The organism is Novilysobacter viscosus (assembly GCF_046600715.1).
GTDB classification, from domain to species: Bacteria; Pseudomonadota; Gammaproteobacteria; order Xanthomonadales; family Xanthomonadaceae; genus Lysobacter_C; species Lysobacter_C viscosus.
The window spans coordinates 1-54,537 of the sequence record NZ_JBJMAV010000011.1 but is presented as its reverse complement, the minus strand read 5'-3'; the positions used below and the strand labels follow the sequence as shown (position 1 = coordinate 54,537).

Here is a 54,537-nt window from a genome sequence, read left to right as displayed (position 1 = left end):
TCCGGGAGGAAGCCCCAGTATCGGCTGTCCTCGCTATTATCACGATTGTCGCCCATCACGAAATAGTGGCCGGCAGGCACCACCCACTCGCCCTCGCCCTGGTCCATGAATGGCAGGTTGGTCCGCTCCAGAACCGTATGCGACCGGCCAGCCAGCTGCTCGCGCAGCTCTTCCGCGCCTGTCATTTCGGTGCCGTTCCCGGTGCCCGAATATACGCCCACGCTCTCGTAGGCCAACGGTTCGCCGTTCACGAAGACGGTATTGTCGCGGTAGGCGATGCGGTCACCCGGCAGTCCCATCACCCGCTTGATCCAGTCCTGGTCCGGATGATGCGGCGGGCGGAATACCACCACGTCTCCGCGTGCCGGCTCGCCAAGCGTGACGAACTTGCGGTTGGTGATGGGCAATCGCAGGCCGTAGGTGAACTTGTTGACGAGGATGAAGTCACCCGTCAACAGCGTCGGCATCATCGAATTGGAGGGGATGCGGAACGGCTCGGCGATGAAGCTGCGCAGCAGCAGTACCACCAGCAGCACGGGGAAGAACGCCTTGGAGTAGTCGACGAGGACCGGGTCGGTACCGTCGTCCAGCAGGCTGGCGCCGGCCGCACGGCGCTTGGCGAAAAACAGGGCGTCAAGCAACCAGATGATGCCGGTGGCGAAGGTGAGCACCACCAGGGCGATTTCAAACCAGCGCATCGGGGGTCCTTTGGGTCCGGTGGAGCGGCAGGGAGTTGCCAGGGTCAGGTAACAGGGTGGCTCGGCTGGAGTATTCCGCTACCGACGCAGTACGGGACGTGCTGCAGGTCATGCCCACCCCCGGTCGCCGCGAGGGATTGGACCCGGTACAGCCAATTGGCTGCATCGCACGTCCACCCCGGTGCCGCGGCACTGGTCGACTATTTGTTATCCACATTGAGCACTGCGAGGAATGCTTCCTGGGGGATTTCCACGCTGCCCACCTGCTTCATCCGCTTCTTGCCGGCCTTCTGCTTTTCCAGCAGCTTCTTCTTGCGGCTGATGTCGCCACCGTAGCATTTGGCCAACACGTTCTTGCGCATCGCCTTGACCGTGCTGCGGGCGATGACCTGCGAGCCGATCGCAGCCTGGATGGCAACGTCGAACATCTGTCGCGGGATCAGCTCCTTCATCTTCTCGCACAGGTCGCGACCGCGCCGGTCGGCGTGGCTGCGGTGGGTAATGATGCTCAGCGCATCCACCTTGTCGCCGTTGATGAGCGTGTCCACCCGCACGAACGGACCCGCCTGGAAACGCAGGAACTGGTAGTCCAGCGAGGCATAGCCGCGGCTGACGGACTTGAGGCGGTCGAAGAAGTCCAGCACGACCTCGGCCATCGGCAGTTCGTAGCTGATCTGCACCTGGCTGCCCAGGTACGTGATGCCGATCTGGCTGCCGCGCTTCTCCTCGCACAGGGTGATGACGTTGCCGACGTAGTCGGGGGGCGTGAGGATGTTGGCGCGGATGATGGGCTCGCGGACCTCCTCGACGTGGTTCACCGGCGGCAACTTGGCCGGATTGTCCATCGCCACGATCGTGCCGTCGGTCTTCAGCACTTCGTAGACCACCGTCGGCGCGGTCGAGATCAGGTTGAGGTCGTACTCGCGCTCCAGGCGCTCCTGCACGATTTCCATGTGCAGCATGCCCAGGAAGCCGCAACGGAAGCCAAAGCCCATGGCCTCGGAAGACTCGGGCTCGAATCGCATCGCTGCATCGTTGAGCCGCAACTTCTCCAGCGCCTCGCGCAGGTCCGGGTAGTCCTCGGCGTCGACCGGGAACAGGCCGGCGAAGACGCGCGGCTGCATCTCCTGGAAGCCCGGCAGGGGCTTGTCGGCGGGGTCGGCGGCCAGGGTCAGGGTGTCGCCGACCGGCGCGCCGTGGACATCCTTGATGCTTGCGTTGACCCAGCCCACCTCGCCCGGCCCCAGCCGCTGCAACTCCTTGCGCTTGGGGGTGAACACGCCGACGTTGTCGGCCTGGTGGGTGCGCCCGGTGGACATCACCTTGAGCTTGTCGCCGGGCTTGATCTCGCCCTGCATGATGCGCACCAGCATCACCACGCCCAGGTAGTTGTCGAACCACGAGTCGATGATCAGCGCCTGCAGCTTGTCGGTGTCGCGCGGCCGCGGCGGCGGGATGCGGGTGACGATTGCCTCGAGCACGTCTTCCACGTTCAGGCCTGTCTTGGCGCTGACCGCCACCGCGTCGGACGCGTCGATGCCGATGACGGCCTCGATCTCGGCCTTGGCGCGCTCGATGTCGGCGGTCGGCAGGTCGATCTTGTTGAGCACCGGCACCACTTCCAGGCCCTGCTCCACCGCGGTGTAGCAGTTGGCGACAGACTGCGCCTCCACGCCCTGCGCGGCGTCCACGACCAGAAGCGCGCCCTCGCATGCGGCCAGCGACCGGCTGACCTCGTAGCTGAAGTCGACGTGGCCGGGGGTGTCGATGAAGTTGAGGAAATAGGTCTGCCCGTTGCGCGCGGTGTAGGGCAGCGACACCGACTGGGACTTGATGGTGATGCCGCGCTCGCGCTCGATCGGATTGGAGTCCAGGACCTGCGCCTCCATCTCGCGGGCGGTCAGGCCGCCGCACAGGTGGATGATGCGATCGGCCAGGGTCGACTTGCCGTGGTCGACGTGGGCGATGATGGAAAAGTTGCGGATCTGCTGCATGCGGGGACGCGACCGGGCCCATTGGGCCAGAAAGGAATGGGCCAGAGAAAATCAACGCGCGATTATCGCACACGGCACGCCCCCGCCCGGTCCGGCGGAACGCGTGCCGCCCCGGCAGGTTCAGCCGCCGGTGGTCACCGCGACGTACTGGGTGCCCTCGCCCCTGCGAACCAGCAGCATCACGGTCTCGCCCGGCTCCAGGTCCGCCAGGCGGCGGTTGAGGTCGGCTGCGTTGGACACTGCGGTTCGGCCCACAGATAGCACCACGTCCCCGGCCTGGAGGCCGGCCCTCTGCGCGGGGCCGGGCTGCACGGACACGATCCGTACGCCCTCGCCCGCCTGCAGCCCCAGTTGCCTGCGCTGCGCGGCATCCAGGTCCTGCGGGATGACACCTATCGCATTGGCCGGTTGCGGAGCGCTTTCGCGCGCCGGGGCGCGGCCATTGCCCGCCGCCGCCACCGCACCACCCAGCTCGCCCAGCACCACGTCGACCTGCATCTCGCGGCCGCTGCGCAGCAGCGTCACTTCCACGCGATCGCCCGGCGCCTTCAGCCCGATCAGCGGCGGCAGGTCGCTGGAGACGCTGACCTTGCGGCCGTCCACGGCGGTGATCACGTCCATGCGTTCGATCCCGGCCTTGTCGGCGGCACTGCCCGGCTCGACGCCGGCCACGAGTGCCCCTTCCGCGACGGCCAGGCCAAGGGCCTTGGCGGCTTCGGTGGTGATCGGCTGCACGTTGACGCCCAGCAGGCCGCGGCTGACCCGCCCGGTGTCGCGCAACTGCTCGGCTGCGTTCATGGCGACGTCGATCGGGATGGCGAAGCTGACGCCCATGTAGCCGCCCGAGTTGGAGAAGATCTGGGAGTTGATTCCGACCACTTCACCGCTGGTGTTCAGCAGCGGGCCACCCGAATTGCCGCGGTTGATCGCCACGTCGGTCTGGATGAAAGGCACGTACTGCTGGCCTGCGTAGGGGTTGTTGCGGCCCACCGCGCTCACGATCCCGGCGGTGACCGAGTGCTGCAGCCCGAACGGCGAGCCGATGGCAATCACCCACTGTCCGGCTTGCGTCCGCGTGGCGTCTGCCAGGCGCAGGAACGGAAGGCCGGCGGCATCGATCTTGAGCAGGGCGACATCGGACTCCTCGTCGCTCCCGACCACCTCGGCGGTGAACTCGCGACGATCCGACAGGCTCACCTGCACGGTTTCGGCCCCGTTGACGACATGGTGGTTGGTCAGCAGGTAACCGTCATCGGAAATCAGGAAGCCCGTGCCCTGGGACACGCCACCTCGGCCCTGCGGCGCTTCCGGGAACGGCGTCCCGGGTCCGAAGAAGCGGCGGAAGATCTCGGGGATCTCCTCCTGCCCCGGCCCGCCGCCGCGCGCGGTGCGCGGGGCGATCTGCGCGCTGACGTTGACCACCGCCGGCCCCACCCGCTCCACCAGTGAAGTGAAGTCGGGCAGGCCGGTCACCAGCGGGCGCGAAGGCTGCGCCGACGGCGGGGGTGCGATGGGCTTCTCGGTGCCCTGGCTGGCGCGTGCGTCGGCGGGCGCCTGCGCGGTGCAGGCCACCGGGATCGCGGCCACGAGGAGGCCCATCAGGGCAAGCGTACGAAACGGTCGGTTCATTGAATCGGCCTCTGGGACTTGGGTATCGAATCGTGCAACGCACCCCGGCTTGCCAGCCGGGGCGGAGGTGGAACGGGTCATCCTGCCAATGCCTGCGTGCCGGGGACGTCAGGGTCTCGGCGACGGGGGCGGCGGCGTGGTCGCGCCGGCAGCGTCCGCCGGCGGCGCAGGCTCGGCGGGAGGTGGCTCGAAGGGGTAGAACGAGGGCGCGGTCGCCGGCGCGGCGTAACCGGCGGTCAAGCCATTCCCTGCCCGGTAGTCGGGCAGCACCGCGCGCGGCCACGGCCGGGAGCCGAACTCGTTGGCCCGCGGGGTGAACGGATCGACCCTGGTGGGGTCGGGTGACTGCTCGGCCACCCGCGCCGGGCCGGACACCGGCATCCCTGCACTGCCGGCGACAGCCACGACGTCCGCGGGCGGCACCGCCGCGTAGGCCGGCCGCGTGCGAGGGACCGGGCGAGAGGTCGGTGCCGGCGCGTCGCTTGACGACGGCGGGACCAGCGGCCCTCGGGCGAGTGCCTGCGGGGCGTCCAAGCGCGCCACGTCGCGCGGCGCAACTTCCGTTGCGTCCGTCGCCAGGGGGGGTAGACCCGGCACGTCCACTCCAACCGGGTCTGCGGCCAGCACCGGCACGTCCGCCGTGCGTCCGCTGGCACGATCATCCAGCGGTCGCGCCACCAGGAAGGCAGCGAGTGCTACGGATGCCGCCAGCGCCGCGCAGGGTATCCATGCACGCTGCCGGCGACGCACGCCCGGCGTTGCCGCGGGCCGTGCCATCGCACCGGACGCTTCGCCGGCCTGTCTTTCGCCGGCCTGTCTTTCGCCGGCCTGTTGCTCGCCTGCACGTTCCTCGGCCTCCGCCACGGCAGCGCCCACGCGCCCGGCGAAGTCTCCGGCCACCACCGCCTCAGCGCGTCCACGCAGCACGTCACCGGCCAACTGCCAGCTGCCGACGCAGTCGCGCCAGGAGGCATCGTGATCGAGGCGTTTGAGAGCGAAGCGTGCGGCATCACCGTCCAGTTCGCCGTCGAACAGGGCGGACAGGTCTTCGCGGTCGTCGTTGGAATGCTCGGGTGTCATCGGCACGAGGCCTCCTGGAACTTCAGCTCGGTCTGGGCGGCAGGGCAGGCCACGAACGACCGCAGCCCGCCCCGGCAGTAGCCCGGCTCAGCGCGGGCCATGGTCTGGCCCGAGCAAGGGACGCAGCCGGACATCGATCGCATCGCGCGCACGGAAGATCCGCGAGCGGACCGTACCGATCGGGCAGCCCATGCGTTCGGCGATTTCTTCGTAACTGAGACCCTCGACCTCGCGCAGGGTGATGGCCGTTCGCAGGTCCCCGGCAAGGCCTTCCACCGTTTCCATCACTGCGCGCTCGATTTCCTGCCGCAGCAACTCGCGTTCGGGGGTGTCGGTGTCACGCAGGCGCATGCCGGCATCGAACTGCTCGGCGTCGCCGGCATCGATGTCCGAGGCCGGGGGGCGGCGGTTCTGTGCAACGAGGTGGTTCTTGGCGGTGTTCACTGCGATGCGGTGCAACCATGTATAGAACTGGGAATCCCCCCGGAAACTGGCCATCGCGCGATAGGCGCGGATGAACGTCTCCTGGGCCACGTCCTGGCACTCGCTCCAATCGGATACGTAGCGACCGATCAGCCCCACCACCCGATGCTGGTAACGGCGCACCAGGGTGTCGAAGGCCGTACTGTCGCCCCGCTGGACGCGACGGACCAGTTCCTGGTCCAGCGCATCGGCGGATGCCTGTGCAACGTTGTTTTCGGCCATGCCGTGCCGGCACTCCTGTCTGCTCGGCATGGGCCGAACGATATGACACCCCCACAGGAGGAAAGTTCCGCCCTGCAGGCATTGACTGACAGGTGGGGACGCGGCGGCCCGAGCGCAACGTGGGCGAACTACCGCGTTGGCGCGATTTGACGCCGCCGAAACAACGCCCGGATGATAGCGGCCCCCCATACGTGAACGGATGGTGCCGCGATGACCGCAGCCCGCGACGCGCTTCCCGCCTTCGACGGGCTCCGTGCCCGCCACTGGCACACCGACCTGCGCGCGGACGGCGTGCTGGTGCTCTCGTTCGATCGCGCCGAAGCGTCGGTCAACACCTTCTCGCAGGATGTCCTGATCGAACTGGACGCTCTGCTGGAACGGCTGGCACTGGACCCGCCCACGGGGATGGTGGTGCGCTCGGCCAAGGCCAAGGGCTTCGTCGCTGGCGCAGATATCAAGGAGTTCCAGGCGTTCGACCGGAAGGGCACGGTGGACGACGCGATCCGCCGCGGTCAGCACGTCTTCCAGCGACTGGCCGAACTGCCTTTCCCCACCGTCGCTGCGATCCACGGTTTCTGCATGGGGGGGGGCACGGAAATGGCGCTGGCCTGCCGGTACCGCGTCGCCAGCAACGATGCGTCCACCCGCATCGGCCTGCCGGAGGTGAAGCTGGGCATCTTCCCTGGCTGGGGCGGCAGCGTGCGATTGCCGCGGCTCATCGGCGCGCCGGCGGCCTTCGACATGATGCTGACCGGCCGCAGCCTGGGCGCCAAGGCGGCCCGGGCCAATGGCCTGGTCGACAAGGTCGTGCCGGCCGACCAGCTGGTCGAGTCCGCCGCGCAGCTCGCGCTGAAGGGAACCCAGCGGCCGTTCAAACAGCGCTTCATGGGCTGGGCCACCAATACCCTTCCCGCCCGTCGCCTGTTGGCGCCGATGCTGGCCAAGCAGGTCGCCCGCAAGGCGCGCAAGGAGCACTACCCCGCGCCTTACGCCCTGATCAACAGCTGGTCGCGGTCCGGTGGCGGCATCCAGTCCCGGCTGGCCGCCGAGCGCAAGGCGGTCGTGCGGCTGGCGTCCACCCCCACCGCACGCAACCTGATCCGGGTGTTCTTCCTGCAGGAGCGGCTCAAGGGCCAGGGCAGTGGCGAGCATGGCATCGCGCACGTCCACGTCATCGGTGCCGGTGTGATGGGTGGCGACATCGCGGCCTGGTCGGCCTACAAGGGCTTCGAGGTCACCCTTGCCGACCGCGAGCAGCGGTTCATCGACAAGGCCCTGCAGCGGGCGGGCGAACTGTTCGAGAAGAAGGTGAAGGACGAGGCCAAGCGCCCACAGGTGGCGGCCCGCCTCAAGGGCGACCTGGCAGGCGACGGCGCGGCCCGGGCCGACCTGGTGATCGAAGCGATCATCGAACAGGCCCAGGCCAAGCGCGACCTGTACGCGCAGGTGGAGCCGGCGATGAAGGACGACGCGTTGCTCTCCACCAACACGTCATCCATCCCGCTGGCCGAACTGCGCGAACACGTCCGCCTTCCGGCCCGCTTCGCCGGGCTGCACTACTTCAACCCCGTCGCGTTGATGCCGCTGGTGGAGATCATCCGCCACGACGCCATGGCCCCCGGCACCGAGCAACGGCTCGCGGCCTTCTGCAAGGCTATCGACAAGCTGCCCGTGCCGGTCGCCGGCACGCCCGGCTTCCTCGTCAACCGGGTGCTGTTCCCGTACATGCTCGAGGCCGCCACCGCTTATTCGGAAGGGATTCCCGGCATCGCGATCGACAAGGCGGCGGTTCGCTTCGGCATGCCGATGGGCCCCATTGAACTGATCGACACCGTAGGCCTCGACGTAGCGGCCGGGGTAGGCGCGGAGCTGGCACCGTTCCTGGGCTTGGCGCTGCCGCAGGCACTTGCGGGCGGTGCGGAAGCCGGCAAGCGCGGCAAGAAGGACGGCCAGGGCCTGTACAAGTGGGAAGACGGCAGGGCGGTCAAGCCCGAGCTGCCGAAGGACTACCAGCCCCCGTCGGACCTGGAGGACCGCCTGATCCTGCCCATGCTCAACGAGGCCGTGGCCTGTCTCCACGATGGCGTGGTCGAGGATGCGGACCTGCTCGACGCGGGAGTGATCTTCGGTACCGGCTTCGCCCCGTTCCGCGGCGGCCCCATCCAGTACATCCGCGAAACCGGGGTCGAGGTGCTGTTGCAGAAGCTCACCCAGCTGCAAGCGCACCACGGGGACCGTTTCGCCCCGCGGCCCGGGTGGGACAATCCGAAATTGCAATTGGCGACCGCGACCGGCGCCGGCGACTGAGGGCGCCCGTACTCCGCGGTGGGAACCGGAAAACCCCGCGCTCGGCGGGGTTTTTCTTTCGGCAGCTACATCGTGTGGGTGGCCCGGTCCGAATCGAGCGTGCCGGCCAGTAGCGCCTCGATCTTGCCCTTGACCGCTTCGCCCTCGGCGCTCTCGCTGAACTGCACGCCGATGCCGGCGGGGCGGTTGCCCTGCGCGCCGGCAGGCGTCACCCAGACCACCTTGGCGGCGACCGGCATGCGCTCGCTGGACTCGGGCAACGTCAGCAGCACGAACACCTCGTCGCCGAGGAAATACCGCTTGGGCGTGGCCACGAAGATGCCGCCATGCCTGAGATAGGGCATGTAGGCGCTGTACAGCGCCGCCTTGTCCTTGATTGCCAGGGTCAGGATGCCCTGCCGTGCGCCGCCTGCTGCCACCATCGTGCCTTCCCCGCTCCCGCGATCATCCTGCGCCGTCGGGGCGCGACCGTGCTTCCGACCGTGCGGCGCCGGAGCGCCAGGCCATCAGCAGTTCCAATACCGCCAAGTCGGCGCGCACCGTGGTCCGCAACAACTCGCAGGTCCGGTTCGCCTGGTCGAACCAGGCCGCCAGACTGCGCGTCCGCGCCGGGTCGGTCAAGCGCTCGGCCGCGCGCGCCACCGCGAGGTCGGCCGCGTGGCGCAAGCGCAGCGCCGCATGTTCATCGGCCGTCCAGCGCTGCGCGGTTTCCAGCGGCGTGCGCGTGCCCTGTGCGATGGCGTCCAGGTCAGTGCCGACCTGCCGCCGCAGTCCCATGCCCTCATTGCGCAACCAGGCATCGGCCTGCCCCGGGTGGCCGTGGGCGGCTTCAAGGGCCTCGAGCGCGTCGCCGGAATCGTGTCCCTGCGCCTGCAGCCACTGCAGCGATTCCTCGCGCGGCGGCAGCCGGAATTCCAGCCGCTGGCATCGGCTGCGGATGGTCGCAGGCAATCGCGCCGGGTTGCCACTGACCAGCCACAGGTAGCGCCCGGGCACCGGCTCCTCCAGGGTCTTGAGCAGTGCGTTGCATGCGGCGTGGTTGACCGCATCGGCCGGATCGATGATCACCACCTGCGCGCCGCCGTACTGGGTGGTCAGTGCCAGCTTTTCCGACAGGTTCCGGACCTGCTCGATGACGATCTCCGAGCGCATCTTCGGCGGCCGTCCCTTTTCGTTGAGGACGTGCCCCACCAGGACGAGGTCCGGATGCCCACTATGGCCCAGCGGGTGGGCCAGCTGCCCATCGGGGCGGGTCTCCACCGGGTCGCGCTGGTGACGTTGCGCCAACAGGTGGCAGGAGCGGCAGCGCCCGCAGGGGCCCTCGCCCGCCGACCGCTGCAGGCACAGAACCCGTTCGGCAAGGCGCTCGGCGACCGCCCGCTTGCCCAACTGCGCGGGACCGCAGAAGAGCAGGCCGTGGCCCAGCCGCCCGGCGTCCAGCGCGTCGGCAGCGTGGTCGTGGATGCGCTGCTGCCAAGGCGCCAGGGGTTGCCGCGCGCTCACTGGCCATCTTCCAGATACGCGTGGAGGAGCTCCACCGATGCGGCTGTCACGTCGACCAGTGGCCGTGATGCGTCGATCACCCGGAACCGGTCGGGGTGTGCCTGTGCCCTGCCCTGGTAGGCGGTCCGCACGCGCTCGAAGAATTCCTCGCGCTCGGACTCGATCCGGTCCACATCGCCCCGGCCGCGCATACGCCGCAGCCCGATCTCGACCGGCACGTCCAGCAGCAGCGTCAGGCCGGGCTCGATCCCGACCACGCGACGCTCCAGTTCGGCGATGAACTGCACGTCACCGCCTCGCGCGCCACCCTGGTAGGCGTAGCTGGCGTCGGTAAAGCGGTCACTCAGCACCCAGGCACCCCGCTGGAGCGCGGGCAGGACCGTCTCGCGCACATGCTGGGCGCGGGCGGCGAACATCAGCAGCAGCTCGGTGTCGCGTGACGGGGGCTCGTGACCGGGATCCAGCAACAGGTCCCGGATCTGCTCGGCCAAGGGGGTCCCCCCGGGCTCCCGGGTACGCACCACCTCGATGCCCCGCCCAGTCAAAGCCTCGGCCAGCGCCGCCAGCACCGTGGACTTGCCCGCACCCTCCCCGCCTTCAAGCGTGACCAGCCGCGGTTGCCGCTTGAGGGTCACGGCGTGTCCGGGGTGGAGGCCGGGGCGCGCTGGGCATCACGATAGCGCTGGACGTAGCGCGACACGGCCGCGTTGTGTTCGACAAGCGTGCTCGAGAACACGTGCCGTCCACTGCCGTCGCCGACGGCGACGAAGTACAACTCATCGCCGTCGGCCGGGTCTGCCACCGCCGCCAGCGCATCCACGCCCGGCATGGCGATGGGCGTGGGGGGCAGGCCGTCCCGCGTGTAGGTGTTGTAGGGCGTGTCGGTCTCCAGGTCGCTACGGCGGATGTTGCCGTCGTAGCCGGGTCCGATGCCGTAGATGACGGTGGGATCGGTCTGCAGGCGCATGCCGATCCGCAGGCGTCGCTCGAACACGCCGGCGATGCGCGGCCGCTCCTCGGCGATGCCGGTTTCCTTCTCGACAATCGAGGCCAGGGTCAGCATTTCGTCGGGAGTCTTGAGCAGGCTGTCGGCCTCGCGGGCGTTCCACGCCGCCGCCAGCGCCTTGGCCATGGACGCATGCGCCCGCGCCAGCACGTCCAGGTCGCTGTCTCCGCGGGTGTACAGGTAGGTCTCGGGCAGGAACCGGCCTTCCGGATGCTGCCCGGCCTGGCCCAACCTGGCCATGAGCGCAGCATCATCGAGCTCCGCGCTTTCCTGCTCCAGCGGCTTGGCCCTCGCCAGCGCGGCCCGCAACTCACGGATGTTCCAGCCTTCGACGATGGTGAACCGGTGGTGGATCACCCGGCCTTCGCGCATCGCCACGAGCAGTTCGCGCGGCGTGGTGCCCGGCGCCAACGCGTACTCGCCCACGTGCAGGCTGCCGTCGGCACCCAGTTCGCGCGCCAGCACCCGCCACTCGATCTCCTCGCCGGTAGTGACGCCGGCCTCGCGCAGTTTGCGCACCACCACGGGCAGCGAGTCACCCGACTGCACGACCACGCTCGCACCGTCCTCGAACCCAGCCATGGGGGCGTCCGCGAACCCGGAATACCGCTGCCACAACATGAAGGCGGCCGCGCCTGCGGCGACCAGCAACAGCAGGAACACGAAGCCGAAACGGCGCTTGCGGGGTGGGGTCACGGCGGCTCCGGAATCAATGCGAAAGCAGGGTGGTCAAGCGCCAGCGCGCGGCGCGCGGCGTCGATGCGCGGGTGCGGCGACCACGTACGGGTGCCCAGCCGGGCGACCGGCAGGATACCGCGCACCGCGTTGCACAGGAAAACGGCATCAGCCGAGTCGACCTGTTCCGGACCCATCCTCTCGACGCGCGCGTGCAACCGCTGCAGCGCCCACTGCCGGCACACCCCGGCGACGCCGCAGCGGTCAACCGGGGGCGTGGTCCATTGCCCCTCCGCCAGCACGAACAGGTTGGCCGAGGTCGCGCAGACCACGTCGCCTCCGGTCGACAGCATCAAGCCTTCGCTGGCGCCATGCGCGTCGAAGCCGGGCGCGGACCACTCAAGCCGCGCCAGCACCTGCTCCAGGCGGTTGCAGTGCTTGATCCCGGCCAGCGCCGGTTGTTCCGACAGGCGGGTGTCGCACCAGCGCAGCACTAGACCGTCCGGGTCCACCCCGGGCACGGGGTGGGTCGAAAGCACGCAGGTGGACGCGGAGCCGGCCGACGGCGCGTAGCCCCGCCCGCCGGCGCCGCGCGTAACAAGCAGCTTCACGACGCCGTGGCCGCCGTCCAGCAGCTCGACAACCTGCTGCCGCAGCGCCGACTCGGGCGGCAGCGCGATCCGCAACCGTCCGGCGCCATCGCGCAACCGTTGCCAGTGCGCGGGCCACCACGGGATCGAGCCGGCATGGGCGCGCATGGTTTCAAACACGCCATCGCCGTAGGCCAGCCCACGGTCATCCGGCGCGATGGTGCCGCCCTCCACACCGTCGACGACCACCCTCACCGGCTCATCCCCCGACGCCCAGTGCGTGCAACATGCCGCGCGCCTTTGCGAGGGTCTCGTCCAGTTCACGCTCCGGATCGGAATCGGCCACGATTCCCGCGCCGGTACGGAAGCGCACGATGCTCCCGGACCCGGCGGGTTCGATCTCCGCGCTGCGGATCAGGATATTGAGGTCGAGGTCGCCGTCGCGGTTCAGCCAGCCCATCGCGCCGGTGTAGGCGCCGCGGCCGACGTTCTCCAGTTCGGCGATGACCTGCATGCAGCGGACCTTCGGGCAGCCGGTGATCGTGCCGCCCGGGAAGGTCGCGCGGATGACGTCGCCCGGCGTGGTGCCGGGCTCCAGCCGCCCGCGAACGTTGCTGACGATGTGGTGCACGTGCGCGTAACTCTCCACCGTCATCAGTTCATCGACTTCGACGCTGCCGGGCACGCACACGCGTCCCAGGTCGTTGCGCTCCAGGTCGATGAGCATCACGTGCTCGGCGCGCTCCTTGGGATGGCCGACCAGTTCGTGGATGCGCGCGGCGTCGTCGTCATCGGGTGCGCGAGGCCGGGTGCCTGCGATCGGGCGCGTCTCGACCAGCTCACCACGCACCGACACCAGCCGCTCGGGCGACGCGCTGACGACCGCGCCGCGGGGCGTCGCGAAGATGCCGGCGAACGGTGCGGGATTGTTGGACCTCAGGCGCGCGAACAGCTCGGCCGGCGCGAGGTTGCGCTCGAACGCGGCCTGCCAGCCGCGCGACAGGTTGGCCTGGAACACGTCCCCGGCGGCCAGGTAGTCCAGCACGCGGCGTACGCCTGACAGATAACGCTCCGGTAGGTCGTGGACCACCTCAAGCGGTGGCTCCCATTCGGGCATCGGGGCCGGGGCGTCCGCGCAGTCGGATTCGATCCTGTCCAGCAATGCTCCGTGGCCGGGCTCGGCAACGGCCGTGAACTCGCCGGTGGCATGGTCGTGAAGCACCGCCGCGTGGCAGCGGACCGCGAGCGCCACCGGCAGCGTGCCGGCAGCGGGGGGCAGGCGCAGGACAGGCTCGACCTGGCCTGCCAGCTCGTAGCCCAGCAGCAGCGCCCAGCCGCCGCGGAACGGCCATCGGGGTTCTTCGCGGGACGTTCGCTCCTCCCGCCACGCGTTGTCGAGCGCATCCAGGAAATCGCCTTCAACCGCGCCGCCCACCTCGTCGCGGGTGACGCCGTCACGCTCGAGTCGGAGGTGGCGCTCCCCGGCCAGCAGCAGGAGATCCCACCGCCCCTGCGCGGTGCCGTGGGCACTGGATTCCAACAGCAGCGGATAGCGCTGCGGCGCTTGCCGGTGCAGGTCCAGCAGGTCGATGGCGGGCTTCAGCGCACGGGTCAGGAGCATGGCGTGGGGCGTGTCATCGCACGGAGGGCGCCAAGCGCGGGGTGGGGATCGGCAATGGCATCGGCAGTGCTACCTCCTTCGCAAGGGCAGCGGGCCTCCCCAGCCCGGTGTGCCGCGAAGGGGCGCAATTTCGGCCGTGACGGCGTCACCACCCGGTTCTACCCGCCGCTCAGATCCGCTTGAACACGAGCGTGCCGTTGGTGCCGCCAAAGCCGAAGCCGTTGGAGACCGCCACGTCCAGCTTGGCCTGGCGCGCTTCGTGGGGGACGTAGTCCAGGTCACAGCCTTCCCCCGGCTCGTCGAGGTTGATGGTCGGCGGAACCACGCCGTGGTGCAGCGCCATGACCGAGAAGATGGCCTCCGCCCCCCCGGCGGCGCCCAGCAGGTGCCCGGTCATGGATTTGGTCGAACTGACCATGGTGCTGTAGGCATGGTCGCCCAGCGCGCGCTTGATCGCCCGCGTCTCGGCCAGGTCGCCCAGCGGCGTGGAGGTGCCATGCGCGTTGAGGTAGTCGACGCCGTCCGGTCCGACGCCCGCATCCTTGAGCGCGGCCACCATGCAGCGTGCGGGGCCTTCGCCGTCCTCGCTGGGCGCGGTCATGTGGAATGCGTCGGAGCTGGCACCGAATCCGGCCAGCTCGCAGTAGATGCGCGCGCCGCGGGCCTTGGCGTACTCGTACTCCTCCAGAACGAGGATGCCGGCACCGTCGCCCAGCACGAAACCGTCGCGGTCCTTGTCCCAGGGACGGCTGGCCAGGGTCGGCGCGTCGTTGCGGGTGGACATGGCCTTCATCGCGCAGAACCCGCCGACCGAGGTGGGCGAGGAGCCGCGCTCGGCACCACCGGCGATCATGACGTCGGCATCGCCGTACTGGATCATGCGCATCGCCATGCCGATGGAGTGGTTGGACGTGGCGCATGCCGAGACGGCGGAGAAATTCGGCCCCTTGATCCCGGTCAGCAGCGATACCTGGCCCGGCAGCATGTTGATGATGGTGCTGGGGACGTAGAACGGGGAGATCTTGCGCGGGCCGCCATCATTGAACTTGATGGTCTGCTCCTCGATGCCCAGCAGGCCGCCGATGCCCGAGCCGATCAAGGCGCCGATGCGCTCGGCGTTGGAGTCGTCCACCACCAGGTTGGCGTCTTCCATCGCCATCATCGACGCGGCGACGCCGTAATGGATGAACTCCTCCATCTTGCGTGCGTCCTTGGGGGAGACCCACTTGCCGATGTCGAAATCACGGACCTCGCCGGCGATCCGCGTGGTGAACGCGGCCGGATCGAAATGGGTGATGGGGCCGATGCCCGACCGGCCGTTGACGATGCCATCCCAACTGCTGGCCAGGTCATTGCCGAGCGGTGAAACGATGCCCAGACCGGTGACGACGACGCGACGCTTCGACATGGAGAACTCCGACTGCGGTCGGCGCCGGCGTCGGCGCATGGACCGGAAGAGAAACGGGGTGGCGGCAGTGCGGCGCAAGGTCCGCCCACACGCCCCGCTGGCGGAACCGTGCGCGGTGCGGCAGGGGCGGTACCGCCGCGGCCGAACCACCTTGCAAAAAACGCGGGGCCGCAACGCGGCCCCGGTGTGTTGCTGCACGGACGACGAAATCGCCGCCCGGGGTGCGTTACGCCTTGACGTGCGCCTTGACGTAGTCGATGGCCTGCTGCACCGAGGTGATCTTCTCGGCTTCCTCGTCCGGGATCTCGCACTCGAACTCTTCCTCGAGGGCCATCACCAGCTCGACGGTGTCGAGCGAGTCCGCGCCGAGGTCGTCAACGAACGAAGCATTGTTGGTGACTTCTTCTTCCTTGACGCCCAGCTGTTCGACGACGATTTTCTTGACGCGCTCTTCGATGCTGCTCATCTGTGCTCACTCCTCCCGGGGGCGGGATTTTTCGATGGAATAGTCTAATTGAATCGGCGCCGTTCGAGAACGTTGGAAAAACGCCTTTTCGATCAATGCGTTGCTCGCCCTTCCTGGGCGCTGCGCGGGTGGGCGCGACCGCTCAAGGCATGTACATGCCACCGTTGACGTGCAGCGTCTCGCCGGTGATGTACGCCGCGGAGGGGCCGGCCAGGAACGACACCGCGCGTGCGATGTCGGCCGGTTCGCCCAGCCGCCCGAGGGCGATCTGGTCGAGCATGCCCTTCCTGGCATCCTCCGGCAGCGACCGGGTCATGTCGGTGTCGATGAAGCCCGGCGCCACCACGTTGACGGTGATGCCCCGGCTGCCGATCTCCCGCGCCATGGACTTGCTGAAGCCGATGATCCCGGCCTTGGCGGCGGCGTAGTTGGCCTGGCCGGCATTGCCGGTCACGCCGATCACCGATGCGATGTTGATGATGCGGCCCTTGCGCGCCTTCATCATCGCGCGCATGACCGCCTTGCTGGTGCGGTAGACGCTGGTGAGGTTGGTGTCGAGGATCGCCTGCCAGTCCTCGTCCTTCATCCGCATCAACAGGTTGTCGCGGGTAATGCCAGCGTTGTTGACGAGGATCGAGATCGGGCCGATTTCGGTGGCGATGCCGTCGATCAGGGCGTCGATGGACGCGGGGTCGACGACGTCCAGGACCCGTCCGTGTCCGCCCTGGCCCGCCAGCCGCTCACCGATCGCCTCGGCGCCGGCCTGGGAGGTCGCCGTGCCGATGACGGTAGCGCCCTGCGCGGCCAGTTCGTCGGCGATCGCCGCACCGATGCCGCGGCTGGCACCCGTCACCAGGGCCACTTCTCCCCTGAGCATCTTTTCCATCAACTCGTTCCTCGCGATTCTCGAACTTGTCATTACCGGAATTGTCATTACCGGACTGCCAGGGATCACCTGGATCCATGCGCGCGGCGCCCAGCCGGCTCCCGCCCCTGTCGGTACGTCCGATCCCGGGCTTTATCCGCCTTCAGCCCGCCAGTGCGGCGTCGATGTCGGCCGGGGTGCCCAGCGCCCGGGCGTCGAGCGTCTTGTCGATGCGCTTGACCAGCCCGGTCAGCACCTTGCCGGGGCCACACTCGTTGATCCGGGTGGCGCCGCCGGCCGCCAGCGCCTGCACGCAACCGGTCCACTGGACCGGCAGGTACAGCTGGCGCACCAGCGCGTCGCGGATCGAGTCGACGCCCTCGTGGACTTCGCCATCGACGTTCTGCACCACCGGCAGCGAAGGCGGCTGCCACTCGACCCCCTTCATCGCCTCGGCAAGCCGGTTGGCGGCTTCGCGCATCAATGGGGTGTGGGACGGTACCGATACCGCCAGCTTCACGGCCTTGCGCACGCCCCGCTCGGCCAGCAGCGCCAGTGCGCGCTCAACCGCTTCGGCGTGGCCGCCGATGACGATCTGGCCGGGGGAATTGAAATTGGCCGGCACCACCACTTCCTTGCCGGACACCGACTCGCACACTTCCAGCACCAGTGCGTCTTCGGCGCCGAGGACAGCGGCCATGGCGCCGGTGCCGGCAGGCGCGGCGTCCTGCATGAGCTGGCCCCGCAGGCGCACCAGGCGCGCGGCGTCTTCCAGCGACACGGCGCCGGCGGCGACCAGGGCGGCGTACTCGCCCAGGCTGTGGCCGGCCAGCTGCGCCGGTCGCACCCCGCCGCGCGCAATCCACAGCCGCCACACCGCTACGCCTGCGGCGAGCAGGCTGGGCTGGGTGAACTCGGTCTGGTTGAGCTGCTCCTCGGGGCCCGCCTGGGCCAGCGACCACAGGTCCACCCCGGCACCTTCGCTGGCTTCGGCAAACGCCTGCTCGATGATCGGGCTGGCCTGCGCGAGTCCGGACAGCATGCCCAGCGACTGCGAGCCCTGGCCAGGGAACACGAAGGCCAGCTGGGGGTCGGTCGTTGCGGTCTCAGTCACGCGCGATTCCTTGCGGGAAGAACCCTCAATGATACGAGCGAACGTGCGACGGCGTCTGTACCGGCGCGTACAGTCAGCGACGCGATGCGAGGCCCGCTCGATCAATCCCGGTCGTGGTCGCGTCGCCAGGATCCAGAGAAGCGCATGGACATCGCTGGAGCCTCAGTAGCGGACCAGCGCCGAGCCCCAGGTAAAGCCGCCGCCAAATGCTTCCAGGAGCAGTAGCTGGCCGCGCTGCACCCGACCCGACCGCACCGCTTCGTCCAGCGCCAGCGGCACCGAGCCCGACGAGGTGTTGCCATGCCTGTCGACGGTGACCACCACGCGCTCCATCGGCATGTCCAGCCGCTTGGCGGTCGCCTCGATGATGCGCAGGTTGGCCTGGTGCGGGATCAGCCAGTCGATGTCGTGGCGGTCCAGGCCGTTGGCTTGCAGGGTCTCCTCGACAACCGAGTCCAGCGCCTTGACCGCATGCTTGAACACTTCGTTGCCGATCATCAGCACGCGGACGCCGGCATTGTGCTCCTCGGGCTTGAACCCGACCGACACACCCACCGGGTTCCACAGCAACTCCTTCTTGCCGCCGTCGGCGTGCATGTGGGTGCTGAGGATGCCGGTTTCCGTGTCGGCCTTGAGCACCACGGCGCCGGCACCGTCCCCGAACAGCACGCAGGTACCGCGATCGGTCCAGTCGAGCATGCGCGTGAGCGTTTCCGCGCCGACCACAAGCGCGGTGCGCGCAGCGCCGGAGCGGATGAACTTGTCGGCGATCGTCAATGCGTAGATGAAGCCCGAGCAGGCGGCATTGACGTCGAACGCCGGGCAGCCGTTGGCGCCCAGGCGGTGCTGCAGCAGGCAGGCCGTGGAGGGGAAGATGAGGTCCGGGGTGGTGGTGCCCAGCACGATCAGGTCGAGCTCGGACGCATCGACGCCGGCGGCTTCCAGTGCGCGGACCGAAGCGTGGTAGGCGAGGTCGCCGGTAGTCTCGCCCTCGGCGGCAACGTGGCGCTGGCGGATGCCGGTGCGGGCGGCGATCCATTCATCGCTGGTATCGACCCGCGTCGACAGTTCCGCGTTGGTGAGCACCCGCTCGGGCAGGTAGCTACCGGTACCGGCGATGCGGGCATAGATGCCGCCAGCCGGAACGGAGGATGCAGCAGCAGCGCGATCGGTCATCAGGGTTCCCGCGTCAGGTGTCCGGGGCCGGATCCGGGCCGGGACCGGCCGGAGCCAGGCCGCGCGCGGCACGAACCCGCCACTCCCCAGGACAGAAAGACCCCGTCAGCCGGGGTGACACCGTGCCGCGGTTGCGACAGGGATGCGACCACCGCGGGTGCCACGGACCGGGCACCGCGGCAGCGCGCGGCCGCCCTGCGGTCGCGCGCGATAGACGAAGGTTTACTCTTCGTCGGCAACCTGCGACTTGGTGTCGATCACCTTCTTGCCGCGGTAGTAGCCGTCGGCGGTGACGTGGTGGCGCAGGTGGGTCTCACCGGTCGTGGGATCGGTCGCCAGTTGCTTGCACGACAGTGCGTCGTGCGAACGACGCATGCCACGCTTGGACGGGGAGACGCGGGATTTCTGGACAGCCATGGTCTTGCTCCAAGGAAAATCCGGGTGGTCAGGACCCGGGGGCGCTACTTCGATTTGTCTTTCAGGGCCGCCAACGCCGCGAACGGGTTGACGCGTTCAACTTCTTCTTCCGTCGCGGGCCATTCGCGTTCCATCGCCTCGGTCCCCGGTGCCACCGGGATGACCGGGACCGCGAGGATCAATTCGTCCTCGACCAGGTCGACCGTCCGCACCATGCCATCCTCCGGCACCAGCAGCGGCTCGTAGCCGGGCGGCAACCCGGCCTCGTCGGCCTCGTCGCGCATCAGGCCCAGCCTCTGCCCGATGCTGACCGGCAACTCGAACCGTTGCAGTGATCGCTGGCACAGCAACGGCAGCGAAGCTTCGGCCTGCAACTCCACGTACGGCACCTTGAAGGTGTCGGTATCGAACTGAAGCGTGAAAACGACCTCGCCACGGGTGTCGGCCAGGCTGTCGGCCAACCGGGGCAGCGCCGACAACGGCAGCCGACCCTCTACGCGCCGGCGGGCCGACACCATGCGCCAGACATCGAGCGCGTCATGGGGTGCGGCAGGAGCGCGTGGCACATCGGCTGACATAAGCCGGGGAATGGTAAGGACCGCCCCGCCCCCTGTCAAACCTGAAACCCTTGCGGGCCGGCGGTCGGCGGGCGATTTGCCCGCGTGGGGGCCGCACGGCAGACTGGCCGTCCATTCCCAGCCGTGGATGCCGTGGACCTCACGCTCGTGTTCCTGACCCTGGCCGTGCTCGCGGGCCTGTTGCTGTGGGGCCTGCGCCGACGCGGCGGGCGCCGGCAGCAGGCGGTGCGCGGGGTCCTGGATGCGGCCGACGCCCTGGAGCACCGGTTGCGGCAGGCGCGCGAGGAAATCGAGGCCGTTGCCGGCGAGCACGCCGGCGACCCGGTGCGCGACGCCATGCGCGAAATGCTCCGCCAGCGACTCTGGCTGCGGGACCACGGCGACAACGCCAGCATCGCCCAGCTGGACGAGGTGCGAAGCGAGATCGAGGCCGCGCGCCTGCGCATCGACCAGCAGCTGAAGCGGATCGAGCAGGCGCGCACGTCGACGTCAGCCGCCTAGGCGCGCCGCGCTCCGTCCCCATGGCTCCCTGCACGCGCCAGCCGCGCCTCATCCTGGCATCCACCTCTCCCTACCGTCGGGATCTCCTGGCCCGGCTGGGGCAGGCATTCGAAGTCCAGTCCCCGGGTGTCGACGAGGACCCGCGGGAGGGTGAGCCCCCCGCCACGCTGGCCGACCGCCTGGCCAGGGCCAAGGCGGAGGTGGTGGCCTGCGCCAACCCGGGCGCCTGGGTGATCGGATCCGACCAGGTCGCCGAACTGGACGGCCACGCATTGGGCAAGCCGCACCGGCGGGACGCCGCCGTCGCCCAGTTGCAGGCCCTGTCAGGCCGGCAGGCACGTTTTTACACCGCGCAGTGCCTCTCCCGCGCCACGCCCGAGGGGGACCTGCAGTCCCTGCATTCGACCGACCTGACCGTGGTCCGCTTTCGCCACCTGCTGCCCGATGAGATCGAGCGGTACCTGGATACCGAGCAGCCGTTGGACTGCGCCGGCAGCTTCAAGTGCGAAGGGCTGGGGATCGGGCTGTTCGAGGCGATCGAGACCTCCGATCCGACCGCCCTGGTCGGCCTGCCGCTGATCGCCACCGCGCGGCACTTGCGGGAAGCCGGTTTCCGCGTGCCCTAGGCCACGCATTCCGCTGTCAGGGAGTGCTGCCGTCCGCGTCCACGTGGATAGGCTGGTCGGGCCAGTCCTCGACGCTGCCGTCGTTACCATGCAGCCGCAGGCCCAACCAGTGGCGGCCGGGCGCCGCATCACCCAGATCGACGGTGCCACGCATTCCCACGAGGGGGTGCTGGGGGTCCTGCGACGTCCGCCAGAACTTCGCCACGCCCGGGCTGTCCAGGCCGTATTCCACGTCGCCTACCAGCGCGCCGTCCAGCAGCACTTCGACGCGTTCGATACCGACCCCTTCCTTGAACGCCCAACCTTCCAGCTCGAACCTGCGGCCGACGCTTGCATCGCCTGCCGGGCGGTCGATCCATGCCATGGCCGGCGCCACACACGGCCCGGGAGCCGGCCGACCCTGCAGCCGGAACAGCAGGAAGCGCTGGCGCCCGTGATCGACATTCAACACCCGCGGAGGCGGCAACGGGCCCACCGCCTTGCACAGCGCGTGGTAGTGCAGCAGCAGGTTCTTGTACTGGACCTCGCTGACGCCTGCGACCAGCAGGACAGGCGCCTCGCCCCACTCCTCCCTTCCCTTCGTTTCCAGGCCCCACAGGCGCAGCTGCGGCGCACGCCCGTGGCGGTGGTTGAGCGGATGGTCCAGCACCTTGATCGACGCATCTCCCAGGGCAAAGCCCAACTCGGCGCCGACCTTGAAGTTGTCGGCGACCACGTGCGTCCCGTCCGGCATGTCGCCCAGCTCGTCGCGCACCGCCTCGGCCAACGCATCCCACCCGGCAAAGTTGGAGGGGTACCACTTCTCGGCAGCGGTGCGCGCACGTACTTCAGGCAACGACACCGCGACGTAGTAGCCCAGGGTCAATACCAGCCCGGCGGCCGCCGTCACCCAGTTCAGCCCGCGCAGCCAGCGCGGCCACTGCGACAGCACCAGCGGCAGCAGCGGCAGCAGCGCCATGTAGCCCGGTAGCGGCCAGTGGAAGCTCACCCGCTCGGTGTCGGCGAAGAAGCCAAGGACGAAGAACCCCAACACCAGCAGGCCACCCAGCAACGCGAAGTAGCGGGAGGCCGGCAACGTACTGCGCTGGCCACGCCAGGCCGCCAGCGCGAGTGCTGCGAACAGCAGTGGGGTGACCAGCAGCGCCTGCACCGCGATGAACCACAACCCTTCGATGTGGAAGGCCCAGGGGTGCCGCTCGACCAGCTGGAAACGCAACCCGGCATCGGCGTTGTCCAGGTTCCAGACGATAAGGGGCGTCCACGCCGCGGCCCCGAACGCGATCGCGGTCCAGACGCGCACGTCCCGGAGTACCCGGCGACCGTCCGGCAGCAGCAACAGCGCGACGAAACCCACGCCGATCACCGCGATGAAGCGGTAATGGCTCAGCGCGCCCATCGCCAGGCCAAGCGCCAGCTCCAACGCCGCCCCGGCGGTGACGTTGCGCAGCAGCCGCGCACCCGCATCCATGCATAGCAACGTGGCCAGCGCGAGCGCCGCGTCGGGCAGCGCCATCAGCCCCAGCGTGCCCGACAGGGGCAGCAGCAGCGCGAAGCTGCCCGCCTGCCATCCACGAAGGGCGTCGAACTCGCGCGAAGCGATACGCACCACCAACAATGGGACCAGCGAGGCGAGCACCAGGAACGGCAAGCGCACCGCGATGGCATGGTCCCCGCCCAGGGTGACGCCCAGCCGCGTGAGCCAGGCGGTCAGCCCGGGCAGGTCGGAATAGGCCGCGGCCAGCCGTTGGCCTTCGAGCCAATAGAAGGCTTCGTCCACGAACAACGGCAGCCGCGCCGCCACCATTGCCTTGACCAGCAGCACTACGACGAACAGCGTCCAGAAGGTACGCCGCGCCACCGACTCGTTCCGCATGGGACGGGCGACCTCGCTACACTCGAAGTGGACAAAAAGGAGACCCACCCGATGGCGGCATCCCCTTCGACCGCGCGAATGCTACCCGACACGCTGCGCACCGCCCTTGACGGCGCGCAGACGCAGGTCAATTCGCTGGTGCTGGGCAAGCCCACCGAGGTGAGGCTGGCCTTCGTGGCATTGCTGTCGGACGGCCACCTGCTGATCGAAGACCTGCCCGGGCTGGGCAAGACCACCCTCGCCCACGCGCTGGCCGCCACCCTCGGGCTGGACTTCCAACGGGTGCAGTTCACCTCCGACCTGCTGCCCGCCGACGTGGTCGGGGTCTCGGTGTTCGACCCACAGGCCCGACGCTTCGAATTCCATCCGGGGCCGGTGTTCACCCAGGTGTTGCTGGCCGACGAGATCAACCGCGCGCCGCCACGCACGCAGAGCGCCCTGCTGGAAGCGATGGCCGAACACCAGGTCACCGTGGACGGCACCAGCCATCCGCTGCCGGACCCGTTCTTCGTGATTGCCACCCAGAACCCGGTCGACCTGTCCGGCACGTATCCGCTGCCCGACTCGCAGCTGGACCGCTTCCTCCTGCGGCTTGCGCTGGGATACCCGGGCGAGCAGGCCGAACGCGACCTCCTGGCCGGCACCGACCGGCGCGCCCTGATCGCCGGCACCCGACCTCTGCTGGACGTCGAGCAGGTCCGCGAGGCGCGCAGGGCGGTGCAGGCGGTGCACGCCAGCGATGCGCTGGTCAACTACGTGCAGGCCCTGCTTGGGCGCAGCCGCAAGCATCCCGGGGTGCGCGTCGGGCTGTCACCACGCGCAGGGTTGGCATTGCTGAGGGCCGCACGGGCACATGCGCTGCTGCTCGGACGCGCGCACGTGGTGCCCGAGGACGTGCAAGCGCTGTTCGGCGCGGTCGCCGCGCACCGCCTGGTGGCCGATGCCGACGCCGGGAGCGATGCGACCCTCGCCAAGGCGATCCTCCACGCGGTGCCGGTGGACTGACCGGGTGGGGGCCGCGCGCGACGCCCTTTCCGGCATGGTCGCCTCGCCGATCGCGAGCGTTCGACGGTGGATGCTGGCCTGGGCACGGCCGCGCAACCCCGAGCCGCTGCCGGCGCGCTTCGACCGGCGGCGCGTGTACGTCCTGCCGACGCGGTTCGGCCTGTTCTATGGCGTGCTGCTGGCAGCGATGCTGTTGGGCGCGCTCAACTACAACAACAACCCGGCGCTGCTGCTGGGGCTGCTGTTGGCCGGCGCCGGGTTGGCCAGCCTGATCGCCGCCCAGCTGCAGCTGAGCGGCCTTGAGATCACCGCCGTGGATGCCGAGCCCGTTTCCGCGGGCAGGCCCATGACCGTGCGCGTGCATGCGCGGGCCTCCACTGATCGCGCGCGACGGGGCCTTGGCGTTGCATGGGGTCACGGCGCGCCCGAAGCCGATGCGGCGCGCCTCAGCCTTGCCGCGAGCCATGGCGAGGCCGACCTCCCGCTGCCTACGTCCCACCGGGGTTGGCTTGATTTGCCGCGCCTGCAGGTCTGGACCACCCGTCCGCTCGGTCTAGCCCGGGCCTGGGCCTATGCGTGGCCCGAGAATCCCGTGCTGGTCTACCCCCGGCCCGAGGTGTCCGGCCCGCCGCTGCCCGCGGGCCGGGGGGACCAGGTCCAGGCCCGGCTCCATCCAAGCGGCGACGAGCTCCACCACCTGCGCAATTACCGCCCGGGCGACAGCCGGCGCGCAATCGCGTGGAAGCCATCGGCGCGGCGCGACACCCTGCTGGTGCGCGAGTACGAGCAGCCGCAGGGCGCAGACGTCGTCCTGGACTGGCGCGAACTTCGTGGCCTGCCACACGAAGACCGCATCGCCCGCCTGGCACGGTGGGTCGACGAAGCCGAGCGTGATGGACGCCGGTACCGCCTGTGGCTGCCGGGCGTGCCCGTGCTGGGGCCGGACCACGGCCCGGCACATCGCCACGGCTGCCTGCGTGCACTGGCATTGATGCCCCATGGCTGACGCGCGCCCGTCCATTCCGCTGGATGCCGCCACCCGGCGCGGGGTGGTGGCCGCCGCCGCTGCGGGGCTGTTGCCGCTGCTGCTGCAGCTGCCCCAGGCCATCGGCCTGACCATCGCCACGGCCGCGGTCGTGATCACCGGCCTGTCGTGGAAGAAACCCCTGCCGGCACCGTTGCGGCTGCTGCTCACGCTGGCCCTGCTCGCAATCGTGTTCAACCTGACCGGGTTCTCGCTGGGCCGGGACAGCGGCTCGGCGCTGTTGGCGGCGATGCTGGCGGCCAAGCCGTCAGAGACATTCCAGCTGCGCGACGCGCGGAGCCTGCTGGGGTTTGCACTGTTCGCTCCCTTCGCGGCGTTCCTGCTGGACCAGGGTCCGGTGCCGCTCGCGCTGGGCCTGCTCGCCGCCGTGGTCGTGCTGCTGGCGCTGTCGAGGTTGGCGGACCTGGAGTCGGGCGAGACAGGAAGGCCGGCGGAGCTGCGCCACCGCCTGCTGGCGATCGGCCGGTTGATGGCGATCGGCCTGCCCCTCGCGCTGGCGGCATTCTGGCTGTTCCCGCGTCTGTCCACGCCGCTGTGGGGTGTGCCGGAGCGCTCGCTGGCGCGGACCGGCCTGTCGGACACCATGCGGCCGGGAGAATGGATCGACCTGATGAGCGACGACTCGCCCGCCTTGCGGGTGCAGTTCTTCGGCGAAACCCCGGATCGACAGCAGATGTACTGGCGCGGCCCGGTGCTGTGGGACTTCGACGGCCGCGAATGGACCCAGCCCGGCTGGTTCCGCGGCCTCCCGGCAGCGCCGATGGAGCCCGGGGCGGTGCGCTGGGACTACCGCATCGAACTGGAACCCACCGAACAACGCCAGCTGGTGGCGCTGGATCTGCCGTTGGCTGCACCGGAGGGCGCGCGGCTGTCACTCGACCACGGGCTGCACGTCCGGCGTGCTCTTACTTCGCTGACCCGTTGGCGCATCCAGTCCGCGCCCCCGCAGCGATACGAGCCCGAGCTGCGCCGCGTGTTGCGCAGCGCGGCGCTCCACCTGCCAGAGGGGTTCAACCCGCGCACGCTCGCGCTGGCGCGCCGGTGGCGCCGCGAGGCCGGTGCCAACGACGTGGCAATCGTCGAGCGGGCCATGGCCTGGATCCGCAGCGACTTCGCCTACACGCTGGGCACCCCCTTGCTTGGCCGGCACTCGGTCGATGAGTTCCTGTTCGACGAGCAGGCCGGGTTCTGCGAGCACTTCAGCTCGTCGTTCGTCGTACTGATGCGCGCGGCCGGCATCCCTGCCCGCGTCGTTACCGGCTACACAGGCGGGTACTACAACCGCTTCGGCGATTACTGGGTGGTGCGGCGCCTGGATGCGCACGCCTGGGCGGAAGTCTGGCTGGAAGGACCCGGCTGGGTACGGGTGGACCCGACCGCGGCGGTAGCACCGGAACGCATCTACGACACCATCGATGACCGCGCCGGCGGGGCCGGCGGCCTGTTCGGCGACGCCCGCGGGCTGGCGCCGATGCTCGACATGACCGACTGGATGCGGCGCGGCTGGAACGACTTCGTGCTGGGTTTCGACGCCAACCGGCAGCGCCAGATGTTCCGTCCGCTCGGGCTGGGCGACCTCGACGGTTCGCGACTGGCGGCCCTGTTCGCACTGGTCGCGGCCATAGCCCTGTTATGGATGGCGTGGCTGAGCCGGCGCGGGGAGCGCGAACCCGATCCGGTGCTGCGCGCCTGGCATGCACTGGGCCAACGCTATGCACGGCTCGGCCTGGAGCGGCCGCCCCACGAAACCGCGCGCGACTGGGCTGCCCGGGTGGGTCGCGCACGGCCCCACCAGGCGGCCGAACTGAACGCGCTCAGCGAAGAGTTGAGCAATTGGCGCTACGCTGCCCATACCCCGGGTCGAGACGCCTCGCGGGACCTGGTGCGCCGGCTTCGTGCGCACCGGCCGTCCCGCCCGCAACCGGCCCCACCCAACGGAGACCGCCGATGAGAACCCCGCTGACCGCGATTGCCGCCATGGTCGTGCTGGCCGCCTGCGCATCGCAGCCGCCGCCGCTCCAGGGCGAGTTCGCCCAGATCACCCCCCGCGAGGCGGCCGAAGCCGACCGTACCGGCGCACTGGTGCGATGGGGCGGCCGCATCGTGCGTGTCGAGCCGCAGCCCAATCGCACCTGCTTCGAGATGATTTCCACCCGCCTGACTGTCACCGCGCGTCCGTACTGGGCCAGCGACGACACCGGGGGCCGGTTCATCGCGTGCCGCACCGGCTTCTACGACCCGGCGGTGTTCGAGGTCAACCGGGAGGTCACCTTCACCGGACGCATCGCCGCCTACGAGACACGCAAGATCGGCGGCTACGACTATCGCTTCCCGCGCGTGGAAGCCGACATCGTCTACCTGTGGCCGGTGCGCGAGCAGGTGGACGTGATCACCCGACCGGCACCTTGGCCATGGTGGGGCTGGTGGTGATGAAGCCGTAGGAGAGCTTCCTGCGGCTGAACCCTTTCGACGCCTCGCTCGTGGACCGCGAGCCGGTTACGGGACGCCGGTGCCGAACCGGCCCAAGGGCGCACCGGCCAGCAGGTGCAGGTGGATCTGGAACACCGTCTGGCCGCCGTGTTCGTTGCAGTTCATCACCACCCGGTAGCCGTCATCGGCAAAGCCCTCGCGCCGCGCGTAGTCGGCCGCTGCAAGTGCCAGTCGGCCGACGATGGCGGCCTGGTCGGCCTGCAGGTCGTCCAGGGTCGGGATCGGGGTCTTGGGCACGAAAAGCACGTGCACCGGCGCCTGCGGCGCGATATCGCGGAACGCGATGAGGTGCTCGTCTTCGAAGACGATGTCGGCAGGGATTTCCCGGCGGATGATCCGGTCGAAGATGGTCTCGCCCATGCGTCTCTCCTTGCGTGGTGTACGGGGTAGCGATCGATCAGCCCGGCATCTCGCTGCGGCTGCCGAACGCGTGCGACAACGTCCCGCGGTCGACGTACTCCAGCTCCCCGCCCAACGGCACGCCGTGGGTCGGCCGGCTCGGGCGCACTCCGTGCTTGCGCGCCATCTGCGCCAGGTAATGGGCGGTCGCCTCGCCTTCGACGGTCGGGTTGGTGGCGATGATCAGCTCCTGCACCTCGCCCTCGGCCAGCCGGCCCGCGAGCCGATCCAGCCCCAGTTCGCGGGGGCCGATCCCGTCCAGTGGACTGAGCCGGCCCTGCAGCACGAAATACAACCCGCCGTAGCCGGTCGCCTGTTCGATCGCCAACCTGTCGGCGGGCGACTCCACCACGCACAGCTGGTGCACGTCGCGCGCCGCGCTGGCGCAGGTGGCACAGACGTCGGCCTCGCTGAAGTCGCGGCAGCGCGCGCAGTTGCCGATCCGCTCCACCGCGGCGGCGAGCACCTCCGACAGCCGGCGGCCACCCGCGCGCTCGCGTTCGAGCACGTGGTAGGCCATGCGCTGCGCCGACTTCTGCCCCACCCCGGGCAGGACACGGAACGCGTCGATCAATTGTTCGAGGAGGGACATGGGGTCGCGCGGGGAACCGGGAAGTAGGGGCGGGGATCGCGGTGATCGGGCTCGAGTCGACCGGGGGCTGGAACCTTCATCCCGCGACGGACCGGAGCGCGGGGGGGCACGTGTCCGTTCGGCAAGGATCAGTGCTGTCGCTGGCGCCGGTCGTTCAGAACGGCATTTTCATGCCCGGGGGCAGCTGCATGCCGGCGGTCGCCGAACCCATGCGCTCCTGCGCCGCGGCGTTGGCCTTGTTGACGGCATCGTTGAATGCCGCGGCAACGAGGTCCTCGGCCATCTCCGGGTCGGCGAGCACGCTGGGGTCGATGCGCACCTTGCGGCACTCCATGCGGCCGGTGAGGGTGATGTTGACCATGCCGCCACCGGCGTTGCCGGTGACTTCAAGCTGGGCCAGCTCTTCCTGCGCGCGCTGCATGTTTTCCTGCATCTTCTGCGCTTGCTGCATGAGTTGGGCGATGTTTCCGCGCATGGCGTGGGTTCCTAGGTCGGTTGAGGGGGCTTGCGGCGCGCTCAGGCGCCGTCGAGAGGTCGGATCGAATCGGGTACCAGGCGGGCACCGTGCCGGGTGATCAGCCGCTGGACATCGGGATCGGCCATGAACGTGGCTTCGGCCTGGCTCTGGCGCTCGTCGCGCACGCGCTCGTTGCGGTCGCGCACCGACTCGACCGCCTCGGTCCCGGCCTCGAAACGAAGCTGTGGCTCGGTACCCAGGGCGATGGCGAGTGCATTGCCCAGCATCCGTACCGATGGGCCGGTCCGCAGGTGCTCGTCCGATGCGTGCAGGCTCAGTCGCAGCACGCCGGCGTGGAAACCCAGGAAACCGGCGTGTTCGGCCAGGAGTTTGGCCGGTCCCTTGAACGCGCCGCTGTCGAGCAGCGCATGCCAGTCGTCGATATCGGCGAGCCTGATTCCGTCCAGGCCACCCGAGGGTGCCGCGGTGCCAACCGTTGGCGACGATGCCGGCTCCAGGGCAGCAGGCGTGGTTGACGGCACGATCGGCGGGGCCAGCCCGGTGGTCGGCGCCCGCGCAGCTCCGCGCGAGGGTGTGGCCTCGGCCCGCCGCTTGCTGGCCGGGACCGCTGGCTCCAGCGCCGCAGCGGGCTCAGCATCGGTTTCCGGCCCTGCATCGAGCGCAGCGCCCGCCACTTCGGCAGGCGACGGGGGCGCGCCGGACTGGGCCGTGCCGCTTGCCTGCGCCATGGCGCGCTGCGGGTCCGGCACGCGGGCCACGTCGTCGCCACCTGCGGGGCGGAACGCGAGCATCCGCAGCACGCACATCTCGAACCCCGAGCGCGGGCTGGGTGCCAGCGGAAGGTCGCGGCGGCCATGCAGCGCCATCTGGTACCAGAGCTGCACCACCTCGGGACGCAACGCCGCGGCCAGCGCCCCGACATCCACGCCCTCGTCCTCCACCGCGACCCCGGGGACGAGCTGGCGCACCTGCACGCGATGCAGCGCCTCACCCAGGGCGTCCAGCACGCTGGCCCAGTCCGGCGAGAACTCCGACAGGGCGGCGACCTCGTCCATCAACGCTCTGCCGTCGCCGGCGGCGAGTGCCTGCAGCAGCGCACCGACGCGGGTACGGTCGACGGTGCCAAGCATGGTCGCGACCGCGGCATCGGCGAGGTCGCCACCCGTGTAGGCGATGGCCTGGTCGAGCAGCGACAGCCCGTCGCGCAGGCTGCCGTCGGCGGCACGGCTGAGCTGGCGCACCGCACCGGGCTCGGCGGCGATGCCCTCGGCGGCAAGGATCTTCTCGATCTGGCCGCTGATCTGGGCTTCGTCAAGCCGTTTGAGGTTGAACTGCAAACAGCGCGACAGCACCGTGACCGGCAGCTTCTGCGGATCGGTGGTGGCCAGCAGGAACTTCACGTGCCCGGGCGGCTCTTCCAGCGTCTTGAGCAGCGCGTTGAACGCCGCCTTCGACAGCATGTGCACCTCGTCGATCAGGTACACCTTCATGCGGCCGCGGCCCGGCATGTACTGCGCGTTCTCGATCACCTCGCGCACGTCGTCGACGCCGGTGTTGCTGGCCGCGTCGATCTCCAGCAGGTCCATGAACCGCCCGGCGTCGATGTCGCGACAGGCGCCGCACTCGCCGCACGGCTCGGCCGACGTGCCCTGCTCGCAGTTGAGCGACTTGGCGAAGATCCGCGCGATGGTGGTCTTGCCCACACCGCGGGTGCCAGTGAACAGGAAGGCGTGGTGCAGGCGGCCGCTGTCGAGCGCGTTGGTCAGCGCGCGGACCACGTGCTCCTGGCCCACCAGTTCGGCGAAGCGCCGGGGGCGCCATTTGCGTGCAAGGACGAGGTAGGACATCGGACCCTTCAGTAGAGCGGAGCGTGCCGGGCCGGCGCGCGCGCGAGTGCCCGCGCCGCCGCCTGTCGGCAGGCCGGCATTGTGCCATGTCGCCTGTTGCCGGCCGGCGTGCCCTGCCGTCGCCCTTTGCCTTCCCACCAGTCCGAACGCGATTCAGCCGCGCGCCTTGTGGCCGCGGGCGGCGGGGACTAGACTTTGCGGCCCGCTGGCGCGCCCATAGCGTGCCGTGCGGTCCGGAGAGGTGTCCGAGTGGTTGAAGGAGCACGCCTGGAAAGTGTGTAAGCGTCTAAACCGCGCTTCGGGGGTTCGAATCCCCCTCTCTCCGCCAGTTTTCCGCGACGTGGCCTGAATGCCACCGTCGCAGACGCGATCACGCATCGCGCCGTCCTATGGTGGCCCCGTCGGCCCCTCGCGACGCTAGGTCGAAAACTCCGCCAGGGCCGGAAGGCAGCAACGGTATCGATCGACGCGGGTGCCGAGGCCAGCCGGCGGGGTCGCCGCCTTTTGACAGCCACCCTACTGCCGCGTGCACGGCGCGCCGGCGTTCAGCGGTCCTGCGCGGGGTGCAGCCAGCCCGCGTCGCCGTCGCGGTAACGCTCGTGCTTCCAGATCGGCACGCGCGCCTTGACCTCGTCGATCACGAACCGGCACGCGGCGAACGCGGCATCCCGGTGCGCAGCCGTGACCCCCACCCAGACCGCGAGCTCGCCAATGGCCAGTTCGCCGACCCGGTGGACGCAGTGGGCCTCGATGATCCCGTACTTCGCCAGGGCCTCGTCCATCACGCGCCTGCCTTCGGCCAGCGCCAGGGTTGCGTGGGCCTCATAGCGCAGGCCGTCCACGTCGCGGCCTTCGTTGTGGTCACGCACCCAACCCTCGAAGCCGGCGTAGGCGCCAACGCGCTCGTCCAGCAGCGCGGACCGCAACGTGCCGGTGTCGAACGGGGTCTCCGAGAGTCGGAACACGGGCACCGGTCAGCCCCCCGACACCGGCGGGATGAAGGCGACCTCCGCGCCCTCCAGGGGCACCGCGCCCCAGTCCACGAACGCATCCCCCATCGAGACGCGCAGGCGATCGATCGGCAGCACGAACCCGTGTCGCTCGCTAAGCTCGCGGTAGAGAGCGGCCAGGTCGGCGGCATCGGTCGCCACCTCCTCGCGCCCGCAGCCCGCGGCATCGCGCAGGCTGGCGAAATACAGCACGGCCACCCGGACGCTCATGGCGCGGGCCCGACGTCGTGCCGCCCCCCACGCTTGGCCAGCAGCCGTGCCGGGCCCAGCACGATGTCATGCGACAGCGCCTTGCACATGTCGTAGACCGTCAGCGCAGCGACGGTCGCGCCGGTGAGTGCCTCCATCTCGACCCCCGTGCGATGCGTGGTGCGCACGCTGCACTCGATCCGCAGCGCGTCATCGCCATCCCATTTCACCGAGAGGCGGCAGCCGTCGATCGGCAGCGGATGGCAGAACGGGATCAACTCGTGCGTTCGCTTCACCGCCATGGTGCCGGCGATCACCGCGGTATCGACGATGCCCCCCTTGGCACTGCGCAGGCCCGATTCGCGCAGTTTCGCGGCGACCTCGGCCGGAAACGCCACCCGGCACTCGGCGCGAGCTTCACGCGCGGTGACGGCCTTGCCGGTTACGTCGACCATCGCCGGGTGTCCGTGCGCGTCGAGGTGGGTGAGGCCAGGAAGGGGCGTCTTGTGTGGCATGCCGGGACGGTCGTGGAACGGGATCAGATGGTAGCGCCATCGGGCAGCGGCGTTCCCTGGTGGAACACCATCCGCCAGCCGGACGCCTCCCGGCGCCACAGCGAGGCCCGCACCGACGAAATCCGGATTCCGGAGCGCGCTACGGCCGCGCGATAGGTCACCAGCACGATGCCCTCGGCCACGGCATGCTCGGTGAACCCCCAGGCTTCGAAAACGTGGGATCCGGCCTCCTGCGGCAATCGATCGAGCACCGCGGCCTTGCCGAAGCTCAGACCGGTCGAGGCGATTTCCAGGAAGTCGTCCGCCAGCAGTTCGTCCAGGGCCTCGCGCGAGGCGCGGACCGGATCGGTCAGCAACGCCTGCTCGCGCTCGACGGGCGAGGTCGGGAGGGTCTTCACGTCGGTCCGGCAGGCGTGCATCTGCCCACTCCGGTCGATAGGGAATGGGAACGCGGGAACATGGGCGGGCGTCGCCCGGGCAGCCGACTCATCCGCCCACCAGGAACATCTCCACGTGCCTTCTCGATGCCAGCGGAGAGTCGCGTTCTTCGCTGTAACGGTCGGCACGCCGCTGCCAGAGGCCCCCGACGTGGTCGGACAATGCAACGTCCCCGCCCGCCAAGAGCGGGCGCAGCGGCTGGCCGGAGCCGGCGAACAGGCAGGTGTAGAGCGTGCCGTCGGCGGAAACCCGGGCGCGGTGGCAGTCGCCGCAGAACGGCGCGGTGACCGAACTGACGAAACCGACCTCGCCACCGCCGTCGACGAAGGCGTAGCGTTCGGCCACTTCGCCCCGGTAGTGCGGCTGCAGCGCGCGCAAGGGCCAGCGCGCATCGATCGTGTCGCGAAGCGCGGCGGAGGGCACGACGCGATCGCGCCGCCAGCCGTTGCAGGTGCCGACGTCCATGTACTCGATGAAGCGCATGACGTGGCCGCGCTCCCGGGCAAACGCCACCAGCGGCAGCACCTGCTCGTCATTGACGTCCCGCTGCACCACGCAGTTGAGCTTGATCGGCCCGAACCCGGCATCGACCGCCGCGTCGAGGCCACGCATCACGTCCTCCAGCCGACCGCGCCCCCCCGACAACTGGGCGAACCGGGAGGGGTCCAGGGTGTCCAGGCTGACCGTAATCCGCCCCAGCCCGGCGTCCCGGAGCGCGCGTGCCTGCCCGGCCAGCAGGCTTCCGTTGGTGGTCAGGGCAATGTCGTCCACGCCGGGGATGACCGCCAACCGCTGGACCAGCCGGGCGAGATGGCGGCGCAGCAGCGGCTCGCCCCCGGTCAACCGCAGTTTGTTCACGCCGAGCCGGGCGAACCCGCGCACCAGCGTTTCGATCTCGTCGAACGACAGGCGCGAGGCCGCATCCAGCCCGTGGTCGTCACCGACCCGGTCGGCCGGCATGCAATAGGGGCAGCGGAAATTGCAGGCCTCGATCACCGACAACCGCAGGTCGCGCAACGGGCGGCCGAGACGGTCCCGCGGACCGGCGTCCAGCCCGGGCCCGGTGAGGCGGCGCGGCAGGCTCATGCCGGGTCGGCCCGTCGTGCGGTGGGGTCGTCCAGCGCGAGCGTGGCGCCGGGCTCGGCCACGCGGTAGCCGCGTTGCGCCAGCGCCCGCCCGTCGGCAGCGCTGGCGTAGTGGTACAGCACGCAGCGGTCCAGCAGCTCGCGCGGGTACTCGCGTTCCAGGTCTTCGATGCCACTGTGGGACGGGTTGCCCACCAGCCCGCAATCGTGCGCGACCAGCTCGCCTGCACCGGCGAATCGAGCCAGCACCTCCGGGATCGGCCGGGTGTCGCCGGTCCACACCAGGCTGCCCTGCAGGCGCAGGCCGAACGCCGTATCCGGCCAGTGATGGCGTGCCGGGAACACCTCAAGCCGGACACCGTCATGCCAGAACGCATCGCCGACGGGGATCACATGGAACGCGTCCCAGAAATTGGCACCGCCCTCGGCAAGGACGTTGGGGTAGTCGCCGACGCGCTGGTGCAGCAACGGGACCAGCGGCGCCGGCACGTAGAGGCGGGTGTGGCCCCGGCGCGCCGCCTGGAAATACTTCTCCACGAACAGCCGCTCGAAGCCTGCGACATGGTCCAGGTGGGTATGGGTGACGAAAACCGCGCGGGGCGGTTCGCCGTAATGCGCCAGGTAGGCGGTGAGGCCCTCGCCACCGCAGTCGATCGTCAGCCACGGCGCGCCGTCACGCTCGATCGTCGCCATGGCCGAGCCCAGCTCGACGGCCGAGGCACTGCCCGCGCCCTGCATGCGCAACTGCCAGGCCATCAGTAGCCCCGTTCCCAGATGCGATCGTAGGCGCCGCGCAGCCGGGCGAAATCGCGCTCCACGGCATCGGCCGTGCGGTCGCCACGCAGCTTCAGCACCGAGCGGCGCAGGCGCGCCAGGTTGCGCTCGCGCCAGCCGGTGGCGGGGATGCGCAGCTCGCCGCGATCCAGGTCGATCACCCAGCCCTGCCCCGCCGGATTGAACAGCAGGTTGTGGGCGTTGAGGTCTGCGTGGTCCAGCCCGGCGCGGTGGCCGCGCGCGATCAACCGCCCGGCTTCCTCCCACGGCGCACCATCACCGGCAACGCTGGCACGGTCGGCCAGCGAGCGCACGTTGTCGAGCCGTTCCAGCAGGATCGCGGCCTGGTAGCGCAGGCCCACCCGCCGGTAGTAGGCGGCGATCGGGCGCGGCACGGGCACGCCTTTTTCGGCGACGGCGCGGATCAGCCGGAACTCGGCGAACGACCGCGTCCGGTTGCTGCCCCGCCACAGGTAGCGGTCGCGGTTGACCTGCGCCACCAGTCCGCCGCGCAGGTAGCGACGGAGCACCGCGGGGCCGAACGGGGTCTCGACGAACCAAGCGCCACCGCGCCCTCCGCTGTCGACCGGCCGGGCGCGCTCGCCCCAATACGCCGGGGAGAACCAGTCCGCGCTGGCTTGCCGCACCCGCGTCAGGTCGAACAGAATCGCGCCGTAGCCGCTGTCATCGCGGAATGGCGTCAAGCCTTCTGTCGCGTCATACCCCGTCATCGCCCGGAGTCTAGCAATTCAAACCCGCCATCCATCCGCGCCGGCACCCGCGCCCGACTCGCTTTGCCTGTTGCGTCTGTCGGCGCTGGGCGACGTCACCCACGTGGTGCCCCTGGTGCGCACGCTGCAGTCCGCCTGGCCCGGGGTGCGGCTGGCCTGGGTCATCGGCAAGGGTGAGCACAGGCTGCTGGACGGACTGGAGGGGGTGGACTTCATCGAGTACGACAAACGCAGCGGACTTGCCGGCATGCGCGGGGTGCGGCGCGCGCTCGGCGGCCGGCGTTTCGATGCGCTGTTGCAGATGCAGGTGGCCGCGCGGGCCAACCTGCTGTCGGCCTTCATACCCGCACGCCGGCGGGTGGGCTACGACCGCGGTCGGTCGAAGGACGGCCATGGGCTGTTCATCAATGAACGCATCCCCGAACGCCCCGGCATCCACGTGCTGGATGCCATCGGCAGCTTCTGCGAACCGCTGGGCCTGCGGCAGGACACCGTGCGCTGGGACCTTCCGGTGCCCTCCGCGGCGGTCGAGTGGGCGCGGGCGCAGTGGCCGGAGGACGGACGCCGGACGATGCTGGTCTCGCCGTGCTCCAGCCACGCGCTGCGCAACTGGCGGCCCGAACGCCACGCCGCCCTGGCCGACCATGCCGCCGGGGCAGGCTGGCGCGTGGTGCTGTGCGGCGGCCGCAGCGAACTGGAGCGCCGGACGGCTGACGCGATCATCGCGGCCATGCACCAGCCCGTGCTGGACCTGGTCGGCAAGGACACCCTGAAGCAGCTGCCTGCGCTGCTGGCACGCGGCGACCTGCTGGTCACCCCCGACTCCGGGCCGATGCACATCGCCAACGCGATGGGCACGAAGGTGCTGGGCCTGCACGCCGCCAGCAACCCGGCGCGCAGCGGGCCCTACTCCGACCGTCGCTACTGCGTGGACCGCTATGACGACGCCGCCCGAACCTACCGGGGGCGCGGGGCCGACGCGCTCAAGTGGGGCAGCAAGATCGAATACGACGGGGTGATGGACCTGGTCACCGTGGACGATGCGGTGGCGGCATTCGAGCGTTACCGTCACGACCACGGTTGATCCGGACCATCCGGCCCGCCGCCCCTGCAGCGCCCCCTCCAAGGAGCTCCCGATGTCCGCCTGGTTCAGTGTCGTTGCCCCGTTCCTCCCCGAAATCATCAAGGCGGCACGGCCGATGTTCACGCGCAGCCGCGGCGACGATGCGAAGGCCGCCGCCCTGGTGCCGCAGCAGATCAAGGAACTGCAGGACGCGGCGGCGCAGAACGCCGACGCCATCCATGCGCTGGCCGGTGAAATGCAGAACACCCTGCATTCGCTGCGGCAGGGAGCAGGCGAACTGGAGCGCACGCTGGCCCGTCATGAACTGGCGCTGGCCGCACTGGAACGGTCGCGGCAACTGGCACTGATCGCCGCGACGGTAGCCGTCCTGGCCGCGGCGCTGGCCGCCTACGCACTGGCGGCCTGAGGGTAAGCGCCGCTCATGGGTTGACCGCACGCGCAGGCAGCCCAGCCACCCGGGATGCGCTGCCAAGGCAGGTGCCCGGCGGCGACGACGGCAGGCGTCACTGCGACTGATGGCCCATGACCGGGCATCCCACACGCGGCATCGTTCGGCTGCCATGCCCGTCTCCACCCTTGCACACGCCATGACCCCACGCCGCCACCCCTGGATCGAAACGCTGACCCACCCGGTACTGCTGGTGGGCGCCCTTGCCGTGTGGTGGGTGCTGGACAGGAGCGAAGAGGCGGCGCTGGTCGCGCTCATCGCCACCCAGGCCGTACTTGCAATCCTGGAAGCCCGCGCGCCCGCCATGCCGCATTGGCGGCAGACCCTGCGCCAGAAGCTGGGGCTGGCAGCGGTCTACCTGGCGACGCTGGTGGTGCTCGGCCTGGTGCTGTCCCTCTACGGCTGGCTGCTCGCACCCCCCCTCGCCCAAGCGCGCGACGCATGGGGCCTGGCACTGTGGCCCAACGGATGGCCGCTGCTGGCGCAGGTGGTGCTGCTGTATTTCGCCAGCGAGTTCATCTACTACTGGATCCACCGCGCGATCCACGGCTCGGGCGTCTTCTGGCGCATCAGCGGCCACGGCTTCCACCACGCCTACCAGAACATGCACGCCCTCAACGCGGGGGCCACGCACCCGCTCGAGGTTCTGTTCCTGGCGCTGCCGGCACTGCTGATCACCGCGCTGTTGGGCGGCGGCGCCGAGGCCGCGGCCGGCGCCACCACGCTGCTGGTGGTCAACGCCTCAATCGTCCATGCCAACGTCCATACCGACACGCCCGGGTTGCGTTGGCTGGTCACCAGCAGCGCGCACCATCGACGCCACCATTCAAGCGTCTTCGACGACAGCAACAGCAACTACAGCTGCAACGCGATCGTCTGGGACCGGCTCTTCGGAACGTATTCGGCCGGGCCGGTTGCGCAAACCGGCATCGGCCCGCACGAACCGACGTTCATGCAGAAGTTGCTGCTGCCGCTGCGCGAACCGGTGTACGCCGACACGGCCGCCGCCCGCGATCACCCGACCCAGCGGGATACGTGATGCCCCAGCTCAGGCAGCGGGGGCGCCGCCGGCCCGGTAGTCCTGGTACGACTTCTCCTCGACGTACGCCGAGCCCAACTCGACATTGATGTCGCGCTTGATGCGGGCCCGCTCATCGTTCTCGATGTAGACGCTGCGTGCCAGCTGGATGAACTCCTGGTCGAACGCCTGCGCCCGCTCCTTGAGCCGGATGTCGTCCTCGATCACCCACAACCGCTCGTTGACGGCCTTGAGGTCGGCGCGCAGGCGGACGATGTCGACGCTGGCCGCCGCATGCGACATCCAGGTCTTCTCCAGCGCCGACAGTTCGTTGCGGACGTTGGCCAACTTGGCTTCGTCACTCATCCGCTCGGACTTGATCTGCAGGATCGAGATCTTGTCCAGCAACTCGCCGAACGACACGGGCACGAGGATTTCGGACATGGGCAGCGCACTCCTGGACGGGATCGCGAAGTTTAACGCCGACGCCGCCAGCCGCCGGGAGTCGCCGCGATGCGTCTTGTCCACCTGCGACGCGGCCCGTATCATGGCGCGCCCCGCCCGGCCGCACGCAGGCTGGACGGGCACCGGAGAGGTGGCAGAGCGGTTGAATGTACCTGACTCGAAATCAGGCAGGCGTTTATAGCGCCTCGGGGGTTCGAATCCCCCCCTCTCCGCCACATACAGCGACGAAATCAAGGGGTTGCGCGCAAGCGCAGCCCCTTTGACTTTTGCCGGCCGCGTCGTCCGCCGCTGGCCGACTGCGGTACACGCCCACGGTCCCCTGAATCGAGTGCTTGGCGCGGCTGCTCACCCTGCCTTGACGCTGGATGCTTACCCTCCGGAGCCTCTGCGGCGAACAAGAACAAGAAGATGCCCCGCCCGGCGATGCCCCTGGAAGACCTTGGCCTGCTGTGCCTGCTTGAAAAGATCGGAACCTCCGGGGAGCCGGTGGATGCCTACGCCCGACTTGGCCTGATCAGGCGAGGTCTGGTCACCAACAGCGAAACGCCGGCACTGACTGACGCCGGGCGCGCGATGATGTCCGAGCTGCGGGACTGGCGCGACGAGGGCGAAGTAGACCCGGGGACCCCCGACTCGGGCGTCAGCCCGGGCCCGGGTTGACGCCGGCGACACGGGCCAATCCCTCCGCATGCGGCGCCCCGGGGTTCACTGCGCCCCGCCATTGGATCCAGGCTGGAGCCCCGGTCCTGGGTGCCGTCCAATGCCCTGCAGCTTCGGTGGATCCACCCGGGCAGCGCCATGACGCGCGGGCGCAGACAGGGCATGATCGCGGCATGATCGAATTCGGACACCTCACCCACCCGGGCCTGCGCCGCGACCTCAACGAGGACACCTACTACGGCGACAGCGAGCTTGGGCTGTGGCTTGTGGCCGACGGTATGGGCGGGCACGAGTACGGCGAGGTGGCCAGCGCACTGGCGCGGGAGGCAATCGTCCGCGAGGTTCGCGACGGCACCCCCCTGGACCAGGCCATCCGCATCGCCGACGAGGAAATCATCCGTACCTCGCGCAAGCGCGACGAAGCGCTGCCGATGGGGACCACGGTGGTGGCAGCGCGCGTCACCGGCCAGCGATTCGACGTGGCGTGGGTCGGCGACAGCCGGGTCTACCTGTACCGGGACGGCCAGCTGGCCCAGCTCTCGCAGGACCACAGCTACGTGCAGGAGCTGATCGCGACCGGTGCGATCACCCAGGAACAGGCGCGCAGCCATCCCCATCGCAACGTCGTGACCCAGGCGCTGGGCGTGACCGACCCGCGCAACCTCAACGTCGAAACCCTGACCGGCGAGCTCCGACCGGGCATGCAGTTGCTGCTCTGCAGCGACGGGCTGACCGAGGAGGTCGACGACAGCGGCATCGCCAACGTGCTGTCACAGCGCGACTGCAGCGCCCAGGAATGCGTGGACAGCCTGGTCGCGGCGGCGCTGGATGGAGGCGGTTCGGACAACATCACCGTGATCCTGGTGCGCAGCCACTAGCGCCCCGTTTCCGGCCGCGCAGCGGCCACGGGGGCTTGCAACGTCAGGCCAGCACCGGCGCCTGCCATTGCGCTTCCTGCTCCCCGAGGCGGTCCCAGACCGCCTGGCCGGCCTTCTTACGCAGGCCTGCGAGCCGTGACTGGTGTGCTTGCAGGTCGACGGTCGGGATCGGGATGCGCGGTCGCGGGCCGGTGGCCCCGCGGTACGTGGGGATTGCAGCGACAGCGCCGGCGCCGGCGGCCCCGAAGCCGATTTCTTCCTGGCCGGAGGTCAACCCGATGTAGACCTCGGCCAGCAACTGGGCGTCCAGCAGCGCGCCGTGCAGCTGGCGGTGGGCGTTGTCCACGCCCAGTCGCTTGCACAACGCGTCCAGCGAATTGCGCTGGCCAGGATAGCGCTGCCGGGCGAGCAGCAGCGAGTCCTCGATCACGCAGCGATCTGACAGCGCCCCGTGGTGGGCCCCCGCAAGCCGCAGCTCATTGTCCAGGAAGCCGACGTCGAAGGCAGCGTTGTGGATCACCAGTTCGGCGCCGTCGATGAAAGACAGAAACTCGTCGACGACCTCGGCGAAGCGCGGTTTGTCGGCAAGGAATTCCAGCGTCAGGCCGGTCACTTCCTGCGCGCCGGGCTCGAACGGGCAATCGGGATTGAGGTAGCAGTGGAACGTGCGGCCGGTCGGGCGGCGCTCGATGAACTCGACGCAGCCGATTTCCACCACGCGGTTGCCCCGCTCCCAGCTCAGGCCGGTGGTTTCGGTATCCAGGATGATCTGACGCATCGTCGCAGTCTACGGCAGTGGTCAGGCCGCGCCGGCGCGCAGCTTGAGCGCCGCGTCGCGCGCAAGCACGTCCACACGCTCGTTGTCCGGATCCCCCGAGTGGCCCTTGACCCAGCGCCAGTCGATCGAATGCCGACGCGTCGCCAGCTCCAACCGCTCCCACAGGTCGCGGTTCCTCACCGGATCGCCGCCGGAGGTCTTCCACCCGCGCCGCACCCAGTTGGGCATCCACAGGGTGATGCCCTGGCGGACGTACTGGGAGTCGGTGTGCAGGACGACGGTGCAGGGCTCGCTGAGCGTCTCCAGGGCCATGATCGCGCCCATCAGTTCCATCCGGTTGTTGGTCGTGGCCGGATCGTTGCCGGAGATCTCGCGCTCGCGTCCCTTGCAACGCAGCAGAGCGCCCCAGCCGCCGGGGCCGGGATTGCCCAGGCACGCGCCATCGGTGTGGATCTCGACCGCCTTGTTCGTTTCGTTCGGGGAAGCCTGGTTCATCGCGCCATTATCGCTCGCTTGGCGATGGCGTCATCCACCCCTGCCATGGCCCCGTCCCGGGACCGACCGGGCAATCGACCGCCCCATGGATGCCGAACCCACGCCACCGGCCTGCAGGCGGAATCGCATCAACGGCTGTCGCGGGATGGCGGCATGCACGCGCTTGACCACCGTGATGGCAACGGCGGCGCGCAGCCTGTCGCGTGCGGCCACGCCGCTGTCGTGGCGATCGGTCCGCCAGTACGGGCCGAGCCATTGCACGCTCAGGCTGTCGGGCACCAGTCCGGACCGGCGCAGCCGCGACTGCCAGGTGCCCAGCGCGCTGGCATGCAGTCCGCCTCGCCACCAGCGGCCACGGAACGGGCTGAGCGGGTTGAGCACCGACAGCCAGAGCGTGCCGCCGGGTACCAGCACGCGGGCACATTCGTCCAGCAGCATCCGCGGGTCACGCACCTCTTCGGCGGCGTGCTGCACCAGGACCATCCCCACGGTGTCGCTTGCGATCGGCCAGGGCAACTCGCATCGCAGGTCGCCGGCAAAGGCCCCCACGTCCGCCTCCCGCCCCGGCAAGCAGGACATGCGGAGTCCGCGCGGCCGATCCAGCGATGGCATGGCGGCACCGCAAGGGCCGATCCAGAGCCACGGGAGGGACGGCATGGCCTCGATCGCCCGCTGCATCGCCCGTGATTCCGCCTCCAGCAGGCCCCGGCCCGCGCCCGCTTCGAAGAAGGGACCGGCTCGCTCGGGTTGACGCACGGGATCAGGGGCGGGCATGGTCGCGTGGCCTCAGGCCAAGGGGGGCGCTGGACAGGTCCCCGGCTGAACAGGAAACAGGGTGGATGCGCGGATCTACGATGGATTCTGCGCGATCCGTCCGGGAGCGTCACCATGCCCCTGCTGGCACTGCCCGCATTCAACGACAACTACATCTGGGCCCTGCAGGCCTCGGACGGCACCGCGCTGGTGGTCGACCCGGGTCAGGCACGACCGGTACTGGAGGCGGCGGAGGCAGGCCTGCGCCCCGTGGCCATCCTCCTCACCCACCATCATGCCGACCACGTCGGCGGCGTGGCCGAACTGCTGGAGCGCTGGCCCGGCCTGCCGGTGCATGCCCCACACGATCCGCGCATCGCCTTTGCCACCCACCGCGTCGGCCACGGCGACCGGGTGGTGGCCGGCGATTGGACGCTGGAGGTGATCGCCGTGCCCGGGCATACCCTGAGCCACGTCGCCTTCCATCTGGCCGACGGCCAGCCGCCACTGCTGTTCTGCGGCGATACCCTGTTCAGCCTGGGCTGTGGGCGCATGTTCGAAGGTGACGCCCCCCAGATGCTGGCGTCACTGGATCGCCTCGCCGCGCTACCGGGCGGCACCCGCGTCTGCTGTGGCCACGAATACACCTTGTCCAACGCGGCGTTCGCCCGCGTGGTCGATCCTGACAACCCGGCGTTGCTGCGCCGTCTCAAAGAGGCCCAGTCCATGCGCGCTGCCCGACTCCCCACCCTGCCCGCCCTGCTGTCGGACGAATGCGCCGCCAATCCGTTCCTGCGCACGCGCGCCCCGGCGATCGTCGAGGCCGTCCGTGGGCGGCTGGGCCGTGCGCCCGGATCCGCCGCCGACGTCTTCGCCGAGCTCCGGCGCTGGAAGGACGGGTTCGTCGCATGAGCCGCCGCGACCGGCGCGGGACAGGGTCCGCACGCCTCGCGCGGGTGATCTCGGTGCTGCTGCTGATGGCCAGCGCCTGCGTGGCGGCCGCGGAGGGTCCCGCCGCGCCGCAGGCGACGACCGGAGCGACGGAGGCGAGCGCGGCCCCTCGTACCGGGTTGTCGGTGTTGCACTCGTTCCGGGAAGGCCTTTCCGATCCCGGGTGCGAAGGCGAGGTCAGCGACCGCTGGCGCCGACACTTCGCCAGTGCCCCCTCCAAGCTGGCGCAACCGGGTAGCGACGTCATGCCGCTGTTCGCCTACGTGGTCGATGCACTGCGCGACTCGCACCTGCCCACCGAGTACGCGCTCATCCCGTTCGTGGAGAGCGGCTACAAGCCCGGAGCACGCAGTCCGGCCGGCCCGGCGGGACTGTGGCAGTTCATCGCCCTCACCGCACGCAACCACAAGATCCAGGTGGACCAGGGGTATGACGGGCGCTACTCGCCGGTGGATTCCACCCGCGCCGCAGTCCGCTACCTGCGCACGCTCCACGGCATGTTCGCCGGCGACTGGCGCCTCGGGGCCATGGCATTCAACGCGGGCGAATACCGGATCCTCGGCGCCCTCAAGCGCAACGGGCAGGTTGCCCGTGATGCCCGACCCGAGGCCCTGCGCGGCATCCCCGATATCACCCAGGCCTACGTGCGCAAATTGCGGGCGCTGGCCTGCGTGGTGGCGGCCACCGCCGACGACCCTCTGCGTCGCGAGGCGCTGCGGGCACCGATTGAAACGCTGGTCGCGGTCGAAGTCCCCGACGGAGTTGCCAGCGTCGACGCCTTGGCCTCGCACGGCGGGTACGAGGCGGCACGCCTTCGCGAATTGAATCCCGCCTTCCGCAGCGGCCGCATCGGCAAGGGCCAGACGGGTTCGAGGCAATTGCTGGTACCAGTGCCTGCCGCCAGGACCGCCGACCGGATGACCACCGCTGCCGCGGGGGACGTTGTCCCGGACGTGACCGGCGCGAGCGGCGCGGGCGTGGCCGGGCCTGCAACCCGCGCCACCGCTCCCGTCGCGGGCGCCGCCACCCAGGGCGCAGCCGCCACCCGCGTCTCGTCGCACACCGGACCCAGGCGGCATGTGGTGGCGCGGGGCGAGAACCCGTGGTTGATCGCGCGTCGCTACGGAATCCGGGTGGCCGACCTGCTCAGCCTCAACGGACTGCGCCCCGGCAGCGTCCTGCAACCCGGCACCGCGCTTCACGTCGACCCACCCGCGGCGTCACCCTGAGGCCTCCTCCCGGTGGCCGCTCCCGGGTGCACAGGGCACACTAGCGCCCCTGCCGGCACCGCCGGCACCCGGCCACCACCATTCGAGGGACGAACATGGGTTTCCTGCAAGGCAAGCGCGCACTCATCACCGGTATCGCCAGCCAGCGGTCCATCGCCACGGGCATCGCCGAGGCGATGCACCGCGAGGGCGCGGAACTCGCCTTCACCTACCAGAACGACAAGCTGAAATCGCGCGTTGAAAGCGCCGCGGCCGACTACGGCAGCGCCATCGTGCTGCCGCTCGACGTGACCGACGATGCGCAGATCGCCGCTTGCATGGACCAGCTGGGCGAGCACTGGGACGGGTTCGACATCCTGGTGCACGCCATTGCGTTCGCGCCGCGCGAAGCGATCGCCGGACAGTTCCTGGACGGGCTCACCCGTGAGAACTTCGCCATCGCCCATGATATTTCGGCCTATTCGCTGGCGGCACTGGCCAAGGCCGCCCGGCCGCTGATGGCCGGGCGCAAGGGCTCCATCCTCACCCTCAGCTACCTGGGTGCCGAGCGCGCGCTCATCGGCTACAACGTGATGGGCGTGGCCAAGGCGAGCCTGGAATCCACCGTGCGCTACCTGGCCTGCAACCTGGGTCCGGAGGGCACGCGCGTCAACGCCATCTCGGCCGGGCCGATCAAGACGCTGGCCGCGGCAGGCATCGCCGGGTTCCGCAAGATCCTCGGGCACGTGGAGGAGAACGCGCCGCTTCGCCGCACCGTCAGCATCGAGGACGTCGGCAACGTCGCCGCGTTCCTGTGCTCGGACCTGGCCTCGGGCGTGACCGGCGAGATCACCTACGTGGATGGCGGCTACAACATCGTCGGGATGACCGGCATCCACGCCGACGCCGCCGACTGAGCAGTCAAGTCAGCCCCGCCGACGTCACAAAAAAAGCCCGGCGTCGCGCCGGGCTTTCTTGTTGGTTCCGGTCCTTTCGCTGCCGGTCAGAAGTTCTCTTCGAACACTTCGATATCCAGGTTGCGACGCAGTGATCGCGTCAACGCCTCGATGTCGTCAAGGCCGGACACCTGCGCGAACTGCTGGCGCAGCGCATCGCGCTGGGCCTGGTCGAGCGTGGCAGCGCTGCCGGGCGTCACGCCGGTGACCACGAACAGTACCGCACGGCCGTCCGACAGCATCTGGAGGCCGGGCGAGGTGCCACCCGGCGCCGGCTTGGGCGCGGCGAAAACCGCCTCGTTGACCTCCGGCTCCGGCAACGGTGCGCCACGGGGCACGCCCGGAACCGATTCGGGCGCCGCCAGGCCTTCCGCTGTCGCCAACGACTCGAGGGTTTCGCCCTTCTCCAGGCGCGCGACCAATGCCTCGCCCCGCGCCTTGACCGCCTTGCGTGCGCGGTCTGCGCGGACCGCGGCGTCCACCCTGGCACGCACCTGGCCTAACGGCAGCGCTCGCTCGGGGGTGTGCTCGACGACGCGGATCAGCACGGTCGACCCAGGGGCGACTTCAATGGGGTCGCTCACCGTGCCGTCCTGTACCAGCATTTCCGAGAACGCCGCTTGCCGGACCGCCGGATGCGCTGCAATGCCGGACGCATTCGCGCGGGTGAACGGGCCCACGGTCTGCACCTGCAGGCCCATTTCGTTCGCGGCGGGCGTCAGCGAGGACGGATTGCGGTAGATGCGGTCGACCAGCTCGCTGGTGAACTCGCTGACCGCGCGGTCACGGTTGGCCTGGGCGAGCTCGGTGGCGAGGGCTTCGCGCGAATCCTCGAAACTTCGCGTTTCGCCCGACCTCTCCTCGCGCAGCTGGATCACGTGCCAGCCGAAGTCGGTCCGCACCGGGTCACTCACCTGCCCCGGCTGCATCGCGAACAAAGAGTCCTCGAAACTGCCTGTCATCGCACCACGTCCGATCCAGCCAAGGTCACCGCCCATCGCGCTGGACCCGCTGTCGTCGCTGTTGTCCCGCGCCAGCGCGGCAAAGTCCGCCCCGGGCGCCTTGGCCTGCGCGGCGATACGCGCGGCCTTTCCTCGGGCAGCGGCAACGGCCGCCTCATCCGCGCCGTCTTCCACGCGAACCAGGATATGCGACGCGAGCCGCTCGTCCTGCGCGCTGAAACGCTCGCGCTGCTCTTCGTAGCGCTGGCGCAGGGCGGCCTCATCCGGCGCGGCCGGCGCTGGCACGGTATCGGCATTGACCTGCACGTACTCGAGGGTGACGGCCTCGGGAGCGCGGAAATCGGACTCGTTCGCCGTGTACCAGGCGCGCGCCTGTTCGTCACTTACCGGCGCGGTGTCCGGCTCGGGGGCGGGCAGCATGAGCAGGTCGACGTCGCGCTGCTCGCCTAGCAACCGCACCAGGCGGTCCATCTCGCCATTGGTGACGAAACTGCTACTGCCGACCGCGGTGGCAGCCAGCGACTGGCGCAGGTTGTCGCGAACGCTGCGCTCGAACTGCCGCGGCGTCTGCGGCGGCACCTGCGATGCCAGTGTCAGCTGGTAGCGGTTGGGATCGAACCGACCTTCCACCTGGAACGCCTCGATGTCCTGGATGGCGTCGCGCACCATCGCATCGCCAACGACAATGCCGGAGGCTTCGGCGGCCATCGCCAGGGCCTTCTCGTCGATCAGGGTCTCCAGGACCTCACGCTTGTTGTCGACCGACTCGAAGGCCACCGGGTCGAATGCTTCGCCCTGCCGCTCGCGCTGCTGCTGGCGGGCCAGCTCCAGCCGGTTGCGGAACTCCTCGACGGTCACTTCTTGGTGGCGCCAGAACATGGATGCCGGCCACCACGACGGCGCGCCATGCCACCACGTCGGTGGCGCCTGGATGCGGGCCACGTTGTTTGCCGCGCCGCCCACCATGTACTGGTCCAGGCCGAACAGTGCAAAGGGAACGATCAGCAGCGCGACGATCACGGCGCCGACGACGCCAGTGGTTTTTTCGCGGAGTTTCTGCAGCATGAGGGGTCGCGTGTCGGGACGGAGCCGCACAGTCTAGCGCGACCTGCGCTGGCGGTCTTCCCGGCTGGGCCCACCTGCTGGCTCGACGCAAAAAAAAGGAGGCGCCTATTCCGGCGCCTCCTGGGACAACTGGCGGAGCGGACGGGACTCGAACCCGCGACCTCCGGCGTGACAGGCCAGCATTCTAACCAACTGAACTACCGCTCCACGTTGAACCTGGCAGTCCCGCACCACGCCTGCACCAGGCACGCGCACGCGGGACCCAACTCAAAACAGGGGCGCCGGATGGCAGGCATCCGGCGCCCCTGGATACTACTGGCGGAGTGGACGGGACTCGAACCCGCGACCTCCGGCGTGACAGGCCAGCATTCTAACCAACTGAACTACCACTCCGCACGCAAAACTCGTACTCAAGTGATGGTGGGTGCTGAGGGTTTCGAACCCCCGACCCTCTCCGTGTAAAGGAGACGCTCTACCACTGAGCTAAGCACCCGCCTGATGCTGCAAGCGCCTTGGTCAGGCGCCGGCGGGCGAGCTGCTTAGTTTACGGCATCCTTAAGCGCCTTGCCAGCCTTGAACGCGGGATTCTTGGACGCCTTGATCTTGATCGTCTCGCCGGTCTTCGGGTTGCGGCCCTGGCGCGCGGCGCGCTTGCGGACCTGGAACGTACCGAAGCCCACCAGCGTCACGGTGTCGCCCTTCTTCAGCGCCTTGGTGATCACCCCAACCATCGCGTCAACGGCGTTGGCGGCATCGGTCTTGGACAGCTCGGCGGCGTCGGAGACGGCGGCAACAAAATCGGCCTTATTCATTCGTATGGACTCCCTGTGCGGACTGGGCCGCAGTGTTCTGAGAACCGGACCGTCCCCTTCCCCGGCAGACTCTCCGATCGATTAGACCGCCCGGCCCTGCGATGTCGCAGCGGCCCGGCGGTTGCGCCCGTTATACCAGCGGGTTTTTGCCTTCGCAAGCGTGAAAGCTAGTAACGACGCGGGTTTCAGGACAATTCCGGCAAGTTGCCCCGATGCCGCTTGTCAATGCTTGACACCGGGCTGGCTGGCAGGGTCCGCCGTGCCGCGGATCGGCAGTTCACCCTGGCCGGGGGGTTGCGCGGGCGACAGCGGCCGTTCCAGCGCGATGTCGAGTACTTCGTCGATCCACTTCGCCGGGATGATCTTCAACCCCTGGGACACCGACTTGGGCAAGTCCGCCAGGTCCTTGCGGTTTTCCTCGGGGATGATCACGGTGCGGATGCCGCCGCGCAGTGCCGCCAGCAACTTCTCCTTGAGTCCGCCGATGGGCAGGACGCGGCCGCGTAGCGTGATCTCACCGGTCATCGCCACTTCCGCCTTCACCGGGTTGCGCGTGAGCATCGAGACCAGCGCCGTGGCCATCGCGATGCCTGCGCTGGGACCGTCCTTGGGCGTGGCGCCCTCGGGCACGTGCACGTGCACGTCGTGCTTCTGCAGGAAGTCCAGGTCGATGCCGAGCCGCTCCGTACGCGCGCGCACGACTGACAGCGCGGCGGACGCGGACTCCTTCATGACGTCGCCCAACTGGCCGGTGAGCAGCAGCTGCCCCTTGCCCGGCACCAGCGTCGCTTCGATCTGCAGCAGGTCGCCGCCCACTTCCGTCCAGGCCAGCCCGGTTACCAGTCCGATCTCGTTCTGCTCCTCCGCACGCCCGAAGTCGAAGCGGCGCACGCCGAGGTACTTCTCCAGGTTCTTTGCGGTAACGGTGACAGCACCCTTGCGCGCGGCACCCTTGGCCTTGGCCGGTTGCGGGCCCGCCAATGCGATTTCCTTGACCACTTTGCGACAGATCTTGGCGATCTCCCGCTCCAGGTTGCGCACGCCCGACTCGCGCGTGTAGTAGCGCACGATGTCGCGCACCGCGCCCTCCGCCACCTTGATCTCCTCCGGCTTGAGCCCGTTGGCTTTCAACTGCTTGGGCAACAGGTAGCGCATCGCGATGTTGAGCTTCTCCTCCTCGGTATAGCCGGGGATGCGGATCACCTCCATGCGGTCCAGAAGCGGGCCAGGGATGTTGAGCGAGTTGGAAGTGGCGACGAACATCACTTCGCTCAGGTCGAGGTCGACCTCGAGGTAGTGGTCGTTGAACGCGCTGTTCTGCTCGGGGTCCAGTACTTCGAGCAATGCCGACGACGGATCGCCGCGGAAGTCCATCGACATCTTGTCTATCTCGTCCAGCACGAACAGCGGGTTCTTGGTCCCCACCTTGTTGAGGTTCTGCACGATCCGGCCCGGCATGGAACCCACGTACGTGCGGCGGTGACCGCGGATCTCCGCCTCGTCGCGCACGCCACCCAGGCTCATGCGAACGAACTTGCGGTTGGTGGCCTTGGCGATGGACTGGCCGAGCGACGTCTTGCCTACGCCGGGCGGTCCGACCAGGCACAGGATCGCTCCCTTCATGTGTTTCACCCGGGTCTGCACAGCGAGGTACTCCAGGATGCGCTCCTTGACCTTTTCAAGGCCGAAGTGGTCGGCGTCCAGGACGTCCTGCGCGGCCTTCAGGTCCTTGCGCACCTTGCTGCGCTTCTTCCAGGGGACGCCGAGCAACCAGTCGAGGTAGTTGCGCACGACCGCCGCCTCGGCGGACATCGGCGACATCTGCTTGAGCTTGTTGAGCTCGGCCTTTGCCTTGGCCTCGACCGGCTTGGGCATGCCGGCCTCGGCGATCTTGCGGGTGATTTCCTCGATGTCGTTGGGTGCGTCGTCGATCTCGCCCAGTTCTTTCTGGATCGCCTTCATCTGCTCGTTGAGGTAGTACTCGCGCTGGCTCTTCTCCATCTGCGACTTGACCCTGCCGCGGATGCGCTTCTCCAGCTGCTGCACGTCGATCTCACCATCGACGAGGCCAACCAGCTGTTCCAGCCGGGCGCCGAGGTCGTGCGTCTCGAGCAACTTCTGCTTGTCGCTGATGCGTACACCCAGGTGGGCGGCAATGGTGTCGGCCAACCGTCCCGGCTCGTCTATCCCCGCCAGGGTCTGCATCAACTCGGGGGGCAGCTTGCGATTTGTCTTGACGTACTGTTCGAACAGGCCCATCAGCGACCGGGTGATCGCCTCGATCTCTCGTTCCTCGCGGTCAAGCACGGGCTCGACGACGTGCGCCTGCCCTGCCAGCACGCCATCGCGTTCCTGCACATCCCCGACCTTCACGCGTGCGACGCCTTCCACCAGCACCTTGATGGTGCCGTCGGGCAATTTGAGCAACTGCAGTACGTGCGCGAGTGTGCCCACGTCGTACAGGTCGTCGGCGCCCGGGTCATCGGTATCGGCTGACTTCTGGGCGACCAGCAGGATGCGCTTGTCCGCCTCCATGGCCAGGTCGAGGGCACGGATGGACTTGTCGCGCCCAACGAAAAGCGGAATGACCATGTGCGGGAACACGACCACGTCGCGAAGCGGCAGCACGGGCAGTTCCAGGAGATCGCGTTCGGTCGGGTCGGTCATGGAACCTCCAGCAGGATCGGAGTCGGGAGTCGGCACGCAGGTGGCATGCGACGGAAGAAGGGTGGTACTCCGCGTTGGTTATGGGGGCCTGCGGGAAACTATGCAAGCAACCCCGCCACGCTTCCGTGCAAGGCCCGGGCCACGCTTCAGGATCGGCCGTCGACGACGAAAAACGCCGCCCCGGATGGGGCGGCGTTCAGGACTCAGGCCATTCAGCTGGAGAGCCCGGCTCAGTCGGCCGAGGCGACCTTGGGAGCAGCGGCAGGGGGCGCCTGGTAGATCAGGTACGGTTCGGTCTTGTGGTCGATCACCGACTCGTCCACGACCACCTTGCTGACGTTCTCCAGCGAGGGCAGCTCATACATCGTATCCAGCAGGACCGATTCGACGATGGTCCGCAGGCCGCGCGCGCCGGTCTTGCGCTTGAGGGCCTTGCGGGCGATCGCCACCAGCGCATCGGGACGGAACTCGAGTTCGACGTCTTCCATCTCGAACAGCTTGCGGAACTGCTTGGTGATCGCATTGCGCGGCTCGGTCAGGATCGTGACCAGGGCGGCCTCGTCCAGCTCCTCGAGCGTTGCGACCACCGGCAGGCGGCCGACGAACTCGGGGATCAACCCGAACTTGATCAGGTCCTCCGGCTCGACCTCGGCGAGGATCTTGCCGATCTCGACCTTGCGCTCGCTGCTCTTGACCTTGGCGCCGAAGCCGATGCCACCGGCCTCGGTGCTGCGTTGCTGGATGATCTTGTCGAGACCGGCGAAAGCACCACCGACGATGAACAGGATGTTGCGCGTGTCCACCTGCAGGAATTCCTGCTGCGGATGCTTGCGACCGCCCTGCGGCGGCACGCTGGCCACGGTTCCCTCGATGAGCTTCAACAGCGCCTGCTGCACACCCTCGCCCGACACGTCACGGGTGATCGACGGGTTGTCGGACTTTCGCGAGATCTTGTCGATCTCGTCGATGTAGACGATCCCCTGCTGGGCCTTGTCGACGTCGTAGTCGCACTTCTGCAGCAGCTTCTGGATGATGTTCTCGACGTCCTCGCCCACGTAACCGGCTTCGGTCAGCGTGGTCGCGTCGGCCATCGTGAACGGCACGTTGAGCATCCGCGCCAGGGTCTCGGCAAGCAGGGTCTTGCCCGAGCCCGTCGGACCGACCAGCAGGATGTTGGACTTCGCCAGCTCGACGTCGTCGTTCTTCTGCCGGCTCTCGATGCGCTTGTAGTGGTTGTACACCGCGACCGCGAGGGTGCGCTTGGCGCGCTGCTGGCCGATGACGTACTCGTCGAGCACCTCGAGGATCTCGCGCGGCTTGGGCAGGTGGCTGCGGGCCGACTGCGCCTTCTCCTCGAGCTCCTCGCGGATGATGTCGTTGCACAGCTCGACGCACTCGTCGCAGATGAACACGCTCGGGCCCGCAATCAGCTTGCGGACCTCATGCTGGCTTTTGCCACAGAACGAGCAATAAAGGATCTTGTTGCTGTCGCCGGTGGTGCGGCCCTGTCGGTCGTCGCTCATGTCTGTGCCTGAATGGTGCGTGGTGCCGGATGACGCCCGCTCCGGTTGCGTACGCGTGCAGCGGTTCGAGAATACCACAGCGATCCGGTCCGCCCCGCGGGCCGGATGGGCTGCCTGGTCAGGCCATGTCCTGGCGCCCCGGGCGCTGTATGACGGCGTTCAGGCGGGTCAACCGGCCTGGACGGAGTCCTCCGGGCGACGCTCCAGAACCTCGTCCACCAGTCCGTACTCGCGCGCGGCTTCGGCGCTCTTGAAGTTGTCGCGCTCGGTGTCCCGGGCGATGGTCTCCAGCGCCTGGCCGGTGTGCTTGGACAGTATCTCGTTGAGCTTCTGCTTCAGCGAGAGGATTTCGCGGGCGTGGATCTCGATGTCGCTGGCCTGGCCCTGGAAGCCGCCCAGCGGCTGGTGGATCATGACGCGGGAGTTGGGCAGCGCATAGCGCTTGCCCTTGGCACCGGAGGCCAACAGCAGCGCGCCCATCGAGGCGGCCTGGCCGACGCAGATGGTGCTCACGTCCGGCTTGATGTACTGCATGGTGTCGTAGACCGCCATCCCCGCGGTGACGATGCCGCCCGGCGAGTTGATGTACAGGCTGATGTCCTTCTCCGGATTCTCGGCCTCCAGGAAGAGCATCTGCGCCACGATGACGTTGGCCATGTGGTCGTCGATGCCGCCCACCAGGAAGATCACCCGCTCCTTCAACAGGCGCGAATAGATGTCGTACGCGCGCTCGCCGCGACTGGTCTGTTCGACCACCATCGGGACGAGGTTGAGGGCTTTGGTTGGATTGTCCATCAGGCGGCACCCGTCGGTTGTGTGGGTTCGGTCCAGCCAACTTGGGGCCGGCGGGACCGTTGCGCAAGTGGCGTCGCAGGCGACGCCCGCGGCGGGTTACTGGCGAATCGCCTCGCTGAACGACATCGGCTGCTCGGTGTGCTGGGCGCGCTCGGCGATCCAGTCGATCACCTGCTCCTCCATCACCCGGCTGCGCAGTCCGGCCATCAGCTGCGGGTCGTTGCGGTACAGCTCGACCACCTGCTCGGGCTCCTCGTAGGTCGAGGCAATCAGGTTCAGGGTGTCGGTCAGGCGCTTGGGGTCGAGCTTGAGCTCGTTGCGGCGCGCAACTTCACCCACCAGCAGTCCCACCAGCACGCGCTTGCGCGCGGCATCCAGGAACGATACGTGCGCATCGTCGGGGACCTCACCGATCTGGCGACCCTGGCGGCGCGCCTGCTCGACGGCCTGGCGGGCCATGTCGCGGGCTTCGGCCTCAACCAGCCGGGGCGGCATTTCGATCGCGCCGTAGGCGGCGATCAGCTGCTCGCCGACTTCGCGGCGCAGGCGCGTCATCAGCGCGCCCTTGAGTTCGCGCTCCAGGTTGCTGCGGATGTCTGCACGGAACTGGTCGGCATCACCGGAGCGCACGCCGAAGCTCTTGATGAATTCGGCATCGACCTCCGGCAGCACGGGCTCGGAAACCTTGGTCACCGCCACGTTGACCTGCACGGTCTTGCCGGCGAACTGGGGCACCCGCCAGTCGGCGGGGAACTCGACATCCATCTGCTTCTCTTCGCCCCGCTTCATGCCGACCAGCGCCGAATCGATTGCCGGCAGCATGCTGCCACCGCCCAGCACGGCGGCGCCGCGCTCGGTGCCCTCCGCGGGCACGCGCTCGCCTTCTGCCATCGACCAGGTCTGGATCTCGACCGCGTCGCCCTCGCGGGCCGCGCGCTCGACCGGGCCCCAGGTACGGCGCTGCAGGCGGAGGTTGTCGATCATCGCGTCGATGTCGGCCTCGCCTATCTCGGCGGTGTGGCGGACCACTTCGAGCCTGGAAACGTCGATCTCGCCGAAGTCCGGCACCACCTCGAAGGTGGCGACGTAAGACAACTCACCTTCCTGGGCCGGCTCGATGCTGGGGTTGCCGGCGATGCGCAGCGATTCCTGCTGCACGGCGTTGCTGAAGCTCTCGCGCAACAGGCCATCCAGCACCTCGGCACGGACCTGGGCGCCGAAACGCTGTTCGATCACCTTCGCCGGCACCTTGCCGGGACGGAAGCCCTTGATCTTCGCGCCGCGCGCGATTTCACGAAGCCGCCCGTCGACCTGCCCTTCCAGGCGCTCGGCCGGAAGGTTGAACGTCATGCGGCGCTCAAGCGAGCCCAGGGATTCGACCGAAACTTGCATATCCACTCCTGCGACCGCGGCACTGCGCTGCGGCACGATGATGATCTGGCGTTGATGGCGACCGGCGGCGAAACGACGTGGCCGCGGCGGAACGACGTAGTTTGGACGATTACGGGGCCGGCTGCCAGCGCGGGAAGCCGGCCGGGCCACGCGGCGCCGTTGGCGTTGCGCGCACCCCGGGCTGGCTGGCCCGCCGC

General features: G+C 69.1%; 55 protein-coding genes, 5 tRNA genes and 1 other RNA gene (1 of these 61 only partly in view). 18 read left to right on the top strand and 43 right to left on the bottom strand.

Annotation, left to right across the window (positions count from 1 at the left end; genetic code table 11):
• The 5 genes from lepB to rpoE all read right to left on the bottom strand — a co-directional run.
• Window positions 1-698, bottom strand: partial view of a signal peptidase I gene (gene lepB / locus ACJQWL_RS13275; RefSeq protein ID WP_330969117.1) — the 5' portion only. The gene continues 88 nt to the left of window position 1, outside the view; the window shows 698 of its 786 coding nt (coding positions 1-698); its start codon is at window positions 696-698; its stop codon lies off the left edge, out of view.
• 200 nt (window positions 699-898) lie between these two features.
• On the bottom strand, window positions 899-2,692 hold the full coding sequence (gene lepA / locus ACJQWL_RS13270) for a translation elongation factor 4 (protein WP_330969118.1): 1,794 nt from the start codon (window positions 2,690-2,692) through the stop codon (window positions 899-901).
• Between the two features lie 120 nt (window positions 2,693-2,812).
• Window positions 2,813-4,321: a DegQ family serine endoprotease gene (locus ACJQWL_RS13265; RefSeq protein WP_330969119.1), complete on the bottom strand. Its 1,509-nt coding sequence runs from the start codon at window positions 4,319-4,321 to the stop codon at window positions 2,813-2,815.
• A gap of 108 nt (window positions 4,322-4,429) precedes the next feature.
• Window positions 4,430-5,401: an RseA family anti-sigma factor gene (locus ACJQWL_RS13260; protein ID WP_330969141.1), complete on the bottom strand. Its 972-nt coding sequence runs from the start codon at window positions 5,399-5,401 to the stop codon at window positions 4,430-4,432.
• An 87-nt stretch (window positions 5,402-5,488) separates the two neighbouring features.
• Entirely contained in the window at window positions 5,489-6,106 is a 618-nt protein-coding gene (gene rpoE, locus ACJQWL_RS13255; RefSeq protein WP_330969120.1) for an RNA polymerase sigma factor RpoE, read from the bottom strand.
• Window positions 6,107-6,316: 210 nt separating this feature from the next.
• On the opposite strand from rpoE, the gene ACJQWL_RS13250 reads away from it, so the two are divergent.
• Complete coding sequence (locus ACJQWL_RS13250; RefSeq protein ID WP_330969121.1) at window positions 6,317-8,413, top strand: 3-hydroxyacyl-CoA dehydrogenase NAD-binding domain-containing protein; 2,097 nt, start codon at window positions 6,317-6,319, stop codon at window positions 8,411-8,413.
• 65 nt (window positions 8,414-8,478) lie between these two features.
• Here ACJQWL_RS13250 and ACJQWL_RS13245 read toward each other — a convergent pair whose 3' ends face one another.
• From ACJQWL_RS13245 to ACJQWL_RS13185, 13 genes are all read right to left on the bottom strand, one after another.
• Window positions 8,479-8,832: a PilZ domain-containing protein gene (locus tag ACJQWL_RS13245; protein WP_330969142.1), complete on the bottom strand. Its 354-nt coding sequence runs from the start codon at window positions 8,830-8,832 to the stop codon at window positions 8,479-8,481.
• A gap of 25 nt (window positions 8,833-8,857) precedes the next feature.
• A complete protein-coding gene (locus tag ACJQWL_RS13240) occupies window positions 8,858-9,916 on the bottom strand; it encodes a DNA polymerase III subunit delta' (protein ID WP_330969122.1) in 1,059 nt (352 codons plus the stop codon).
• Complete coding sequence (gene tmk, locus ACJQWL_RS13235) at window positions 9,913-10,551, bottom strand: dTMP kinase (RefSeq protein WP_330969123.1); 639 nt, start codon at window positions 10,549-10,551, stop codon at window positions 9,913-9,915. Before tmk ends, ACJQWL_RS13240 begins: the two co-directional genes overlap by 4 nt.
• Window positions 10,548-11,543, bottom strand: a complete 996-nt coding sequence (mltG, locus tag ACJQWL_RS13230; RefSeq protein ID WP_411300953.1) for an endolytic transglycosylase MltG — start codon at window positions 11,541-11,543, stop codon at window positions 10,548-10,550. Before mltG ends, tmk begins: the two co-directional genes overlap by 4 nt.
• Window positions 11,544-11,614: 71 nt before the next feature.
• A complete protein-coding gene (gene pabC, locus ACJQWL_RS13225) occupies window positions 11,615-12,442 on the bottom strand; it encodes an aminodeoxychorismate lyase (RefSeq protein ID WP_330969124.1) in 828 nt (275 codons plus the stop codon).
• Between the two features lie 4 nt (window positions 12,443-12,446).
• On the bottom strand, window positions 12,447-13,808 hold the full coding sequence (locus ACJQWL_RS13220) for an aminodeoxychorismate synthase component I (protein ID WP_330969125.1): 1,362 nt from the start codon (window positions 13,806-13,808) through the stop codon (window positions 12,447-12,449).
• A gap of 169 nt (window positions 13,809-13,977) precedes the next feature.
• On the bottom strand, window positions 13,978-15,216 hold the full coding sequence (gene fabF, locus ACJQWL_RS13215) for a beta-ketoacyl-ACP synthase II (RefSeq protein ID WP_330969126.1): 1,239 nt from the start codon (window positions 15,214-15,216) through the stop codon (window positions 13,978-13,980).
• Window positions 15,217-15,442: 226 nt separating this feature from the next.
• Window positions 15,443-15,682 (bottom strand): acyl carrier protein, encoded by a 240-nt coding sequence (acpP, locus tag ACJQWL_RS13210; RefSeq protein ID WP_036135371.1) that lies wholly within the window; start codon window positions 15,680-15,682, stop codon window positions 15,443-15,445.
• Window positions 15,683-15,824: 142 nt separating this feature from the next.
• The gene (gene fabG / locus ACJQWL_RS13205) at window positions 15,825-16,568 is read right to left on the bottom strand and encodes a 3-oxoacyl-ACP reductase FabG (RefSeq protein WP_330969127.1); all 744 of its coding nucleotides are present in this window, start codon (window positions 16,566-16,568) and stop codon (window positions 15,825-15,827) included.
• A 142-nt stretch (window positions 16,569-16,710) separates the two neighbouring features.
• Window positions 16,711-17,661: an ACP S-malonyltransferase gene (gene fabD, locus ACJQWL_RS13200; protein WP_411300950.1), complete on the bottom strand. Its 951-nt coding sequence runs from the start codon at window positions 17,659-17,661 to the stop codon at window positions 16,711-16,713.
• Window positions 17,662-17,823: 162 nt separating this feature from the next.
• A complete protein-coding gene (locus ACJQWL_RS13195) occupies window positions 17,824-18,837 on the bottom strand; it encodes a beta-ketoacyl-ACP synthase III (RefSeq protein ID WP_330969128.1) in 1,014 nt (337 codons plus the stop codon).
• Between the two features lie 222 nt (window positions 18,838-19,059).
• The gene (gene rpmF / locus ACJQWL_RS13190; protein WP_330969129.1) at window positions 19,060-19,254 is read right to left on the bottom strand and encodes a 50S ribosomal protein L32; all 195 of its coding nucleotides are present in this window, start codon (window positions 19,252-19,254) and stop codon (window positions 19,060-19,062) included.
• Between the two features lie 44 nt (window positions 19,255-19,298).
• Window positions 19,299-19,832, bottom strand: a complete 534-nt coding sequence (locus tag ACJQWL_RS13185) for a YceD family protein (RefSeq protein WP_330969130.1) — start codon at window positions 19,830-19,832, stop codon at window positions 19,299-19,301.
• Window positions 19,833-19,964: 132 nt separating this feature from the next.
• Between ACJQWL_RS13185 and ACJQWL_RS13180 the strand changes: the two genes are divergently transcribed.
• The gene (locus ACJQWL_RS13180; protein ID WP_330969131.1) at window positions 19,965-20,333 is read left to right on the top strand and encodes a hypothetical protein; all 369 of its coding nucleotides are present in this window, start codon (window positions 19,965-19,967) and stop codon (window positions 20,331-20,333) included.
• 20 nt (window positions 20,334-20,353) lie between these two features.
• Window positions 20,354-20,959 carry a Maf family protein gene (locus ACJQWL_RS13175; RefSeq protein ID WP_330969132.1) on the top strand — a complete coding sequence of 202 codons (606 nt, stop codon included), beginning with the start codon at window positions 20,354-20,356 and terminating at the stop codon, window positions 20,957-20,959.
• 16 nt (window positions 20,960-20,975) lie between these two features.
• Here the strand turns inward: ACJQWL_RS13175 and ACJQWL_RS13170 are convergent, their stop codons facing one another.
• The gene (locus ACJQWL_RS13170; RefSeq protein WP_330969133.1) at window positions 20,976-22,832 is read right to left on the bottom strand and encodes an ArnT family glycosyltransferase; all 1,857 of its coding nucleotides are present in this window, start codon (window positions 22,830-22,832) and stop codon (window positions 20,976-20,978) included.
• 51 nt (window positions 22,833-22,883) lie between these two features.
• Here ACJQWL_RS13170 and ACJQWL_RS13165 point away from each other — a divergent pair, with 51 nt between their 5' ends.
• Genes ACJQWL_RS13165 through ACJQWL_RS13150 form a run of 4 tightly spaced genes read left to right on the top strand, consistent with a single transcriptional unit; the run spans window position 22,884 to window position 27,312 of the window.
• Window positions 22,884-23,837, top strand: a complete 954-nt coding sequence (locus ACJQWL_RS13165) for an AAA family ATPase (protein WP_330969134.1) — start codon at window positions 22,884-22,886, stop codon at window positions 23,835-23,837.
• A 34-nt stretch (window positions 23,838-23,871) separates the two neighbouring features.
• The gene (locus tag ACJQWL_RS13160; protein ID WP_411300952.1) at window positions 23,872-24,843 is read left to right on the top strand and encodes a DUF58 domain-containing protein; all 972 of its coding nucleotides are present in this window, start codon (window positions 23,872-23,874) and stop codon (window positions 24,841-24,843) included.
• Window positions 24,836-26,833: a transglutaminase TgpA family protein gene (locus tag ACJQWL_RS13155; RefSeq protein WP_330969135.1), complete on the top strand. Its 1,998-nt coding sequence runs from the start codon at window positions 24,836-24,838 to the stop codon at window positions 26,831-26,833. Before ACJQWL_RS13160 ends, ACJQWL_RS13155 begins: the two co-directional genes overlap by 8 nt.
• Entirely contained in the window at window positions 26,830-27,312 is a 483-nt protein-coding gene (locus tag ACJQWL_RS13150; protein ID WP_330969136.1) for a Slp family lipoprotein, read from the top strand. The genes ACJQWL_RS13155 and ACJQWL_RS13150 overlap by 4 nt, the downstream gene beginning before the upstream one ends.
• 66 nt (window positions 27,313-27,378) lie before the next feature.
• On the opposite strand, the gene ACJQWL_RS13145 is transcribed toward ACJQWL_RS13150, so the two are convergent.
• The 4 genes from ACJQWL_RS13145 to dnaX form a co-directional block, all read right to left on the bottom strand.
• Window positions 27,379-27,732: a histidine triad nucleotide-binding protein gene (locus ACJQWL_RS13145; RefSeq protein ID WP_330969137.1), complete on the bottom strand. Its 354-nt coding sequence runs from the start codon at window positions 27,730-27,732 to the stop codon at window positions 27,379-27,381.
• 37 nt (window positions 27,733-27,769) lie between these two features.
• Entirely contained in the window at window positions 27,770-28,363 is a 594-nt protein-coding gene (gene recR / locus ACJQWL_RS13140; protein ID WP_330969138.1) for a recombination mediator RecR, read from the bottom strand.
• 154 nt (window positions 28,364-28,517) lie between these two features.
• Complete coding sequence (locus tag ACJQWL_RS13135; RefSeq protein ID WP_330969139.1) at window positions 28,518-28,838, bottom strand: YbaB/EbfC family nucleoid-associated protein; 321 nt, start codon at window positions 28,836-28,838, stop codon at window positions 28,518-28,520.
• A gap of 41 nt (window positions 28,839-28,879) precedes the next feature.
• Window positions 28,880-30,688 carry a DNA polymerase III subunit gamma/tau gene (dnaX, locus tag ACJQWL_RS13130; RefSeq protein WP_411300949.1) on the bottom strand — a complete coding sequence of 603 codons (1,809 nt, stop codon included), beginning with the start codon at window positions 30,686-30,688 and terminating at the stop codon, window positions 28,880-28,882.
• 235 nt (window positions 30,689-30,923) lie between these two features.
• On the opposite strand from dnaX, the gene ACJQWL_RS13125 reads away from it, so the two are divergent.
• Window positions 30,924-31,016: transfer RNA gene (locus ACJQWL_RS13125), tRNA-Ser, on the top strand.
• A 70-nt stretch (window positions 31,017-31,086) separates the two neighbouring features.
• An RNA gene (gene ffs, locus ACJQWL_RS13120) (signal recognition particle sRNA small type) lies at window positions 31,087-31,183 on the top strand.
• A gap of 50 nt (window positions 31,184-31,233) precedes the next feature.
• On the opposite strand, the gene ACJQWL_RS13115 is transcribed toward ffs, so the two are convergent.
• The 7 genes from ACJQWL_RS13115 to ACJQWL_RS13085 form a co-directional block, all read right to left on the bottom strand.
• A complete protein-coding gene (locus ACJQWL_RS13115) occupies window positions 31,234-31,659 on the bottom strand; it encodes a molybdenum cofactor biosynthesis protein MoaE (RefSeq protein WP_330969753.1) in 426 nt (141 codons plus the stop codon).
• Between the two features lie 3 nt (window positions 31,660-31,662).
• The gene (locus ACJQWL_RS13110) at window positions 31,663-31,908 is read right to left on the bottom strand and encodes a MoaD/ThiS family protein (RefSeq protein ID WP_330969754.1); all 246 of its coding nucleotides are present in this window, start codon (window positions 31,906-31,908) and stop codon (window positions 31,663-31,665) included.
• Window positions 31,905-32,402, bottom strand: coding sequence for a cyclic pyranopterin monophosphate synthase MoaC (gene moaC / locus ACJQWL_RS13105; RefSeq protein WP_330969755.1), 498 nt, complete (start codon window positions 32,400-32,402; stop codon window positions 31,905-31,907). Before moaC ends, ACJQWL_RS13110 begins: the two co-directional genes overlap by 4 nt.
• Window positions 32,403-32,425: 23 nt before the next feature.
• Window positions 32,426-32,821 carry a nuclear transport factor 2 family protein gene (locus tag ACJQWL_RS13100; RefSeq protein WP_411300948.1) on the bottom strand — a complete coding sequence of 132 codons (396 nt, stop codon included), beginning with the start codon at window positions 32,819-32,821 and terminating at the stop codon, window positions 32,426-32,428.
• Window positions 32,822-32,888: 67 nt separating this feature from the next.
• The gene (gene moaA / locus ACJQWL_RS13095; RefSeq protein ID WP_330969768.1) at window positions 32,889-33,926 is read right to left on the bottom strand and encodes a GTP 3',8-cyclase MoaA; all 1,038 of its coding nucleotides are present in this window, start codon (window positions 33,924-33,926) and stop codon (window positions 32,889-32,891) included.
• Window positions 33,923-34,681, bottom strand: a complete 759-nt coding sequence (locus ACJQWL_RS13090; protein ID WP_411300947.1) for an MBL fold metallo-hydrolase — start codon at window positions 34,679-34,681, stop codon at window positions 33,923-33,925. Before ACJQWL_RS13090 ends, moaA begins: the two co-directional genes overlap by 4 nt.
• On the bottom strand, window positions 34,681-35,430 hold the full coding sequence (locus tag ACJQWL_RS13085) for a 3-deoxy-D-manno-octulosonic acid kinase (RefSeq protein ID WP_330969757.1): 750 nt from the start codon (window positions 35,428-35,430) through the stop codon (window positions 34,681-34,683). Before ACJQWL_RS13085 ends, ACJQWL_RS13090 begins: the two co-directional genes overlap by 1 nt.
• Before the next feature lie 16 nt (window positions 35,431-35,446).
• Here ACJQWL_RS13085 and ACJQWL_RS13080 point away from each other — a divergent pair, with 16 nt between their 5' ends.
• The 3 genes from ACJQWL_RS13080 (at window position 35,447) to ACJQWL_RS13070 (ending at window position 38,001) form a co-directional block, all read left to right on the top strand.
• The gene (locus tag ACJQWL_RS13080) at window positions 35,447-36,514 is read left to right on the top strand and encodes a glycosyltransferase family 9 protein (RefSeq protein ID WP_330969769.1); all 1,068 of its coding nucleotides are present in this window, start codon (window positions 35,447-35,449) and stop codon (window positions 36,512-36,514) included.
• Between the two features lie 52 nt (window positions 36,515-36,566).
• A complete protein-coding gene (locus ACJQWL_RS13075; protein ID WP_330969758.1) occupies window positions 36,567-36,920 on the top strand; it encodes a hypothetical protein in 354 nt (117 codons plus the stop codon).
• Between the two features lie 181 nt (window positions 36,921-37,101).
• Window positions 37,102-38,001, top strand: coding sequence for a sterol desaturase family protein (locus ACJQWL_RS13070; protein ID WP_411300946.1), 900 nt, complete (start codon window positions 37,102-37,104; stop codon window positions 37,999-38,001).
• 9 nt (window positions 38,002-38,010) lie between these two features.
• Here the strand turns inward: ACJQWL_RS13070 and ACJQWL_RS13065 are convergent, their stop codons facing one another.
• Window positions 38,011-38,424 carry a DUF6165 family protein gene (locus tag ACJQWL_RS13065; RefSeq protein ID WP_330969760.1) on the bottom strand — a complete coding sequence of 138 codons (414 nt, stop codon included), beginning with the start codon at window positions 38,422-38,424 and terminating at the stop codon, window positions 38,011-38,013.
• Window positions 38,425-38,569: 145 nt separating this feature from the next.
• Between ACJQWL_RS13065 and ACJQWL_RS13060 the strand changes: the two genes are divergently transcribed.
• From ACJQWL_RS13060 to ACJQWL_RS13050, 3 genes are all read left to right on the top strand, one after another.
• Window positions 38,570-38,660, top strand: a tRNA-Ser gene (locus tag ACJQWL_RS13060).
• A gap of 193 nt (window positions 38,661-38,853) precedes the next feature.
• Window positions 38,854-39,105 (top strand): hypothetical protein, encoded by a 252-nt coding sequence (locus ACJQWL_RS13055; protein ID WP_330969761.1) that lies wholly within the window; start codon window positions 38,854-38,856, stop codon window positions 39,103-39,105.
• Between the two features lie 173 nt (window positions 39,106-39,278).
• Window positions 39,279-39,983 carry a PP2C family protein-serine/threonine phosphatase gene (locus ACJQWL_RS13050; RefSeq protein WP_330969762.1) on the top strand — a complete coding sequence of 235 codons (705 nt, stop codon included), beginning with the start codon at window positions 39,279-39,281 and terminating at the stop codon, window positions 39,981-39,983.
• A 43-nt stretch (window positions 39,984-40,026) separates the two neighbouring features.
• On the opposite strand, the gene dnaQ is transcribed toward ACJQWL_RS13050, so the two are convergent.
• From dnaQ to ACJQWL_RS13035, 3 genes are read right to left on the bottom strand one after another with little or no spacing between them, the layout of a single operon-like run.
• Window positions 40,027-40,761 (bottom strand): DNA polymerase III subunit epsilon, encoded by a 735-nt coding sequence (gene dnaQ, locus ACJQWL_RS13045; RefSeq protein WP_330969763.1) that lies wholly within the window; start codon window positions 40,759-40,761, stop codon window positions 40,027-40,029.
• A gap of 21 nt (window positions 40,762-40,782) precedes the next feature.
• Window positions 40,783-41,256: a ribonuclease HI gene (rnhA, locus tag ACJQWL_RS13040; protein WP_330969764.1), complete on the bottom strand. Its 474-nt coding sequence runs from the start codon at window positions 41,254-41,256 to the stop codon at window positions 40,783-40,785.
• Window positions 41,257-41,286: 30 nt separating this feature from the next.
• Window positions 41,287-41,805 (bottom strand): methyltransferase domain-containing protein, encoded by a 519-nt coding sequence (locus ACJQWL_RS13035; RefSeq protein WP_411300945.1) that lies wholly within the window; start codon window positions 41,803-41,805, stop codon window positions 41,287-41,289.
• A 339-nt stretch (window positions 41,806-42,144) separates the two neighbouring features.
• Here ACJQWL_RS13035 and gloB point away from each other — a divergent pair, with 339 nt between their 5' ends.
• The 3 genes from gloB to ACJQWL_RS13020 all read left to right on the top strand — a co-directional run bounded on the left by gloB (window position 42,145) and on the right by ACJQWL_RS13020 (window position 45,085).
• Entirely contained in the window at window positions 42,145-42,921 is a 777-nt protein-coding gene (gloB, locus tag ACJQWL_RS13030) for a hydroxyacylglutathione hydrolase (protein WP_330969766.1), read from the top strand.
• Window positions 42,918-44,189 (top strand): lytic transglycosylase domain-containing protein, encoded by a 1,272-nt coding sequence (locus ACJQWL_RS13025; RefSeq protein WP_411300944.1) that lies wholly within the window; start codon window positions 42,918-42,920, stop codon window positions 44,187-44,189. Before gloB ends, ACJQWL_RS13025 begins: the two co-directional genes overlap by 4 nt.
• A gap of 95 nt (window positions 44,190-44,284) precedes the next feature.
• Window positions 44,285-45,085 (top strand): enoyl-ACP reductase FabI, encoded by an 801-nt coding sequence (locus tag ACJQWL_RS13020; protein ID WP_330969850.1) that lies wholly within the window; start codon window positions 44,285-44,287, stop codon window positions 45,083-45,085.
• A gap of 86 nt (window positions 45,086-45,171) precedes the next feature.
• Here the strand turns inward: ACJQWL_RS13020 and ACJQWL_RS13015 are convergent, their stop codons facing one another.
• The 9 genes from ACJQWL_RS13015 to tig all read right to left on the bottom strand — a co-directional run bounded on the left by ACJQWL_RS13015 (window position 45,172) and on the right by tig (window position 54,340).
• A complete protein-coding gene (locus tag ACJQWL_RS13015; RefSeq protein WP_330969849.1) occupies window positions 45,172-47,151 on the bottom strand; it encodes a peptidyl-prolyl cis-trans isomerase in 1,980 nt (659 codons plus the stop codon).
• Between the two features lie 130 nt (window positions 47,152-47,281).
• Window positions 47,282-47,358 (bottom strand) — tRNA-Asp (locus ACJQWL_RS13010).
• A 109-nt stretch (window positions 47,359-47,467) separates the two neighbouring features.
• Window positions 47,468-47,544 (bottom strand) — tRNA-Asp (locus tag ACJQWL_RS13005).
• A gap of 25 nt (window positions 47,545-47,569) precedes the next feature.
• A tRNA-Val gene (locus ACJQWL_RS13000) sits at window positions 47,570-47,644 on the bottom strand.
• A gap of 46 nt (window positions 47,645-47,690) precedes the next feature.
• Complete coding sequence (hbs, locus tag ACJQWL_RS12995; RefSeq protein WP_330969848.1) at window positions 47,691-47,963, bottom strand: non-specific DNA-binding protein Hbs; 273 nt, start codon at window positions 47,961-47,963, stop codon at window positions 47,691-47,693.
• A 222-nt stretch (window positions 47,964-48,185) separates the two neighbouring features.
• Window positions 48,186-50,630, bottom strand: a complete 2,445-nt coding sequence (gene lon, locus ACJQWL_RS12990) for an endopeptidase La (protein WP_330969847.1) — start codon at window positions 50,628-50,630, stop codon at window positions 48,186-48,188.
• Between the two features lie 230 nt (window positions 50,631-50,860).
• Entirely contained in the window at window positions 50,861-52,153 is a 1,293-nt protein-coding gene (gene clpX, locus ACJQWL_RS12985; RefSeq protein ID WP_330969846.1) for an ATP-dependent Clp protease ATP-binding subunit ClpX, read from the bottom strand.
• A gap of 168 nt (window positions 52,154-52,321) precedes the next feature.
• Window positions 52,322-52,948, bottom strand: a complete 627-nt coding sequence (clpP, locus tag ACJQWL_RS12980) for an ATP-dependent Clp endopeptidase proteolytic subunit ClpP (RefSeq protein ID WP_330969845.1) — start codon at window positions 52,946-52,948, stop codon at window positions 52,322-52,324.
• Window positions 52,949-53,044: 96 nt separating this feature from the next.
• Window positions 53,045-54,340 (bottom strand): trigger factor, encoded by a 1,296-nt coding sequence (tig, locus tag ACJQWL_RS12975; protein ID WP_330969844.1) that lies wholly within the window; start codon window positions 54,338-54,340, stop codon window positions 53,045-53,047.
• Between the last annotated feature and the right edge of the window lie 197 nt (window positions 54,341-54,537).

Excerpts from the sequence above, each read along its gene's own strand:
- lepA (WP_330969118.1), bottom strand. The coding sequence starts at position 2,692 with ATGCAGCAGATCCGCAACTTTTCCATCATCGCCCACGTCGACCACGGC.
- ACJQWL_RS13265 (WP_330969119.1), bottom strand. The coding sequence starts at position 4,321 with ATGAACCGACCGTTTCGTACGCTTGCCCTGATGGGCCTCCTCGTGGCC.
- ACJQWL_RS13260 (WP_330969141.1), bottom strand. The coding sequence starts at position 5,401 with ATGACACCCGAGCATTCCAACGACGACCGCGAAGACCTGTCCGCCCTG.
- rpoE (WP_330969120.1), bottom strand. The coding sequence starts at position 6,106 with ATGGCCGAAAACAACGTTGCACAGGCATCCGCCGATGCGCTGGACCAG.
- ACJQWL_RS13250 (WP_330969121.1), top strand. The coding sequence starts at position 6,317 with ATGACCGCAGCCCGCGACGCGCTTCCCGCCTTCGACGGGCTCCGTGCC.
- mltG (WP_411300953.1), bottom strand. The coding sequence starts at position 11,543 with ATGTTGTGGCAGCGGTATTCCGGGTTCGCGGACGCCCCCATGGCTGGG.
- ACJQWL_RS13220 (WP_330969125.1), bottom strand. The coding sequence starts at position 13,808 with ATGCTCCTGACCCGTGCGCTGAAGCCCGCCATCGACCTGCTGGACCTG.
- fabF (WP_330969126.1), bottom strand. The coding sequence starts at position 15,216 with ATGTCGAAGCGTCGCGTCGTCGTCACCGGTCTGGGCATCGTTTCACCG.
- acpP (WP_036135371.1), bottom strand. The coding sequence starts at position 15,682 with ATGAGCAGCATCGAAGAGCGCGTCAAGAAAATCGTCGTCGAACAGCTG.
- fabG (WP_330969127.1), bottom strand. The coding sequence starts at position 16,568 with ATGGAAAAGATGCTCAGGGGAGAAGTGGCCCTGGTGACGGGTGCCAGC.
- ACJQWL_RS13195 (WP_330969128.1), bottom strand. The coding sequence starts at position 18,837 with ATGACCGATCGCGCTGCTGCTGCATCCTCCGTTCCGGCTGGCGGCATC.
- rpmF (WP_330969129.1), bottom strand. The coding sequence starts at position 19,254 with ATGGCTGTCCAGAAATCCCGCGTCTCCCCGTCCAAGCGTGGCATGCGT.
- ACJQWL_RS13185 (WP_330969130.1), bottom strand. The coding sequence starts at position 19,832 with ATGTCAGCCGATGTGCCACGCGCTCCTGCCGCACCCCATGACGCGCTC.
- ACJQWL_RS13175 (WP_330969132.1), top strand. The coding sequence starts at position 20,354 with ATGGCTCCCTGCACGCGCCAGCCGCGCCTCATCCTGGCATCCACCTCT.
- ACJQWL_RS13170 (WP_330969133.1), bottom strand. The coding sequence starts at position 22,832 with ATGCGGAACGAGTCGGTGGCGCGGCGTACCTTCTGGACGCTGTTCGTC.
- ACJQWL_RS13165 (WP_330969134.1), top strand. The coding sequence starts at position 22,884 with ATGGCGGCATCCCCTTCGACCGCGCGAATGCTACCCGACACGCTGCGC.
- ACJQWL_RS13160 (WP_411300952.1), top strand. The coding sequence starts at position 23,872 with ATGGTCGCCTCGCCGATCGCGAGCGTTCGACGGTGGATGCTGGCCTGG.
- ACJQWL_RS13155 (WP_330969135.1), top strand. The coding sequence starts at position 24,836 with ATGGCTGACGCGCGCCCGTCCATTCCGCTGGATGCCGCCACCCGGCGC.
- ACJQWL_RS13150 (WP_330969136.1), top strand. The coding sequence starts at position 26,830 with ATGAGAACCCCGCTGACCGCGATTGCCGCCATGGTCGTGCTGGCCGCC.
- ACJQWL_RS13145 (WP_330969137.1), bottom strand. The coding sequence starts at position 27,732 with ATGGGCGAGACCATCTTCGACCGGATCATCCGCCGGGAAATCCCTGCC.
- recR (WP_330969138.1), bottom strand. The coding sequence starts at position 28,363 with ATGTCCCTCCTCGAACAATTGATCGACGCGTTCCGTGTCCTGCCCGGG.
- ACJQWL_RS13135 (WP_330969139.1), bottom strand. The coding sequence starts at position 28,838 with ATGCGCGGAAACATCGCCCAACTCATGCAGCAAGCGCAGAAGATGCAG.
- dnaX (WP_411300949.1), bottom strand. The coding sequence starts at position 30,688 with ATGTCCTACCTCGTCCTTGCACGCAAATGGCGCCCCCGGCGCTTCGCC.
- ACJQWL_RS13110 (WP_330969754.1), bottom strand. The coding sequence starts at position 31,908 with ATGAGCGTCCGGGTGGCCGTGCTGTATTTCGCCAGCCTGCGCGATGCC.
- moaC (WP_330969755.1), bottom strand. The coding sequence starts at position 32,402 with ATGCCACACAAGACGCCCCTTCCTGGCCTCACCCACCTCGACGCGCAC.
- ACJQWL_RS13100 (WP_411300948.1), bottom strand. The coding sequence starts at position 32,821 with ATGCACGCCTGCCGGACCGACGTGAAGACCCTCCCGACCTCGCCCGTC.
- moaA (WP_330969768.1), bottom strand. The coding sequence starts at position 33,926 with ATGAGCCTGCCGCGCCGCCTCACCGGGCCCGGGCTGGACGCCGGTCCG.
- ACJQWL_RS13090 (WP_411300947.1), bottom strand. The coding sequence starts at position 34,681 with ATGGCCTGGCAGTTGCGCATGCAGGGCGCGGGCAGTGCCTCGGCCGTC.
- ACJQWL_RS13085 (WP_330969757.1), bottom strand. The coding sequence starts at position 35,430 with ATGACGGGGTATGACGCGACAGAAGGCTTGACGCCATTCCGCGATGAC.
- ACJQWL_RS13075 (WP_330969758.1), top strand. The coding sequence starts at position 36,567 with ATGTCCGCCTGGTTCAGTGTCGTTGCCCCGTTCCTCCCCGAAATCATC.
- ACJQWL_RS13070 (WP_411300946.1), top strand. The coding sequence starts at position 37,102 with ATGACCCCACGCCGCCACCCCTGGATCGAAACGCTGACCCACCCGGTA.
- ACJQWL_RS13065 (WP_330969760.1), bottom strand. The coding sequence starts at position 38,424 with ATGTCCGAAATCCTCGTGCCCGTGTCGTTCGGCGAGTTGCTGGACAAG.
- ACJQWL_RS13055 (WP_330969761.1), top strand. The coding sequence starts at position 38,854 with ATGCCCCGCCCGGCGATGCCCCTGGAAGACCTTGGCCTGCTGTGCCTG.
- ACJQWL_RS13050 (WP_330969762.1), top strand. The coding sequence starts at position 39,279 with ATGATCGAATTCGGACACCTCACCCACCCGGGCCTGCGCCGCGACCTC.
- dnaQ (WP_330969763.1), bottom strand. The coding sequence starts at position 40,761 with ATGCGTCAGATCATCCTGGATACCGAAACCACCGGCCTGAGCTGGGAG.
- rnhA (WP_330969764.1), bottom strand. The coding sequence starts at position 41,256 with ATGAACCAGGCTTCCCCGAACGAAACGAACAAGGCGGTCGAGATCCAC.
- gloB (WP_330969766.1), top strand. The coding sequence starts at position 42,145 with ATGCCCCTGCTGGCACTGCCCGCATTCAACGACAACTACATCTGGGCC.
- ACJQWL_RS13025 (WP_411300944.1), top strand. The coding sequence starts at position 42,918 with ATGAGCCGCCGCGACCGGCGCGGGACAGGGTCCGCACGCCTCGCGCGG.
- ACJQWL_RS13020 (WP_330969850.1), top strand. The coding sequence starts at position 44,285 with ATGGGTTTCCTGCAAGGCAAGCGCGCACTCATCACCGGTATCGCCAGC.
- ACJQWL_RS13015 (WP_330969849.1), bottom strand. The coding sequence starts at position 47,151 with ATGCTGCAGAAACTCCGCGAAAAAACCACTGGCGTCGTCGGCGCCGTG.
- hbs (WP_330969848.1), bottom strand. The coding sequence starts at position 47,963 with ATGAATAAGGCCGATTTTGTTGCCGCCGTCTCCGACGCCGCCGAGCTG.
- lon (WP_330969847.1), bottom strand. The coding sequence starts at position 50,630 with ATGACCGACCCGACCGAACGCGATCTCCTGGAACTGCCCGTGCTGCCG.
- clpX (WP_330969846.1), bottom strand. The coding sequence starts at position 52,153 with ATGAGCGACGACCGACAGGGCCGCACCACCGGCGACAGCAACAAGATC.
- clpP (WP_330969845.1), bottom strand. The coding sequence starts at position 52,948 with ATGGACAATCCAACCAAAGCCCTCAACCTCGTCCCGATGGTGGTCGAA.
- tig (WP_330969844.1), bottom strand. The coding sequence starts at position 54,340 with ATGCAAGTTTCGGTCGAATCCCTGGGCTCGCTTGAGCGCCGCATGACG.